This window comes from Bradyrhizobium sp. 142, assembly GCF_023074015.1.
Lineage (GTDB): Bacteria > Pseudomonadota > Alphaproteobacteria > Rhizobiales > Xanthobacteraceae > Bradyrhizobium.
This window is the reverse complement of sequence record NZ_JADPKQ010000524.1, coordinates 1-42,997: the sequence shown is the minus strand read 5'-3', so window position 1 is coordinate 42,997 and position 42,997 is coordinate 1. Positions and strand designations below refer to the sequence as shown.

General features: G+C 63.6%; 40 protein-coding genes, 1 tRNA gene and 3 pseudogenes. 23 read left to right on the top strand and 21 right to left on the bottom strand.

The window, feature by feature from the left end; translation table 11 throughout:
* Positions 1-180: 180 nt before the first annotated feature.
* The gene (locus tag IVA82_RS47050; RefSeq protein WP_247383223.1) at positions 181-579 is read right to left on the bottom strand and encodes a hypothetical protein; all 399 of its coding nucleotides are present in this window, start codon (positions 577-579) and stop codon (positions 181-183) included.
* Positions 580-874: 295 nt separating this feature from the next.
* Positions 875-1,222, bottom strand: coding sequence for a DUF3307 domain-containing protein (locus tag IVA82_RS47045; protein ID WP_247383226.1), 348 nt, complete (start codon positions 1,220-1,222; stop codon positions 875-877).
* Positions 1,223-1,621: 399 nt separating this feature from the next.
* Between IVA82_RS47045 and IVA82_RS47040 the strand changes: the two genes are divergently transcribed.
* Complete coding sequence (locus IVA82_RS47040) at positions 1,622-3,052, top strand: TAXI family TRAP transporter solute-binding subunit (protein ID WP_247383222.1); 1,431 nt, start codon at positions 1,622-1,624, stop codon at positions 3,050-3,052.
* A gap of 122 nt (positions 3,053-3,174) precedes the next feature.
* Positions 3,175-3,394, top strand: a pseudogene (locus IVA82_RS47035) (hypothetical protein).
* 4 nt (positions 3,395-3,398) lie between these two features.
* On the opposite strand, the gene IVA82_RS47030 reads toward IVA82_RS47035, so the two are convergent.
* Both IVA82_RS47030 and IVA82_RS47025 read right to left on the bottom strand, forming a co-directional pair.
* Entirely contained in the window at positions 3,399-4,274 is an 876-nt protein-coding gene (locus IVA82_RS47030) for a DUF6537 domain-containing protein (protein ID WP_247383220.1), read from the bottom strand.
* 30 nt (positions 4,275-4,304) lie between these two features.
* Positions 4,305-4,976 carry a cyclic nucleotide-binding domain-containing protein gene (locus IVA82_RS47025; RefSeq protein WP_247383219.1) on the bottom strand — a complete coding sequence of 224 codons (672 nt, stop codon included), beginning with the start codon at positions 4,974-4,976 and terminating at the stop codon, positions 4,305-4,307.
* A 260-nt stretch (positions 4,977-5,236) separates the two neighbouring features.
* Between IVA82_RS47025 and IVA82_RS47020 the strand changes: the two genes are divergently transcribed.
* Together IVA82_RS47020 and IVA82_RS47015 are read left to right on the top strand one after the other, a co-directional pair.
* Positions 5,237-6,346 carry a cyclic nucleotide-gated ion channel gene (locus IVA82_RS47020; protein ID WP_247383218.1) on the top strand — a complete coding sequence of 370 codons (1,110 nt, stop codon included), beginning with the start codon at positions 5,237-5,239 and terminating at the stop codon, positions 6,344-6,346.
* A 12-nt stretch (positions 6,347-6,358) separates the two neighbouring features.
* A complete protein-coding gene (locus tag IVA82_RS47015) occupies positions 6,359-7,144 on the top strand; it encodes an enoyl-CoA hydratase/isomerase family protein (RefSeq protein ID WP_247383216.1) in 786 nt (261 codons plus the stop codon).
* Here IVA82_RS47015 and IVA82_RS47010 read toward each other — a convergent pair whose 3' ends face one another.
* A complete protein-coding gene (locus tag IVA82_RS47010; protein ID WP_247383214.1) occupies positions 7,145-7,579 on the bottom strand; it encodes a DUF6157 family protein in 435 nt (144 codons plus the stop codon).
* A gap of 17 nt (positions 7,580-7,596) precedes the next feature.
* Positions 7,597-8,241, bottom strand: a complete 645-nt coding sequence (locus IVA82_RS47005) for a glutathione S-transferase family protein (protein WP_247383212.1) — start codon at positions 8,239-8,241, stop codon at positions 7,597-7,599.
* Between the two features lie 87 nt (positions 8,242-8,328).
* Between IVA82_RS47005 and IVA82_RS47000 the strand changes: the two genes are divergently transcribed.
* Positions 8,329-9,372, top strand: a complete 1,044-nt coding sequence (locus IVA82_RS47000) for a YafY family protein (RefSeq protein ID WP_247383210.1) — start codon at positions 8,329-8,331, stop codon at positions 9,370-9,372.
* A gap of 98 nt (positions 9,373-9,470) precedes the next feature.
* On the top strand, positions 9,471-9,701 hold the full coding sequence (locus tag IVA82_RS46995; RefSeq protein ID WP_247383208.1) for a hypothetical protein: 231 nt from the start codon (positions 9,471-9,473) through the stop codon (positions 9,699-9,701).
* 68 nt (positions 9,702-9,769) lie between these two features.
* Here the strand turns inward: IVA82_RS46995 and IVA82_RS46990 are convergent, their stop codons facing one another.
* From IVA82_RS46990 to IVA82_RS46980, 3 genes are all read right to left on the bottom strand, one after another.
* Positions 9,770-10,717, bottom strand: coding sequence for a fatty acid desaturase (locus tag IVA82_RS46990; RefSeq protein ID WP_247383207.1), 948 nt, complete (start codon positions 10,715-10,717; stop codon positions 9,770-9,772).
* Positions 10,710-11,747 (bottom strand): alpha/beta fold hydrolase, encoded by a 1,038-nt coding sequence (locus IVA82_RS46985; RefSeq protein ID WP_247383206.1) that lies wholly within the window; start codon positions 11,745-11,747, stop codon positions 10,710-10,712. The genes IVA82_RS46990 and IVA82_RS46985 overlap by 8 nt, the downstream gene beginning before the upstream one ends.
* A gap of 152 nt (positions 11,748-11,899) precedes the next feature.
* The gene (locus IVA82_RS46980; protein WP_247383205.1) at positions 11,900-12,703 is read right to left on the bottom strand and encodes an MBL fold metallo-hydrolase; all 804 of its coding nucleotides are present in this window, start codon (positions 12,701-12,703) and stop codon (positions 11,900-11,902) included.
* A 192-nt stretch (positions 12,704-12,895) separates the two neighbouring features.
* On the opposite strand from IVA82_RS46980, the gene IVA82_RS46975 reads away from it, so the two are divergent.
* Complete coding sequence (locus IVA82_RS46975; protein WP_247383204.1) at positions 12,896-14,098, top strand: MFS transporter; 1,203 nt, start codon at positions 12,896-12,898, stop codon at positions 14,096-14,098.
* 52 nt (positions 14,099-14,150) lie between these two features.
* Here IVA82_RS46975 and IVA82_RS46970 read toward each other — a convergent pair whose 3' ends face one another.
* The 4 genes from IVA82_RS46970 to IVA82_RS46955 form a co-directional block, all read right to left on the bottom strand.
* Positions 14,151-15,764: an acyl-CoA synthetase gene (locus IVA82_RS46970; RefSeq protein ID WP_247383203.1), complete on the bottom strand. Its 1,614-nt coding sequence runs from the start codon at positions 15,762-15,764 to the stop codon at positions 14,151-14,153.
* Positions 15,765-15,910: 146 nt separating this feature from the next.
* Positions 15,911-16,399, bottom strand: coding sequence for a DUF2059 domain-containing protein (locus IVA82_RS46965; protein WP_247383202.1), 489 nt, complete (start codon positions 16,397-16,399; stop codon positions 15,911-15,913).
* Between the two features lie 36 nt (positions 16,400-16,435).
* Positions 16,436-17,653, bottom strand: coding sequence for an OpgC domain-containing protein (locus tag IVA82_RS46960; RefSeq protein ID WP_247383201.1), 1,218 nt, complete (start codon positions 17,651-17,653; stop codon positions 16,436-16,438).
* A 315-nt stretch (positions 17,654-17,968) separates the two neighbouring features.
* On the bottom strand, positions 17,969-19,708 hold the full coding sequence (locus tag IVA82_RS46955) for a hypothetical protein (protein WP_247383224.1): 1,740 nt from the start codon (positions 19,706-19,708) through the stop codon (positions 17,969-17,971).
* Positions 19,709-19,887: 179 nt separating this feature from the next.
* Between IVA82_RS46955 and IVA82_RS46950 the strand changes: the two are divergent.
* Positions 19,888-20,382, top strand: a pseudogene (locus IVA82_RS46950) (hypothetical protein).
* Positions 20,383-20,567: 185 nt separating this feature from the next.
* Complete coding sequence (locus IVA82_RS46945) at positions 20,568-21,722, top strand: thermonuclease family protein (RefSeq protein WP_247383200.1); 1,155 nt, start codon at positions 20,568-20,570, stop codon at positions 21,720-21,722.
* A gap of 164 nt (positions 21,723-21,886) precedes the next feature.
* Here the strand turns inward: IVA82_RS46945 and IVA82_RS46940 are convergent, their stop codons facing one another.
* The 3 genes and pseudogenes from IVA82_RS46940 to IVA82_RS46930 form a co-directional block, all read right to left on the bottom strand.
* Positions 21,887-22,081: an XRE family transcriptional regulator gene (locus tag IVA82_RS46940; RefSeq protein ID WP_247383199.1), complete on the bottom strand. Its 195-nt coding sequence runs from the start codon at positions 22,079-22,081 to the stop codon at positions 21,887-21,889.
* A pseudogene (locus IVA82_RS46935) lies at positions 22,078-22,245 on the bottom strand (type II toxin-antitoxin system RelE/ParE family toxin); the annotation flags it as partial. The pseudogene IVA82_RS46935 and the gene IVA82_RS46940, both read right to left, overlap by 4 nt.
* A gap of 311 nt (positions 22,246-22,556) precedes the next feature.
* Positions 22,557-22,633: transfer RNA gene (locus tag IVA82_RS46930), tRNA-Met, on the bottom strand.
* A 312-nt stretch (positions 22,634-22,945) separates the two neighbouring features.
* Here IVA82_RS46930 and IVA82_RS46925 point away from each other — a divergent pair.
* On the top strand, positions 22,946-24,403 hold the full coding sequence (locus IVA82_RS46925) for a coniferyl aldehyde dehydrogenase (protein WP_247384566.1): 1,458 nt from the start codon (positions 22,946-22,948) through the stop codon (positions 24,401-24,403).
* 166 nt (positions 24,404-24,569) lie between these two features.
* On the opposite strand, the gene IVA82_RS46920 is transcribed toward IVA82_RS46925, so the two are convergent.
* On the bottom strand, positions 24,570-25,331 hold the full coding sequence (locus IVA82_RS46920; RefSeq protein WP_247384567.1) for an SDR family oxidoreductase: 762 nt from the start codon (positions 25,329-25,331) through the stop codon (positions 24,570-24,572).
* Positions 25,332-25,437: 106 nt separating this feature from the next.
* Here IVA82_RS46920 and IVA82_RS46915 point away from each other — a divergent pair, with 106 nt between their 5' ends.
* Together IVA82_RS46915 and IVA82_RS46910 are read left to right on the top strand one after the other, a co-directional pair.
* On the top strand, positions 25,438-25,950 hold the full coding sequence (locus IVA82_RS46915; RefSeq protein ID WP_247384568.1) for a CvpA family protein: 513 nt from the start codon (positions 25,438-25,440) through the stop codon (positions 25,948-25,950).
* A 127-nt stretch (positions 25,951-26,077) separates the two neighbouring features.
* Complete coding sequence (locus IVA82_RS46910) at positions 26,078-26,860, top strand: SDR family oxidoreductase (protein ID WP_247384569.1); 783 nt, start codon at positions 26,078-26,080, stop codon at positions 26,858-26,860.
* Between the two features lie 178 nt (positions 26,861-27,038).
* Here IVA82_RS46910 and IVA82_RS46905 read toward each other — a convergent pair whose 3' ends face one another.
* Entirely contained in the window at positions 27,039-27,515 is a 477-nt protein-coding gene (locus IVA82_RS46905) for a DUF3775 domain-containing protein (RefSeq protein WP_247384570.1), read from the bottom strand.
* Between the two features lie 126 nt (positions 27,516-27,641).
* On the opposite strand from IVA82_RS46905, the gene IVA82_RS46900 reads away from it, so the two are divergent.
* From IVA82_RS46900 to IVA82_RS46860, 9 genes are all read left to right on the top strand, one after another.
* Positions 27,642-28,493, top strand: coding sequence for an MBL fold metallo-hydrolase (locus tag IVA82_RS46900; protein WP_247384571.1), 852 nt, complete (start codon positions 27,642-27,644; stop codon positions 28,491-28,493).
* Between the two features lie 186 nt (positions 28,494-28,679).
* Complete coding sequence (locus IVA82_RS46895; RefSeq protein WP_247384572.1) at positions 28,680-29,522, top strand: fumarylacetoacetate hydrolase family protein; 843 nt, start codon at positions 28,680-28,682, stop codon at positions 29,520-29,522.
* 174 nt (positions 29,523-29,696) lie between these two features.
* The gene (locus IVA82_RS46890; protein WP_247384574.1) at positions 29,697-30,308 is read left to right on the top strand and encodes a glutathione S-transferase family protein; all 612 of its coding nucleotides are present in this window, start codon (positions 29,697-29,699) and stop codon (positions 30,306-30,308) included.
* Between the two features lie 15 nt (positions 30,309-30,323).
* Positions 30,324-31,193, top strand: coding sequence for an MBL fold metallo-hydrolase (locus IVA82_RS46885; RefSeq protein WP_247384575.1), 870 nt, complete (start codon positions 30,324-30,326; stop codon positions 31,191-31,193).
* Positions 31,194-31,399: 206 nt separating this feature from the next.
* Entirely contained in the window at positions 31,400-32,548 is a 1,149-nt protein-coding gene (locus tag IVA82_RS46880) for an alpha/beta hydrolase (RefSeq protein WP_276578025.1), read from the top strand.
* 68 nt (positions 32,549-32,616) lie between these two features.
* Positions 32,617-33,588 (top strand): iron exporter MbfA, encoded by a 972-nt coding sequence (mbfA, locus tag IVA82_RS46875; protein ID WP_247384576.1) that lies wholly within the window; start codon positions 32,617-32,619, stop codon positions 33,586-33,588.
* A 221-nt stretch (positions 33,589-33,809) separates the two neighbouring features.
* Positions 33,810-35,282 carry an amidase gene (locus IVA82_RS46870; protein WP_247384577.1) on the top strand — a complete coding sequence of 491 codons (1,473 nt, stop codon included), beginning with the start codon at positions 33,810-33,812 and terminating at the stop codon, positions 35,280-35,282.
* Between the two features lie 618 nt (positions 35,283-35,900).
* The gene (locus IVA82_RS46865; RefSeq protein ID WP_247384579.1) at positions 35,901-36,830 is read left to right on the top strand and encodes a hypothetical protein; all 930 of its coding nucleotides are present in this window, start codon (positions 35,901-35,903) and stop codon (positions 36,828-36,830) included.
* Complete coding sequence (locus tag IVA82_RS46860; protein ID WP_247384581.1) at positions 36,830-37,267, top strand: hypothetical protein; 438 nt, start codon at positions 36,830-36,832, stop codon at positions 37,265-37,267. The genes IVA82_RS46865 and IVA82_RS46860 overlap by 1 nt, the downstream gene beginning before the upstream one ends.
* Before the next feature lie 48 nt (positions 37,268-37,315).
* On the opposite strand, the gene IVA82_RS46855 is transcribed toward IVA82_RS46860, so the two are convergent.
* Together IVA82_RS46855 and IVA82_RS46850 are read right to left on the bottom strand one after the other, a co-directional pair.
* The gene (locus tag IVA82_RS46855; RefSeq protein WP_247384582.1) at positions 37,316-38,404 is read right to left on the bottom strand and encodes a Zn-dependent alcohol dehydrogenase; all 1,089 of its coding nucleotides are present in this window, start codon (positions 38,402-38,404) and stop codon (positions 37,316-37,318) included.
* Positions 38,405-38,590: 186 nt separating this feature from the next.
* On the bottom strand, positions 38,591-40,375 hold the full coding sequence (locus IVA82_RS46850; RefSeq protein ID WP_247493976.1) for an acyl-CoA dehydrogenase family protein: 1,785 nt from the start codon (positions 40,373-40,375) through the stop codon (positions 38,591-38,593).
* A gap of 245 nt (positions 40,376-40,620) precedes the next feature.
* Here IVA82_RS46850 and IVA82_RS46845 point away from each other — a divergent pair, with 245 nt between their 5' ends.
* Positions 40,621-41,322: an SDR family NAD(P)-dependent oxidoreductase gene (locus IVA82_RS46845; protein ID WP_247388787.1), complete on the top strand. Its 702-nt coding sequence runs from the start codon at positions 40,621-40,623 to the stop codon at positions 41,320-41,322.
* A 236-nt stretch (positions 41,323-41,558) separates the two neighbouring features.
* Complete coding sequence (locus IVA82_RS46840; RefSeq protein WP_247388786.1) at positions 41,559-42,389, top strand: enoyl-CoA hydratase; 831 nt, start codon at positions 41,559-41,561, stop codon at positions 42,387-42,389.
* 292 nt (positions 42,390-42,681) lie between these two features.
* Here IVA82_RS46840 and IVA82_RS46835 read toward each other — a convergent pair whose 3' ends face one another.
* Positions 42,682-42,903 carry a hypothetical protein gene (locus tag IVA82_RS46835; protein ID WP_247493975.1) on the bottom strand — a complete coding sequence of 74 codons (222 nt, stop codon included), beginning with the start codon at positions 42,901-42,903 and terminating at the stop codon, positions 42,682-42,684.
* Positions 42,904-42,997: the final 94 nt, after the last annotated feature.

Sequence of the window (42,997 nt, the reverse complement as noted above, 5' to 3'; positions counted from 1 at the left end):
CCGTTTGGCCAACGCGATCGCCAGAACCCTGCCGCGATGCCCGTGTTGCGGCCAAAGCAAAATGCGACCGCGCCGAAATTTGTGACGCAGTAGAACTAGTGCATGATCCGGAAAAGTGTGCAGCGGTTTTCCGGCAAGACGATGCGCCAACAAATATCTTAAGTCGTGACCGATCGCGCTTTAGGCCGGAACGGCTTCCGCGATCTCATCGTCGAACTCGTCCTCGAGCGGTGCAAGCACCGAGAGCGGCTTGGTCGACAGCGTGATCGGCTTGCGGCCCCCCGACAGCGATGGCGTCGATTTCGCCGCGGCCCCGCGCGACAGCGCGTAGAGCGTCGAGCCGACGCGGCCGCCGCTGTCGATCAGATCGCGCTCGGTGCAGCTTGCTGCGATCGCGACGGCCAGCGAGTGCAGATGGCTGCGGCGATAGCAAAACAGCGCCAGCATGGCGCGGACGTCGGGGGCAACTGTCTCAACCAGCCTCGGCAGGCCGCCTTCATTGGCGCGATACATCTCGCCAAGGAGTTCGTCGCGGACCGGGCAGAAATCGCTTTCATAGGCGTCGCGGCTTGAAAACATTGCATTCTCCTCGATGCCGAAGATGCCGCGCAATTCTCTAATGAAAGGTTAACCACGCCGCCCGGTAGTCACCCGGGGCCCTTGCGCCCTGGCCGCGAATCAGCCGGCTCGGGGCGCCTTCTCTGGCAGCCATCCTTCTAGACGCCCGGCCTTGGCGGGCCGTCAGGATGAGGTCTTGACCCGCGGCGAGATCTTCGACCCTCATGGTGAGGAGCGCCGCCTCCGGCGCGTCTAGCGGACGATGCTTCGCATCGCCGCGAGAACCACGAGGCGAGCGCGCAGCCAAGCGCGGCGGTCAGTTCGCAGCCATGAAAATGGAGAGGCCGAACCCGGTGAGATGGTGCAGCGCCTGGTCAACGCCGATCAGGGTCCAGAACCAGGGATGCTCCTGGTTGACGCCGAAATTGGCCGAGACCAGACCTTTGGCCCGGTCGATCGTGATGTGAATCACGAAATCGATCACCGCCACGAACCAGAATCTCGGCGCGACGATCAGGATCAGCGGCAGCGCAACTGCAAAGTGAATCAGGCAGTGCACAAGCAGCGGCAGGGCCCAGCCGTGCTTCTGGTCCTTGCCGTGCGCCATCCAGGCAGTTTGCAGCACGAAATCGGCGATGATGTGCTTGAAGCTGAGCAGCAACATCCAGCCAATGAGCGCTTCAACGGGAATCGCCGATGACAGGGGTGGAAACGACAAGCTGACGCCCTCATTGACGTGACAAGAAAAATTGGAGCGTTCAGCGCAACTTCTTCTTGGACCGGTCAAATCGCCGGGACCTGTGATTTATGACATCTCCCGCGGCGGAATGCAGCCGGGGGAACCGGAAAATCGCCAACTGTGGCTAAACGGCGATAGGACGACCAATCGCCACGGTGCGTCAAGTAAGGTTACCCTCGGCTCGAAATTTGCATTCCCTCCCAGGCGCGCTATCATCTCCAGGTAGAGGATTATCGTCCTTTTTTCAGACGCTTACGAATATTTGAGCGCATGGATCGGCAAACCGGCGGCGCTCGCTCATCAGGATTAGGCCAGAGTGCTGCCATGAGTACTGAAGGCCCGACATTATCGACCGAGCAGCCGACGCGGCGCCCCAAGGTCATCAAGACCAATCAGCAACAAGTCTTGCTATACGTCGTGCTGACCCTGCTGCTGTCGCTTGCCACCGTCTGGGCCGGCCGCACGCTGGTGCATAGTTCAGAGACGCTGACCTTTGCCGTCGGCGCCCCCAACAGCGACGAAGCGCTGTTCGCGGCCAAGCTCGCCACCGTCTTGAAGAACAACGCCTCGCGATTCCGGATCAAGCTCGTCAACAACCCTGACAATGCCAAGGCGGTCGCCCAGTTCGACCGCAAGCAGGCCGACCTCGCCATCCTGCGCACGGATGCCAAGGTGCCGCCGCGGGCGCGCACGCTGGCGATCCTGGAGCACGACCTCGTGCTCCTGCTCGGTCCCGGCAACAAGAAGATCAAATCGCTTGCCGAACTGAAGAAGAAGAAAGTCGCGGTCCTCGCCGAGAACGAATCCTCGCTCGCCTTCGTGCGCAGCATTCTCGACAATCCTGACGGGCCCGATGCCGCAAAGATCCAGATGGCGCCGCAGGGCGCAACGCTCGATAAGCTGTTTGCGCCGTCGAGCGGCTTTGGCGCGGTGGTCGGCATCGTCCACGCCTCCAGAGCGGTGCGGGACAAGGCTTATCAACAGGCCGCCAGGCGCGGCGGCTTCACGCTGAATGCCATCGACGAAGCCAAGGCGCTGGCACGCAAATTCCCCGGCATTTCCGCCGAGACACTGACTGCGGGCACGCTGTCTGCATCACCTGAGATCCCCGACGACGATCTCGACACGATCGGGCTCGAATGGCTCCTGGTCGCGCAATCCAAGATGTCCCTGACAACAGCCGGAGAACTCGCGCGCATCGTCTACGAGAACAAGTCCGAGCTCGGGCTCGACAGCGGCTTTGCCACTAGGATCGAGCCGGCCTCGGTCGAGAAGGACGCCTATGTAATGGCGCATCAGGGGGCCGCCGACTACATCAACGACGACACCAAGTCGTTCATGGATAAATATAGCGACCTGATGTATCTCAGCGCCGCAGCGCTCAGCGTCATCGGCTCGATCTTCGCCGCGATCTACGCCAAGATCACCAGGATCGCGCCGGAGAAGGCCAGCGAGCTCTCCACCGCCATCCTCGACATCGGCGAACGCATCGAGCACGCCCACTCGCTGGATCAGCTCGAACGTCTCCAGGACGAGCTCGAAGGCATCTTGCGCGGCGCCGTCATCGGCTTGCGCGACGGCACGATCAGTACCGACGGGCTCGACACCTTCAAGCTCGGCTACGAGTTCGTCCGCGATGAGATCGGGATGCGCCGCGACTACCTCAAACGCCATGCCAGCGAGGCCGAAAAGGCCGCCTCTCCCTCGCACGACGACACCAACGTCGTGGTGGTGAAGACCGCTCAGAGTGCCTGACCTATCGTCTGCAGAGCTTGGGCCTGGGCCAGCGGCCTTTCTGGTGGGATCGCCGCCCGGAACTCAGGAACCGTGCCGACGACTTGCAACCGTTGGCTCACGGCACAACCGGAGAACGCACCATGCGTATGCTCCTTCTTATCCTCCTCACGGGAATGCTGGTTGCGGTCGGTTACTTCGCCTATTCCGCCATGACAGTCGAGGGCGAGCCGATTCCGACGCAAGGGTATGTGGCTCTGGCCCTCGGCGCAGGGCTTCTCCGTGATCGTCGGCGTCGGGCTCATGGTGCTGCTGTTCTTCAGCAGCCGCCGCGGCTACGACGAGCCGCCACATTTCAAGTGACGGTTCAGCCCAGCGCCGCCACAGCCGCCTCACCAAGCGTCCGTGCCCTGATCCTGGCAATGGCACGCTTCAGCGCCACCTGCTGGCGGTCCGGCTCGGCTGCGGCGCGCGCCTCAGTCATCGCGCCGGCGAGGTCGGCTAGCGGCAGCGCACCATCGAAGGTCGGCTTCGCCAGACCGTCGATGATGGCGTGCCAGTCGGCGAGTCCGTGGCGGTAGGGATCGCCATGGCCGGTGATCATGTTGGCGCTGTCGATGATCGCCGGCACTGCCTGCGGCTGCTTGACCAGCGCGCGCGAAATCATGTGCAGCCAGCGTTCGACCCAGGCCCGCTCCTCGGCATAGCGAATCGAGAACAACCGCCAGCGTTTGAGGGCGGCCTCCAGCTTCAGACGCCGGATTCCGATCCAGCTCGCGTTCGAAAAACGGATCGAGATCCGCCGGTGGCGCCATCCGATCATGTCGAGCGCGTCGAGCATCGGCTCGCCGGCAATCGCCGGCAGCGCGCCGATCAGCTCGTCAATGCGGAACTTCCTGACCTCGACCGATGGCGGCCGGCCATTGGCAAGCTCCATCAACTTAAACTGCGCGATCCGGATCGGATCCTCATAGGCCATCCGCATCGCCATCAGGCGTGCGATGTCGCACAGCGTGCGACCGTCGTTACCGAGGCGGCCGACGAAACGGCAGACCCGGTCGACATAGAGCTGGGCATAGCTCGTGCCCTGATATTCGGTGAGCAGATGAATGCCGTCGCTGACGGCGAGCGCCGCGGCTTCGGGCAGCCCCTCGGGCAGGAATGGCGGCGTGTCGTGCTCTTCTCCGATGATGTCCTCGAAGAGGTAACGGAGCGAAGCCAGGATGCCGTCGTCGTTGGACACGCGATCAATTCCCTCAAGCAACGCGAGGCCTCAAACCGGCTTCGGTCCTGTCGTCGCCATCGCCGCGCTCTGCTGCGCCAGCCGCTGCTCCAGCGTGTTGAGGTTCTGGAACAGGCGCGCGCTTGCAAGCCGCAGGAAGTAGAAGCCGAAGGCCGGGTTCTGCACGTAGAGTTCCTCGACCTTGTTATAGCCGACGCTGAGGACGATTCCGGGCTCGACGCATTCGAGCGTCTGGGTCCGGGTGTTCGACGGCGAAAGCATGCCGAGCTCGCCGACGATGGCGCCGACCGGCAGCTCGATTCCGGATTCGACCAGGCGGAAGCGGCCGCTGACGATATAGGCCATGTCCTCGGCCTTCTCGTCTTTGTAGAACAGCACCTCGCCGGCCTTGCATTTGCGCTCGATCATGAATGGCTTCAGCCAGTCCATCGAGAGGTCGGAATTGACCGACTTGCGGACGTCGCGCACGAGTTGGAGCATCTGATGCAGGCGATAGCCGTTGAGCGCGAGCACCACGGTCTGCACGCCAATCACCAGATAATTATGCGCGGGGATGGCGGTCGCGATCAGGACGAGATTGGTGAGAATGCCGAACACGCGCAGCGGGATCATCGTCCGCATGGTCGTGGTGGCCACCACGAATACCGAGGCGAACAGGGCGCCGGCGGTTCCTGCGTGCTCTGCGATATGTGACGTATCCATCGGGCCAACAACCTTGAATGAACAGAGCGGGCTCGCCGGGGCGAGAAGGCCCGACATCGCGGCCGCGCATCCCATATATGGGAAAACCGCGCGGCTTGTCTGTGATTTGGCTCATTGGATGCGCGGATTCCGCCCCTCATGGCGGTCCGGCACGGCAGCCCACCGCGCGTCGTTGACGGCCTCGGCCCGGGCAGGCACTTTGGCATCGACATCCCAGCCGGGACCTCAAACGCCACCCAAAGACCGGGCCGCCTTCGCGCATGTCCAAGCCTCTGATCTCCGCTCTGGCCCAGTTCGTGGCCGCCACGGCCGGCCGCAACATGACCAAGGCGGCCTATCTGGCCGTGACCGTCGGCGTCGCGACCATGGTCCTGTTGACGGTCAACCCGGCCTATGAGGTAGCGCACCGCTGGGTCGATGCCGTGCTCTGGGCCTGCCTGGCCTATTTCGTGTTCGAATGGCTGGTCCGGCTACGCCACATGGCGCGCCACCGACGGCTTTCGCTCTACCTGTCTTCATCCGCAGGCCTGATCGATGCGGTCGGGGCGCTCGCCGTGCCGGTGGCGCTGACCGTCGGCATCGAGCCGAGGACGGCCTGGCTGCTCAGCGTGCTCTGGGTCTTGAAAGTGGTGCCCGGCATTCCCGGCTTGCGGCAGCTTCGCCGGGTCCTCGTGCTGGAATCGGGCCCGCTGCTCAGCGTGCTCGTGATCTTCCTGATGGTGGTCTTCCTCGCCTCCGTCGCCGAATATTTTCTGGAGCGGGACGTGCAGCCGCAGACCTTCGGCAGCGTACCGGCCGCGCTGTGGTGGGCGGTGGTAACCTTGACCACGACCGGCTATGGCGACGCGGTGCCGGTGACCCCGCTCGGACGCATGGTGGCGGCGCTGGTGATGATCTCCGGCCTCGGCGTGTTCGGACTGTGGACCGGCATTCTGGCGACCGGTTTTGCCGCAGAGACCCGGCGCGACAATTTCCTGAAGACGTGGGAATCCGTCAGCAAGGTGCCGTTCTTCGCCGCGCTCGGCCCGGCTGCGATCGCTGACGTCACGCACATGCTGCGGACCATGGAGCTACCCGCCCGCACCATGATCATCCGCAAGGGCACGCAGGGCGACTGCATGTATTTCATCGCTGCCGGCGAGGTCGAGGTCGACCTGCCCGGCAAAAAGGTGCAGCTCGGCGAAGGCGCGTTCTTCGGCGAGATGGCGCTGCTCGGCAACAACATGCGCGGTGCCAACGTCTCGACCACGAAGGTGTCGCGGCTGCTGGTGCTCGACCTCGTCGACTTTCGCGTGCTGATGGCGCGGCACCCCGATCTTGCCAACACCATCGACGCGGAAGCCAGGCGCCGCACGCTCGAAAACAGCTAAATGGAGACAAGAATGTCGGATACAGCCGACGCGGCCTCTGGTCCCGTGCTCGAAATTGGCGGCGCCTGCGCCACCATCCGCCTCAACCGTCCCAAGCATCTCAACCGGCTGCAGGCGGAGGACCTCGGGGAGCTGACGAAACTGTTCGACCGGGTCGAGGCGGATCCGGCGATCCGCGTGCTGGTGCTGACCGGAACGGGACGCGCCTTCTCCGCTGGCTATGACCTCAACTCGGTGGCCGAGCGCGCGGTGAGCGCCAGCGAGCAGCAGAGCGCAGGCTCGGCGTTCGAGGTGGTCGCCAACCGGCTCGAGGATCTCGGCGTGCCGACGATCTGCCGGCTCAATGGCGGCGTCTATGGCGGTTCGACCGACTTGGCTCTCGCCTGCGATTTCCGCATCGGCGTCGACAGCGCTGAGATGTTCATGCCGGCGGCGCGGCTCGGACTGCACTATTACAGCAGCGGCATCAAACGCTACGTGACGCGGCTCGGCGTCGACAACGCGAAAAAATTGTTCCTGACGGCGCAAAAGATCAGCGCGCCAGAGATGCTGCGGATCGGCTATCTCACCGCCATGGTGCCGGAGGCAGCTCTCGACGAGGAAGTCGACAAGCTCGCGACGATCCTGGCCGGCAATGCCCCTGCCGCGATGCGTGGCATGAAGCGCGCGATCAACGAATTCGCCCGCGGCGAGCTCGACGAGCAAGCTGCCGACCAGCGCCACCGCGACAGCATGCGTGGCGACGAGATCAAGGAAGGCATCAAGGCGTTCGCGGAGAAGCGGCCGCCAAAATTCTGATCACGCCCGCTTCGACCGCATCGCGCGCACCTGCGTGAGCTTCGGATCGCGGACGAGCGCCTGGTAGCGTTTGCTGTCGATGGCGTAGATCGCGACCCGGCCCTCGCTGTCGGCATGAACGCCCCAGCCAAAGCGCTTGCCCAGGCTCGACGCCCTCATGCACGCCTGCCCCCGCGAAAAAAACGTTTCACGGGCCGCACGCTCCTCCGCTTTCGTCGTCTTCACGTCGAGCTCGCGTCCGGGTGCAGACGTCGCGAAGATCACGTCGTCGGACGTATATTTGTAGGGTGCCTTGGCGATCATGCCGTATTGCAGGCAGGCCACCGTCGGCTTACCCGCGCGCAGCGGCGGCTCCTCGCCAGTACGCGCCGGACAATCTTCGGCAACCTGGATGAAGGTGTTGAAGCAGTTAGTCGTGTGCATCGGTTTCGTCATCTGCGACCTCGATCGGCTCATCCTCCAACAGCCGCGGCATGCTGCGCCGCCATCTCGTCATCCGCTGCATTGATGCGCTGGAATGCAGGCCGCGATGTCATGCGCTCGGCATAGCTTACGAAGACGTCTTTCTTCGGTACGATGCCGAACATCATGGTCCAGCTGAACGCGACGCCCCACAGAACATCCGCGGCCGTCATGCGTTCGCCGAGCAGGTACGGCCCCTTCGACAGTTGCGCCTCGAGCGCGCCAAGCATGGTGTCGTAATCGGCATAGGGCGATTGTGTGATCGGTGACGGCTCCCGCTGCATGAATTTGTCGATCAGCGCCGGTTCGAACGAGGCGCCGTAGTAGGCGATCCACCGCAGGTAGGGACCGCGCAGCGGATCGTTGAGTCCAGGCGTCAGGCCGGCCTGCGGAAACAGATCGGCAAGATAGATGGTGATCGCGACCTGCTCGGTCACGAGCTCCCCGCCGCGGCGGATCGCCGGCACCTTGCCGAGCGGATTGATGGCGAGATAAGCGGGCTGGCGCTGCTCGCCCGCCTTCATGTTGAGGACATGGAGATCGTAGGGCGCGCCCAACTCCTCCAGCAGCACCCGCGTGCCGGTGGCGCGGCTTTGCGGCGAGTAATACAGCGTGATGCGGTTTGGATCGGTCATGGCAGGTCTCCCATCTGGCGGGCTGGCGGTGGCGCATCTCTAGCGGACCATACCTGACATCCCCTGTCAGGTATGGTTTAAAGAACCATGCGTGCGAGCCGGATGCTGTCGATCCTTACCACCCTCCAGGCGCGGGGGCAGGTCACCGCGCCTGAACTCGCGGAGGCCTGCGACGTGTCGGTGCGCACGATCTATCGCGACATCGACGCACTCGCGGCGTCCGGCGTACCCGTCTACGCCGACCGCGGCGCGGAGGGCGGCTATCGGCTGCTCGACGGCTACCGGGTGCGGCTGAACGGGCTGTCGCAGAGTGAGGCGGAAGCGCTGTTCCTCGCGGCATTGCCAGGCCCGGCCGCGGCGCTCGGACTGGATGCGGCGATGCTCGCCGCGCAGAACAAGATGATGGCTGCGCTGCCCGCCCATTTGCGCCAGGATGCCGGCCGGATGCAGGAGCGTTTTCATCTGGATGCGCCGGGCTGGTTCGGCGAGACGGAAGAACCAAAGCATTTGCGCGCGATCGCCGGCGCGGCTTTACGCGGGACGCTGATCAAGATCCGCTACCAGAGCTGGCGATCGGAGAAGCAGCGCCAGGTCGCGCCGCTCGGGCTCGTGCTCAAGGGCGGCAGCTGGTATCTCGCAGGCGAGGTCGATGGCAGCGTGCGGACCTATCGCGTCGCGCGCGTGCTCGACTGCACGGTGTTGGACGATCGGTTCGATCGTCCAGTCGATTTCGATCTTGCCGCCTATTGGCAGGCAGCAACGCTCCGTCTCGAGGCCGAGATGCATCCCAATGTCGCAATCGTCCGGCTGTCACCGTTCGGCGTCAAGCTGCTCGATGCGCTGAGCCAGCCTTATGTCAAGGCGCGCATGCAGCTTGAAAAGACCGCCGACGCGGATGGCTGGCGCATTGCCAGAGTGCCGACTGGCAAGACGTCGTGGCACGCCGCAGCCGAATTGCTGCGGCTCGGCCCCGAGGCCGAAGTGCTGGAGCCTGCAGATCTCCGCGAGAAGATCGCGGAGCTGACGCAGGCGATGGCCGCGCGCTATCGCGCATGGTCGCAGACCGCGGATCCGGCGGCGCGGAAAGCCTCGCGGCGGCGCATTCTGCCGCAGCCCACGAAACAATCCTGAAACACGATTCTCCCCGGGCGGCTTGAACGCGTCTGCGCTCCGGCTCGACCGAGATGCAGGGACACAACAACGGCTCTGTGCCACACTGGAGAATGAAGATGTTTCGCAAGCTTGCACTTGGTCTGATCGCCGGCTCGCTCGGCGTTGCCGCTCTCGCCCCCACCGCCGCGTCGGCCCACGGTTTCCACCATCACTGGGGTCCAGGCTGGGGCTTTGGCGGCATCTACGTCAACACCGGCGTCAACAACTGCTACCAGGAGCGCGTCGTCCAGACCCGCCACGGCCTGCGCGTGCGCGTGGTGAACGTCTGCGCGTACGGGATCTACTGATATCAGGCGTCCACGACAAAGCCCCGATCGCTCCACGATCGGGGCTTTGCGCGCTGAACTCGCATTGACTAGCCGGGCTGTCGCTGCCGGCGAAACCAGGCCCAGATCTCGCGTGTGGTCGCGATGTAGCCACGGCCGCGATAGACGATCTCGCCGTCGACGATCTCGTTCAGCTTCGGCAGCGCGTGAAAAGGGATCGAGGGATAGGCGTGGTGCTCGACGTGATAGGGCATGTTCCACGCGAACCATTTGACGATCGCGCCGGTATAGGTGGTGCGGGTGTTCTGGAAGGCGCTGTGGGTGCGCTCGCAGCCGGTATGCTCGGCATAGAGATAGGGCCGCAGGAAGGATTGCCCGATGACCAGCGGGATGATCCAGACCCAGAGCAGCAGCGCTGACGAGAACCACAGCGAGAGCGCAAAGAGCGCAACATAGAATCCGGCATAGACGCGTGCCTCAGTCAGGATGACCGCACGCTTGTTCTCGGGAATCCAGGGCACGGTGACCTTGCCGCTGATGGCGTGGCCGAGCATCAGCCAGAGACGACCGGCAACTTGAAGCACACCGCTATAGGCGATCGCGAGCTGCGTGTCGGATGCCGGCTTGACGCCGACGATGAGCTCCGGGTCCTTGTCCGGATCCTGGGTGTAGCGGTGATGGTCCCAGTGGAACAGGCAATAATATTCGTAAGGCAACCCGATGATGAAGCCCGAGAGATAGCCGACGGCGAGATTGAGGCTACGGCTCTTGAACGCCGTCTTGTGCGCGGTCTCGTGCACCGCCATGAACAGGAAGGCGACGAAATAGCCCTGTACCGCCATCAGCGGCAGCGCCCAGAGCACGCCATAGCTCGAGGTAACCTTCCAGATCAGCGTCCCGATCAGCACGACCACGCCGTAATGGCACACGCTGCGGGCGGTGCCTTTGAGGTTTGAGCGAACCGATAATTCGCGCAGCATTGCCGGCGCCAGTGGCTTCAGGCGATGGCCGGTCTCCGAAACGGTCGCGTCACTCATGATGGGCCCTGCATGACTTGCCAAGGAGTTCTGCGATCTCGGCCTTGATGAAGGCGTGATCGCGCGGATTGTTGACGGGATTTCCGGCACGATGGCCATGCATGGACGGGATCGGGCGCAGCGCGGCGGATCTTGCATTGACGAGCCGGCCGAGCTCGTCCTCGTTGTCGCGCACGTCGAAATAGCGATCGGTCGCGCCCGGCATCAGCAGTATGTGCGCCTTGATCGCGCCGAGCGCTCGGTCGAAATCGCCGCCGAAAGCGGCGCAGCGGCTGATGTCTGCATTCTGCCAAATGTCGATCTGCGCCAGCAGATCGTTTGCATCGCGCCGCGCGAAGGTCGCGTCCCAGGAGCGGACGAGATAATCCTCGAGCGAGGTGAAGCCTGCTTCCCGCCAGACCTCGTCGCGATAAAAACCGTGCGACATCGCCCAGCCGGCATAGACACGCCCCATCGCGCGGAAGCCCGCGACTGGCTGTTCGATGAAACGGCCATCGCGGAAGGCGGGATCGGCTGTCAGTGCGGATTTGACGCCTTCGAGGAAGACGTGGTTGTAGGGCGCGCAGCGTGCGCTGCCGCAGACCACCGCCGCGCGCTCGACCATATCCGGATAGCAGGCCGCCCAGTGATAGGCCTGCATGCCGCCCATCGACCAGCCATAGACCAGCGCGAGCTTCGAGATACCGAGACGTTCGATGAGCAGACGGTGCTGGACGGCGACGGCATCATGGTAGGTCACTTTCGGAAACGCCGCGTTCGAATTAGACGGCGAGGAAGACAGGCCGTTGCCGAGCAGGTTCGGGATGACGATGAAGTAGCGCGTGGGATCGAGCACGCCGCCGGGCTGGATCAGCCACTCGGTGTCGGTGTGCTGCGCACTGAACGAAGTCGGATAGAGGATGACATTGTCCTTGGCCGGGCTCAGCGTGCCGTAGGTCTTGTAGGCGAGCTTCAGCGAAGGGAAGACGGTGCCGGACTGGAGCGCGACGTCGCCTGCCTCGAATATCTCGTCATCGCGCTGCGCCGTCATCTCCAACTCCCGCTCACGCGGCCGCAGATCGCGCCGCTGGTTTGACGATGCATCGATCGTGCCGAGCCCAGCAAACGTACCGGCGCGCTTAATAACTGTACCAATAGTACAGTTATTAGATGAAGGCAAGGCGGATCTGAACCAGCCGTGGCTCAGGCGATGGCTGCGATATATCGCTCGACGGACGCCGCGAACGCGGCCTTGGCGCTGGCGTCGATGTTGCGGCCCCACCACGCGCCGTAGATGCGGTCGAAGCCGAGCGGCGCGACAGCGTCGGCAATCCGTCGCACCGCGCGGGCATTGAGCGGCATGTAGTTCGGATAGGAATACATGAAGCTGACGAAACGGCGGTCCATTGTCACCTGCGCGATGTCGCCGGTGAGCAGTGCGCCCTTGCCGTCGGCACCGCGCGACCAATGCAGCATGGTGGCGCCAGCGAAGTGACCGCCGGTGCGCAGAAGCAGCAAATCGTCGGAGATACGAAGGCTGTCACCGGTCCAGTGCTCGATCGCGGCGTGCGGCCGCGTCACCCACCGGCGGTCGTCCGCATGGAGATACACCGGAATGCCGCCGAAGGCATCGCTCCAGTCGGCGAGCGCGCCATAGTAGTGTGGGTGCGAGATCGCGATCGCCTTCAAGCCGCCGAGCGAACGGATATGCGCAACCGCCTCGGGCGTCGCCAGCGGCACGCAGTCCCACATCACGCAGCCATCTGCCTGCGGCACCAGCAACGCGCGCTGGCCGATGGCAAAGCTTGGCTCGAGCGCAAGGCCGGCGAGGCCGAGTTCGTCGCGCCACACCAGGCGATGGCTTTCCGTCAGCGCTTCGCGTGTAAGGAAGGTCTGCCCCTTCCAGTTCACGAACTGCCGTTCATCCTCGCAAATCGGACAGGACGCCGGCGGCGCCCCGCTTGCCGGAAATTGCGCGCCGCAGGTTTCGCAGGTCCAGAGGGGCATGCCGTGCTCCCAAGAGAGACGATCCAGCTTCAATAAAGACTTGCTCGCCATAACCGCAAGGGCCAACCACCCGTGCGAGAACCGGAACTAACCCGATCAGCGCCCGTTACACTCTTATCCACGCCAGAACGATTGGCTAAAAGGAACACGTTCCACCTGCCGAATCCCGGCTGAGACCACGTTTTGGTATAGATGACATCGCGGTTCCCCTCCTCGTCCCGTATCTGGCCCCTGTTCGCTCTCAACTTCTTCATGGCCGACATGCAGTCGGGCATCGGACCGTTCGTCGGCGTCTTTCTCCAGGAGCGCGGCTGGGCGAGTGGGCTGATCGGCACCGCGATGACGGTGGGCAATGTTGCGGGCATGCTGATCACGACGCCGATCGGCGGTTTCATCGATGCCAGCCGCAACAAGCGGCTGTGGGTCGTCATTCCCGGCATCTGTGTGGTCGCGGCATCCGCGATCATCCTGATCTCGCAGAATTTCTGGGCCGTCACCTTTTCCCAGGTTGCGCAATCGCTGGCGAGCGCCGCGATCGTGCCGGCGGTGACCGGCATCACGCTCGGTATCGCGAAGCAGAAAGGATTCAACGCGCTGAACGGCCGCAACCAGGCGTTCAACCACGCCGGCAACATGGTCGGCGCAGCGGTGTCGGGCTATCTGGGCTATAAATTCGGTTACGTCGCCGTGTTCGTGCTGGCGGCGCTGTTCGGTGCCATCGCGATCGGCTGCGTGCTCATGATCCCTGCGAAGGCGATCGACGACCGCGCCGCGCGCGGCAGCAAGGGGGATGATCCCGACAGCCAGCCGGATGCGCTCACGATGCTGCTCAAGCACAAGCCGCTGCTCGTCCTGGCGCTGGCACTCGCCCTGTTCCATCTCGGCAACGCAGCGATCGTGCCGCTCTACGGGCTTGCGGCGGTGGCCGAAGCCCAGGCCGATGGGCCGAGCTTCGTTGCGACCACCATAGTGATCGCCCAGGGCGTGATGATCGTGACCTCGCTGATCGCGATGCAAGTCGCGAGCAAGCGCAATTACTGGCCGGTGATCCTGGTCTCTTTCATGTTCCTGCCCATTCGCGGCGTGCTCGCATTCTTCCTCACGGGATGGTGGGGCGTCGTGCCGATGCAGGTGCTCGACGGCATCGGCACGGGACTTCAGACCGTCGCCGTCCCCGGCATGGTCGCCCGCTCGCTCAACGGCACCGGCCGCATCAATCTCGGCCAGGGCGCCGTGATCACCGTGCAGGGCGTCGGCGCAAGCCTCAGTGCCGCGCTCGGCGGCTGGATTGCCCAGTGGATCGGCTACGGCCCGACCTTCCTGCTGCTCGGCAGCTTCGGGCTGGCGTCGATGGCGCTATGGCTCGCGTTCGGGGCTGCGGTGAAGAAGTATTGAGGGGCTTTTCTCCCTCTCCCCATTCTTGCGGGGCAAGGCGAAGAACAGCGCCTCACGTGCCAAAACTCTTCTGGATCGCCTTGTCGAGCGTCTCGCCGCCGACGAAGCGCTGGCGCAGCTCGCGCTTGAGCAGCTTGCCGCTCGGGTTCTTCGGCAGGCTGTCGACGAAAATCACGCGCTTCGGCACCTTGAAATGCGCCATCTGGCCGGCGCAGTGCTTGATGACGGAGTCTTCGTCCAGCTTCTCGCCGCTCTTGACCACGACGATGGCGGTGACCGCCTCGATCCAGCGCGGATCGGGCAGGCCGACCACGGCAACCTCCGAGACCGCGGGGATGCGATAGACCATCTCCTCGACCTCACGGCTCGCAACGTTCTCGCCGCCGGTCTTGATCATGTCCTTGACGCGGTCGACCACGGTGATGTGGCCTTCGGCATCGACGGTGGCAAGATCGCCGGAGTGAAACCAGCCGCCGGAGAACGCCGCCGCGGTCTTCACGGGATCGTTGTAATAGCCTGACAACAGATGCGGCGAGCGGTGCACGATCTCGCCGACTTCTCCGACCTTGACGTCCTCCATCGAGGTATTGACCACTCGTGTCTCGACATTGAGCACCGGCTTGCCGGCCGAGCCGGCCTTGCGCAGCTGGTCCTCGGGCCGCAGCACGGTGGCGAGCGGGGCGATCTCGGTCTGGCCGTAGAAATTCCAGAACTTGACATTAGGCAGGCGGCGCTGGAGCTCCAGCAGCACCTCCACCGGCATGATCGAGGCGCCGTAATAGCCCTTCTGCAATGTCGACAAATCGCTCTGGTCGAAATTCGGCGAGCGCAGCATCGCGATCCAGATCGTCGGCGGCGCGAAGAACGAGGTGATCTTGTGCGCCTGGATCAGCGCCAGGATGTTGTCGGCGGTCGGCTTGCCCGTGATCACGCCGGAGGCGCCGAGATAAACTTGCGGACCCAGGAAGACGTCGAGCTGCGCGCAGTGATAGAGCGGCAGCGCGTGCAGGAACTTATCGTCCACGCTCATGCCGCCGTCGATGATGCAGCTGACATACTGCCACATCACGGCTTCATGGGTCAGCATCGCGCCCTTGGGGAGGGACTCCGTGCCACTGGTATAGACGATCTGCGCGAGATCGCGGCTGTCAACGGAGGCGTCCAGGAACGAGCTGCCGGGATGCAGGAGGTCGTCGAAGGTGGTGAGGTCCGCTGGTGCCGTCGCAGGATCCTCGCCCGGCAACCAGATCAGCTTCTCGACCGCGCAGTCCCTGGCGCTTGCCGCACGCGCCGCCTCGACGAAATCTGGACCAGCCGCGAGCAGCTTTGCGCCCGAGCTCTTCAGGATGAAATTGACCTCATCCGGATTGAGCATGAAGTTGATCGGCACCAGCACCGCGCCGATCCGCGCCACCGCAAAGCGAAGCGCCGCGAAGGCATGCGAATTGCGCGAGAGCACCGCGAGGCGGTCGCCCTTCTTCACGCCGAGGCTGAGCAGGCCACGGCCAAGCCGGTTGCAGATCGCGTCGAGCTCGGCAAAGCTCCAGCTCGCGCTGCCGCAGCTCACCGCGAGCTTGTCCGGCTCGCGGCCTGCCGAGCGGCGCAGGAGATCGCCGATGGAATGCTCGCGGGCTTTCGCGATGGTGTGAGTAAGGTCCTCGGCCATATTTCTCCCCATGAAATTCTTGCTTCCGGTGATGATGCACGACCGGAACGTAGGGCTCAAGCCAATGATGGCCCGCAGGTCGGGCGAGGAAGCGCCGGCGTATCACCGGACGCTTCGAGTTCGTGGCGCATTGAGCGCCGAAACGCTCAGAGCTTGTGTCCCTTCTGGCGCAGGGCCTCGATCAGGCGCTGCTTCAGCTCGTCGGCAGCCTTCTGGCTGACGTCCTGACTGATCTGCGCGCTGGCTTGCGCCAGCGCGTCCGACTTCTCCAAAAACTTCCGTCCCACAGGCCCGGCGTAGAACGCCTCCATCTGGCGCAGCTCGTCGAGGGTGAAGTTCGCGGCGTAGAGGGCCGCGATCTGATCGATCATCGAGGCGACGTACGGTGCATAGATCTCGGACCCGGGCGCCGTCACTACATCGTAGTCCCGCTCGATCTCCGGCCTGTCCTGGGCGACCACGGGCCGGAGCTTGAGCAGCAGTTGTGGCAACAGGGCACGATACTGGTCCGCAATCTTCAGCGTGACGACGAGCTTGCGCGCCGCATTGATCGCCTCGGGCGACGCCGTTTGCGCCGATGCACCGCAGACGAGGAACAGGAGCGTGCCGGCGATCGTCAACAAGCGTCTGGACATGGACCTCTCCGTGAGAACGCGCGCGGCGCGGTGATTTCAACGGATCGCAGGCACCGCCGCGGCGGTCGCGGCCGGGAGTCTTTCTGATGCGGTCTCGGACTCCTCGACCTCCGTCACCTTGACGAACAGGTTCGGCACCCGCTTGGCGCGATCGAGCAGCCACGCGGCTCCGATCATGATGACGATGCCGGCGATGGAGACGGCGAGCTGCTCCCACACGCCCTTGGTGTACTGGGTCAGGATCCAGTGCGCCGAGAACGACAGGAAGACGCCGAGGCAGAAGATCGGCAGCGAATGCTGGCCGCAGAGGATCACAGGGCGCAGCCAGGGCCCGTGCAGCGCCCGCCATTTGCGCGAGATGAAATGGGTGATCCAGATCGCCAGTGCCAGGAAGTGGGTGAAGCGCAGCATATCGAGATCGGTCTTGTCGATCGGGTAGATCGCCTTGATCATCCATTTCGGGATCAGCGCCTCGAGGGCGGGGACGTGCCAGGTCATCACGATCAGAAGCGCGAAGGCGAGCCAGGCGGCGGCCAGCGCCATCGTCGCCTTCGACCAGACCCATCTTGCCACCTTGTCGATCTGGCCGATACCGCACCAGGCCGCGAACACGAACATCAGCTGCCAGCAGTACGGGTTGAAGTACCAGGTCGTGCCGGGCGGATAGGAGGCGATATTCCAGTTGAACCAGCGCGCCAGCACATAGAGCACAGCGGAGGCCGCAAGGGTCAGGTTCGGCCGGCGCACCAGGCACCAGACGATGAAGGGCGCGGCGAACACCAGCGTGATGTAGAGCGGCAGCACGTCGAGATTGACCGGCTTGTATTTCAAAACGATCGCCTGCCCGATCAGCTCGTCCGGATGCGACAGGAAATTGAACACGTTGAATTCGTGCTCGTACATCGGATTGTCGAAACGGCGCGCGGTGCGCGCGATCTGCGCCGTGAACAGAAGGAACAGCATGATGTGGGCGACATACATCTCGGCGGCGCGCCGCCACAGCCGCTTGAGCGCCGCGAGAAACCAGCCGCCCGCCACGATCGGCCCGTAGATCCAGCCGACGAGATAGCCTGATATGAAGACGAAGAACTCGGCGGCATCGCTGAAGCCGTAATTGCGTAGCGTCAGCCAGGCGACGACGTCGTGCGGGATGTGGTCGAGGAAGATCATCCACAGCCCGATGCCGCGGAACAGATCGAGCCGCAGATCGCGCTCGATTGGCGCCAACAGAGCTTGCTCGTCCCGTGCAATCATGGCCCCGCCTCTTCCGGTGGGCGTCGCGGCGTCGCGGCGCCGATAAAATCGGATGCTAAAAAATGTGAATCAAAAGTCACCTGGCCCTGCGGCTAGGCCAACGGTAGCCGACCTCTGTCCGCGTGCAAGAGGCTTTGTCACGGAGCGGACGGCAAGAGCGGGCGGCATCAGCGTGGCGTTCTCTACGCTGCACAACGGGCGTGGCCTTTAAGAAGGGCGAACAACCCCATGCATAGTAGCTAAGCCATTGTGCTGCCTGCAAGATTTATCTGACATATCGACCGCGCCGGCACAATGGTGGACCCGAGGGAAGGATCAGGTCAGCTCATCGCCCCGGGCGAGCATCTCGCTCAACATCGCCTCGGCCTTCTGCCTGAGCGGCAGCGCACCACTCTCGGATGCGATCGCGATGGTGCCGCGCAGGGCAGCGAGAATAGCCGCCTTGTTCTCGTCGCTTGACGGCGGCGTCGCCACGGCCTCGCCGGCCTCGAGGCCAGCAAACCCCTGCTGTCGGGCGGTGTTGCGCGCCTCGCGCAGCATGTTCTGCGCGGCCTGGACGTCGCCGAGCCGGTTGGTGGCAAGCGCCAGGTAGATCGAGCTGCGCAGCACTGCCGAGGTATAGCCGACCGCCTTGGCCTCCTCGCGCGCTTCGCCAAGCATGCCGCGCGCCCGGTCGAACAGCCTCTGCTCCAGATAGGCGATGCCGAGATGGCAGGCGAGCACGGGGACGAACAGCCGGATGCCATGCTTCTGCGCGAGGACAAAACCTTCCTCGAGAATCGCCGCGGCCGCCGCCGGATCGTTGCGGCCAAGCATCAGCCAGCCGCCGCTATAGGCGGCCGCGACGCGGTCATAGGGACGGCCCGTCTCCTCCGCAATCGCGGCGGCCTGCTGCCGAAGCTGCTCGGCGACATCGAGCCCGCCCATAACGGTGTGGGTGAAGCTCTTCATCATGCAGCAGAGCAGGAGCAGGGATCGGGGGGTCGTGCCAATCGGGGCGCCGGCCTCCGCACCCGTCAAATGGGCATGGGCAACAGCCAATGTCTTCTCAGATTCATGATAGCGGCCCGCAAGGAAATAGGCCTGTCCCAGACTGTATTGTGCGAGATTGCGCCAGCCGGGATCACCCCACTCTCCCGCGAGACGAACGACTTCCTCGCCGATCGCGACAGCTTCAACGGGCGTACCATAGAAATTCTGTGCACCCGCTCTGACGGTCATCGCCGCTACCTTGCGTCCGATGTCGCCGATGGCATGAGCGCGCCGTTCGGCATCCTTTCCCAGCTCAAGGGCCTCGGCAACGCGGCCAGACCCCGCAAACGCCAGGCGCGCCTCCATCCGCAGGTCAATGGCATCCGTTTCCCGCGAATGGGACACCGGCAACTTGTCGAGCGAGCCCATCGCGATCTCGAAGTAATCGACCGCATCGGCATATGCCGAGCGGGCCAGACATTTTCGAGCGGCGCTCCTGCCGTGGTGAAACGCCTTCTGCCACTCCTTCGCACGCGTCGCATGATAGCAGAGTGTATCCGGGCCATCGGACCACATCTCTTCGCTCTCGAAGGCCGCTAGAATTGCGGCATGAATGCCCTCGCGCACCTTTTCGACCATCGAGTCGTAGGTCACCTGTCGAACCATTTCGTGTCGAAATTCGAGGGAGTCCTCCAATTCACTGTCGATCCTGACGAGTAACTCGGCCCGATCGAGTGCAGCGAGACAATTCTGTAGGACATCCTCCGGCAGCGCCGCCACTTTGCGCAGCATGGCCTGGTTCGCGCGAGGGCCAAGCGAGGCGGCGATCTGGAGAAGCGAGCGTTCCTGCCGCGAGATCCGGTCCAGCCGGGCTGCGATCACGCCCTGGATGCTGCTCGGGATACCGAGCTCGTCAACAGGCCGCACAAGGGACAGGTCACCCCATTGGCCCAGAAGCGTGCCGCTGTCCTTCAGACTGCGGCAGACTTCCTCGATGAAGAGCGGGACATTGGCCGTGTGAGAAATGATCCGGTTCTTCAAGTCCACATTTGCCGTCGAAGGGCCAAGCATCTCTGCGAGCATGGCCAACCCTGAATCGTTATCGAGCGACCGCATCGCCACGATTTCTGCGTGACAGCGCGCGATCCAGACCGGCATTCCGTCAGGCCACACCAAATCGGGTGATCGGCCGCAGCGTGACGCGTATTTTCGGCCAACGCGGCTACAGGTTTTGACAAACAGAGATATTGAGGAAAGAGACGATGGCCGGACTGACATATAGCGGCAAGGCATTTCGAGATTTGATGAACAGCAATTACTATCCTCTGGCGAATATGAAAAAGAGCGTCGCGAAGCTCAAGGCATCAGACGACATCGATCTGCCGACGTTGGAATACGGCCAGTACCACCTGATTTTGACCCCGGCATCGCAGTGGCCGCAGGGAAGCGCCAAGTACTGGCACAAGGAGAAGGGCCGGGCGCGCGTCGACCTCAGCACCCAGCCGAACACGATCCCATTGTCCAAGGATGAGCCCGGCGTCATCCCCCTGACGCGATGCGATCTGCTCGATGCCTGCGTCCGGAAATGCTTCAACTCCGAGCCGCCGATCCCGATGAAGACCAACATCATCACCCACTAGGCAAGCGATGCCTATGCCCACCGGCACGAGATCCGGCTGGAGTGGGAATACAAGAAGGGCGACGACAAGGCGCCGACGCTGCTCTATCTGACGATGGTCTGCCCGCACAGATCCTGATTCAGCCGAATCCGGAGCCGGTCCGTCGCTCCTCGCTCTGCGCGACGGATTGATCCTGCCCTGTCGCGTGCGACCGGCACCTCCACGTCATGGGCCTGTCGCACGAAGATGATCCGCTGTCCGCAACTGCGCGCGTAAGTCGCTCCCCGGAAGCGACCGCCGCGCCCGTTTGACAGGAGCGGCCGATGCCCGTGGCACTGCTGGAGGTCGAAGGCACGATCGATGTCGGCCAGTTCTCGCCGGAGGGGCGATCGGACGCCGACACCACCAAGGTCGTGGTGAACGTCGCGCCCAGCGCGATCCGCTTCCGCAAGAGTGACGCCTCGCCGTCCCAGCCGACCCGTGTCTTCAACGATGCCAAGGTCAAAGGGCGAACCAACACGGCGCCGATCAAGAACGGCAAGCTCACCGTTCGCCTCCAGGGCATCGACGCGCCGGAGTTGCACTATCAGCCGTCGCCGCTGTCGGGCGCCGAGAAGAAGGGGCTGACGGACGCCAAGCGCGCGGCCTATCACGAGGTCACGCATCCTTATCGGCAATTCCTCGGCGCGACCTCGAGCAAGGCGCTGCATGACTTCCTCGCCAGCAGCGGCGAGGCGACGCTGGCCTGTCGGGTGTTCACCCATGTCGATGCGCCGAACGAGGTGTTCGACACCTATGGCCGGCTGGTCGGCGACATCGAGGTGACGGTCGGCGGCAGGACTGTCGACTTGAACCGCTGGCTGGTCGAGCAGGGCCTTGCCTATCCGACCTTCTACTCCTCGATGAACGACGACGAGATCAAGGCCTTCCTCGCGCTTGCCAAGACCGCGCGATCGAACAAGCTGCCGGTCTGGAAGCATCTCGCCAAGACCGTTCCGGCCTTCGACTTCGACCTGCGCGAACCCAAAAAGAACGAGACCGACGTGCTCGCCTCCGACAAGGGCCCGGTGATCATGCCAAAGCTCTACCGCCGCCAGACCAACTGGTCGGCGCGCAAGAAGGCGAAGGTGACGAGCCAGAACTTCCAGAAGTTTTTGGCGGAAGGATCAGGCGGCAAGCCCGACACCTGCTACGCGATCGACGATTTCCTGACCAACGGCGTGCATTCGGCGACGCCGCGGAATTTTGCGGAGTTCGTCGAGGGCGGGGACAACGATCAAGTTTCAGCCGGATGGGCTGGTGTTCGGGGAAGCGCCGTCGAGTTTGGTCGGGGCGGACGGGAAGGCGATTACGAAATTCTGACGGCTCCCGGTCCCAAACAAAATGGCCCGCTGCACCCTCCCAGTCGGCCATCGCTGCTCCCCTTCCCTCCTTTAACAATCCTCGATTTTGGAGCGCATTGTCCGTACGCTCAATGAGCATACGAAAGGCCGTTGTCTCATCCATCGGATGTCTTCTTAGGCCGCGACACGCGAACTGGGTCTACGTGCGGGCTTGTGCCGGATAACCACGTCTACGCGATAGTTGAGTCGATCCAGGCAGCGAACCAGTCGATCAATCGAGAACTTCCCAACCCGGCCAGTCACAGCGCAGACACATCGGGCTGCTTAAGACCAAGCAGCTCCGCGGCCTTCACTTGAGTAAGCCTACGGCGTTTGATGATCGCGCGAAGCTCACGGACAAGCTTGGCTTTGAGAAGCTCTTCTTCAGGGTTGGCAAAGCCAAGGTCAGCGAAGATGTTATCGCTGCCGGCGGTTGCCTTGATAGCCTTGCTCATTTTTTGCCTCCTTTTCCGCGGTTCTCCTGGTAATGGGCCTCGGCTGCCTTTAGCCGAGTCCTGATTACCTCGATGTCGTGCTTGGGTGTCTCAATCCCCTTCTTCGACTTCTTTTGGAAGGCATGAAGGACATAGATCACTCCAGCAAAGCGAACTGTGTAGACGGTCTCAGAGGTGAACGCGTGTCGCAATTGCTGCGTCACGGGTCGTAACTCGCTGGAATTTATGCGCGGCTGGCTATTTAGTAATCGGCACGCTCCCATGACTAAGGCCAAGCGTTCCTCGGAACGCTCCTCCCCATCGACGTAGGAGTACGCAACGGCCGCCGTTCGCTCACCGTGGCCATCCCGAGCGCAAATCGGTTGCGGGTGAGTTGAACCTACTGAACTAGTCCATTGATCTTGTTGGTGCGAGAGTTCGACCTCAAAAAACAAAACCCAGCAATCCATTGATTGCTGGGTTTTAGTATCGAATTTGGTTGCGGGGATAGGATTTGAACCTATGACCTTCAGGTTATGAGCCTGACGAGCTACCGGGCTGCTCCACCCCGCGTTAAACCGTTGCTTTGCCTTCGCGAAAAATGCCGGGGACGGTGGATAGAGGGCCGACGCTGCTCGCGTGGCTTGCTTCTTCCGTCCCAAAGGCTTCCTTGGAAGGCAACCCCGGGCAAAGCCCGTCGGGTGCAGGGCGTATCTATCAACACGGGCTGCCTTTGGAAAGGGCTGCGGGAACGTTTTTTTCGACTTTATGACAGACGCATGGACCGAATTCGGGTCCATTTGGCGCGCCCTTGCCAGAAGTTCCGCAAAGCGCCAGCTTGCGGCAACAAAACAGCGGCGAAACGCCATTTTAGGGAGGAACGGCTTGGACCCATCCCTGGAGCCATCCTCGGACCGATCCCCGACGAGCGCTCCGCTGAGGGCACTCGAGGACGCCTTCCATGCCATGCTCGCGCGGTCGCGGGCCGAACCGGCGCCTGATTTAGCCGAGCGGCTCGACCGGCTGGCGCGGCTGCGGGCCGTGGTCGCGGACAACGAGGAGCGCTTCCGGCAGGCGATCTCGGCAGATTTCGGCCATCGCTCGGCGGTCGAGACTACCATCGCCGAGACGATGCTGCTGTTCTCTGAGATCCGACATGCCACCAAGCACCTGAAGACCTGGATGGCGCCGCAGCGCGTGGCGACCGCGCTGCAGTTCCTGCCCGCGCGCAACCGGCTGATGCCGCAGCCGCTCGGCGTGGTCGGCATCATCGCGCCCTGGAATTATCCGCTCCAGCTCACGCTCGCGCCTGCGATCGGCGCCATCGCCGCCGGCAACCGCATTGTCATCAAACCGAGCGAACTGGTGCCGCACTTCTCGGCACTGCTGAAGCAAACGGTCGCGCAAAAGTTCGATGCAACCGAGGTGCTCGTCACCGGCATCGAGGACGAGGTCGCGAAAGCCTTCGCACACCTGCCGTTCGATCATTTGGTGTTCACCGGCTCGACCCGGGCCGGGCGGCTGATCGCGGAGGCCGCGGGGCGCAATCTGACGCCGGTGACGCTCGAGCTCGGCGGCAAGTCGCCGGCGATCGTCGACGCCTCCGCCGATCTCGAGGAGGCGGCCGAGCGCATAGCTTACGGCAAGCTGCTCAATGCCGGGCAGACCTGCATCGCGCCGGATTATGTGCTGGTGTCGGAGCGCTCGCTGCAGGCCTTCGCCGAGAAGGTGCGCGCGCAGATGCGGCGCATGTTCGGCACCGATCCTGCCAACAAGGATTACACTTCGATCATTTCCGACCGTCATTATGCGCGGCTCGAAGGCCTCGTGGCGGATGCGGCGCAGCGCGGCGCAAGGATCCTGCAACCGGCAAGGCCGGACGATCCCAACTGGAAGGCGCACCGCAAATTCCCGCCGACGCTGATCGTTGGCGCGACCGAAGCGATGGCGATCATGCAGGAGGAGATCTTTGGCCCGGCGCTGCCACTGCTCGGATATCGGGAGCCAGCTGAGGCCATCGCCTTCGTCAACGCCCGCGACCGGCCGCTGGCGCTGTACTGGTTCGGCAAGGATCGCGACGCGCGCGACGAGGTGCTGTCACGCACCGTCTCCGGCGGCGTCACCGTCAATGATTGCCTGTTTCACTTCACGCAAATCAATCAGCCGATGGGCGGCGTCGGCGCATCCGGCACCGGCGCCTATCACGGCGAATGGGGTTTTCGCACGTTCAGCAAGCTGAAGCCGGTGTTCTACCGCTCCAAATTCAACCGCCTCGCCGACCTCTATCCGCCCTATGGCGGCAAGATCGCACGGCTGGAGAAGCTGATGCGGTTCATGTCGTAATCGTCTCAACACCCGTCATTGCGAGCGAAGCGAAGCAATCCAGACTGTCGCCGCGGAGGGATTCTGGATTGCTTCGCTTCGCTCGCAATGACGACAACAACAAAAAATATTCGCAGGAACGACAACTGGCGACCGACGCCGCACGAGGGGGAGAGGCGAAGAAAAATCAATTCAACAAGAACCCGCCATCCACCGTCACCACGCTGCCCGTCATGTAGCGCGAGGCCTGCGAGGCCAGCAGCAGGATGGCGCCGTCGAGATCGGATTCGGCGCCGACGCGGCGCTGGGGGATGCGTTTGGTCAGGCGCTCGCCTGATGGCGTCGACCAGAACGCGTGGTTCATCTCGGTGTCGATATAGCCGGGCGCCAGCGCGTTGATGCGGATGTTTTGCCCGGCCAGCTCCAGCGCCATCGCTTTCGTCGCCTGGATGATGCCGGCCTTGGAGATCGCGTAAGGAGAGACCGCCTTCAAGACACCGGTGCCGAGCACCGAGGCGATGTTGACGATGTTGCCTGACTGCTTGCGCGCGATCATGCGCCGCGCGACTTCGGTCGCGAGGAAATACGCACCCTTGAGATTGGCGCCGATCACAGCATCCCAATCGGCCTCGGTCTGCTCGGTCGCAAGCTTTTCGATTGCGATGCCGGCATTGTTGATCAGCACCGTGACCTGGCCGAGCGCGGCTTCCGCGGCATCCACAGCCCTGGCGATCGAGCCGGTGTCGGTGACGTCGAGGGCGACGGCGGCGGCGCGGCCGCCCTTGCCGCGGATCTCATCTTCAAGGCTCTTCAGCTTGTCAACTTGCCGCGCCGCGAGCGCAACCGCTGCGCCATGCGACGCCAGGACCCGGGCAAATTGCCGCCCTAGCCCCTGGCTTGCCCCGGTCACGAGGATGGTCTCTTTACTGACATCGAACAGGTCTGACATGAGCGAGTTTCCGGAAGATTTGGAGCCCATCAATACAGACGATTTTAACGATCTGAAACCGGAATGATCGGTTCGGCGTTCATTCGTTCCATGGCAGGTCTGGTGCATGAACAGTTTCGATCTTGCGGTCTATGCGGCGCTCGCGCTCGCGATCGGCTTCGGTTTCAGGACCGGCCTGCTCCGCAGCGCCATGACCATCCTCGCTTATCTCCTCGCCGCGCCCATCGCGGTCGCATTGATGCCGCTGATTGCGCCGCAGATCACAGGTAATCCGAATTCGCCGCTGCTGCAAAACTGGATATGGTTCTTCGGCATCTTCGTGGTCGTCGGCATGCTGTTCGGGCACATCGGCCGCGTGGCGCTGAACGACACCATCGGCGAGGCCGGCATCGGCGATCGCCTCGGCGGCGCCGCGCTCGGCGCCATCAGGGTCGGTCTTGTCGCCACCACGCTGGTCCTGGTGTTCGATCAGATCGTGCCGGTCAATCGCCAGCCCCCCTTCCTCGCCGGCTCGCAGCTGCGACCACTGTTCTCGGCGGCCGGCCAGATGGGCTTCAAGTCGCTGCCGCCGGAGGCCGCGGCCGCGATCGACCGCCTCAAGCAGGAGCGGCGGATCTGATCAGGCGCATTTGCATCGCCGCGCGGACGCGCATGCATTTTGATGCGAGCCCGTGGCTTATCAGCGGCGCCGAGGTTGGCTAGAGTGCCGCCCTCTAAAACCTGCCTGATATTACGGGAGTGAAACAGTGGATCTTGGGATCAAGGGTCGCCGCGCCATCGTCTGCGCATCAAGCAAGGGCCTCGGCCGTGCCTGCGCCATCTCGCTTGCCGACGCAGGCGTTCATGTCACGCTGACCGCGCGCGGCGCTGAGGCCCTGAAGAAGACCGCCGACGACATCCGCAAAGCCTATCCGAACGTGACCGTCACCGAGATCGTCGGCGACATCACGACGCCGGCGGGGCGCGAGGCCGTGCTGAAGGCCTGCCCCGAGCCGGACATCCTGATCAACAATGCCGGCGGGCCGCCGCCCGGCGATTTCCGCAACTGGACCCGCGACGACTGGATCAAGGCGATCGACGCCAACATGCTCACGCCGATCGAACTGATCAAGGCAACCGTGGACGGCATGATGGCGCGCAAGTTCGGCCGCATCGTCAACATCACCTCGGCCGCGGTGAAGGCGCCGATCGACATTCTCGGCCTCTCCAACGGCGCGCGCGCCGGCCTCACCGGCTTCATCGCCGGCCTTTCGCGCAAGACCGTGATCAACAACGTCACCATCAACGGCCTGTTGCCCGGCCCGTTCGAGACCGACCGCCTGACCGGAACCGCGAAGGCCGAAGCCGACAAGCGCGGTGTCACGCCGGAGCAGATCCTGACTGAGCGCGCCAAGCTCAACCCCGCCGGCCGCTTCGGCCAGCCCGACGAGTTCGGCTATGCCTGCGCCTTCCTGTGCGGCGCCAAGGCCGGCTTCATCACCGGGCAGAACCTTTTGCTCGACGGTGGCGCCTTCCCCGGGACGCTGTAAATTCATCACGACGCAAAAAATCTTCGAGACTTCGTCATGCCCGGGCTTGTCCCGCCTGCGCGGCCGAAGCCGCTTCGGCGAGGCGAAGGCCCGGGCATCGACGTTCTTTGGACGACGAGGCACGACGTGGATGGCCGGGACAAGCCCGGCCATGACGACGTGGGACGAGCGAGAATGATCACCGCTGCTTGGTGATCTCGTTCTCGTCCCGCTCGCTGGGATCAGAGGAATCGGCGGTGAGCTGCTCGTCGGTCCAGTCGATGCCGAATGCGTCGAGCCCGTCGGCGAGCAGATCGCCCAGCATCGGCTCGCCGAGCAGGTATTGCACCGTTTCACGGCGCGGGCTGCGATACTCGGACCGTGCCTCCACGGCACGGGCGCGCAAATCGTCCCAATCATCGATCGTGCCATCACCACGACCGAGCCAGGTCAGCGCGACGAGATCGAGCTGCTCGTCCTCGTTCAAGGCGATCATGAAGCCGCCGAGCTCGTTGCGGACCGGATCGGAGCCGTTGTCCTCCAGGACGTCGACCGCATCGTCATCGGTCGGGTTCGAGCCCGAATCCGGATCGGTATCCGTCTCCTTGACGTCGAATTCGCGCGCCTTTTCGATGATGAAGGCGACCTTCTCGGCGGAAATTGCAAGCTCTGGCATGACTGCGCCTTTTGGCTGTCGCTGGGTTCCCGCGATAACGCCGCATCGCGTCAGATGATCCATTGCGCTTGCTGGCGGAAACCCGCATCTTTCGCCGCCAAAGCGAGAACAAGGAGGGCACGCCGTATGCAATGGACGGTCGGCAGGGTCAAAATCACCAAGGTGGTGGAATTGGAGACGGTCGGCTCGACCCGCTTCATCCTGCCCCTGGCGAGCAACGACGAGATCCGGAAGCTGCCCTGGCTGATACCGCATTTTGCGACCGAGGAAGGCCGGCTGAAAATGTCGATCCACTCGCTGGTGGTTGAAACCCCGACCCGGCGCATCGTGGTCGATACGGGCCTCGGCAACGACAAGCAGGGCCGCAGCGTCCCAACCTGGAATAGTCGCACCACGCCATTTTTGGAGATGATGATTGCGGCGGGCTTTGCTCCCGGCAGCATCGACACCGTGCTGTGCACGCATCTTCACGTCGATCATGTCGGCTGGAACACCAAGCTGGTCGACGGCAAATGGGTGCCGACCTTTCCCAAGGCGCGCTATGTGTTCGGCAAGACCGAATACGAGCACTGGCGCGACCATTCGACCGAGCCGGACAAGCAGGCTGTGTTCAACGATTCGGTAAAGCCGATCATGGACGCCGACCGCGCCGACCTGATCCCGAACGACCATCGGCTCTGCGAAGAGGTCAGTATGATCCCGACCCCGGGCCACAGCCCCGGGCACGTGAGCGTGTTGATTCAGTCGGACGGCGAGCAGGGGCTTCTGACCGGCGACGTCGCCCATCATCCCTGCCAGATGGCGCATCTGGCCTGGTCCTCGACGGCGGATTCCGACCAGAGACGATCGGCCGCGACGCGGCGCGAATTGTTCGGTCGCTTTGCCGATACGCCGACGCTGGTGATCGGTGGCCATTTTTCGGCCGGGCACATCAAGCGGGACCGCGACGCGTTCAGGTTTGTGGCGCTGCAATCATAGGGGGCAAAGCGAAGCGTGCCCACCATGCCGCGTTAGCCACAACGTTGGTGGGCACGGCGCTTCGCGCCTTTACCCACCCCACATAGGAAGGGCTGCAATGCGCCCCGCTTTGACCGGTTGAATTTCCCGCCGCGCTGTTCCATGAAGCTGGTCAACCGATCAGTCCATCTTGAGGGAGAAACGAGAATGAAGCTTGTTCGTTACGGCGAAAAGGGTGCGGAAAAGCCCGGCCTGATCGACAAATCCGGCCAGCTGCGCGACCTGTCGGCGCATGTGAAGGACCTGACCGGCGAGGCCTATTCGCCTGAGTCCCTGACGAAGCTGGCGGCGCTCGATCCCGCCTCGCTGCCTGCCGTCTCCGGCAAGCCGCGGTTCGGCGCCCCCGTTACCGGCATCTCGAAATTCGTGGCGATCGGCCTCAACTACAGCGACCACGCCAAGGAAACCGGCGCTGCGATCCCGACCGAGCCGATCATCTTCATGAAGGCCAACACCTCGCTGTCCGGCCCTAATGACGCGGTCGAGAAGCCGCGCGGCTCGACCAAGCTCGACTGGGAGGTCGAGATCGCCGCGATCATCGGCACCCGCGCCAAATACGTCTCGGAAGCCGACGCGCTGAACTACGTTGCCGGCTACTGCGTCTGCAACGACGTCTCCGAGCGCAATTTCCAGACCGAGCGCCTGGGCCAGTGGACCAAGGGCAAGTCGCACGACACCTTCGGCCCGCTCGGCCCGTGGCTCGCCACCAAGGACGAAATCAAGGACGTGCAGAACCTGTCGATGTGGCTCGATGTCAACGGCCAGCGCCGCCAGACCGGCTCGACCACGACCATGATCTTTTCGATGGCGAAGTGCATCTCCTATGTCTCGCAGTTCATGACGCTGCTGCCCGGCGACATCATCACCACGGGCACCCCGCCCGGCGTCGGTCTCGGCATGAAGCCGCCGATCTTCCTCAATGTCGGCGACGTCATCACGCTCGGCATCGAAGGTCTCGGCGAGCAGCGCCAGGAAGTCGTTGCGGCGTAGACGGCGATCACCACCGCCACCATACCGTCATTGCGAGCGAAGCGAAGCAATCCAGAATCCCTCCGCGGAGACACTCTGGATTGCTTCGTCGCACCAGCACAAAATTTGCTTTGCAATTTTGTCGCGGGCTCCTCGCAATGACGAACCAACCGGTTCATTCGACGGGTACTCAAGATGAAACTCACCTTCTCCCCCGCCTCGCCCTTCGCCCGCAAGGTGCGCATCGCTGCGATCGAGCTCGGGCTGATCGACAAGATCGAGTTCACGCCCGCGACCGTGGCGCCCGGGCAGGCCAACGAGGATTATTCGCGCATCACGCCGCTGAAGAAGCTGCCGGTGCTGATCACCAATGACGGCGACGTGATCTTGGATTCTTACGTCATCGTCGAATATCTCAACGAGATGGCCGGCGGCGGCCTGATCCCCGATTACGGCCCGCGGCGCTGGAAGGCCAAGACCAACCATTCGCTGATCAACGGCATGCTCGATTCCATGCTGCTATGCCGCTACGAGAAGATGGTGCGGCCGCAGGGCCTGCAATGGCAGGCGTGGTCGGACGACCACTGGAACCGGGCCTGGACCGGCATGGCGCGGTTCGAGAACATGCCGGATGTCCTGGACGGCCCGTTCGACATTTCGCAGATCGGCCTCGTTTGCGTGCTCGGCTATGCCGATTTTCGCTTCGCCGATTGCGGCTGGCGCAAGGCCTATCCCAAGCTCGACGCCTTCCATCAGAAGATGCTGGAGCGGCCCTCGGTCAAGATCTCGATGCCGCCGGCAGCGTAAATCGCGGGAGTCCTCATGAGCCTCAAATTCACCGTCGGCGATCTCACAATCCATCGCGTCATCGAGCAAAAGACAACGTTCCTGCCCGCGCTGGAGATGTTGCCGGGGCTAGCACCGGAGGTGCTGACCGAGAACCGCGCCTGGATGCGACAGGCGAAAGCGCTGGATGAGCAGGATACGCTGATCCTCTGTTTCCAGTCCTACGTGATCAGGACGCCGCATCACACCATCCTGGTCGACAGCTGCATCGGCAACGACAAGCCGCGGCCGCAGCGGCCGAAATGGAACATGAAGACCGATGACGCCTACATGCGCGGCCTTGCCGCCGCCGGCATCTCGGTCGACGACATCGACTTCGTGATGTGCACGCATCTGCATGTCGATCATGTCGGCTGGAATACGCGGCTTCAGAACGATCGCTGGGTGCCGACATTCCCCAACGCGCGTTACGTGTTCGCGAAGAGCGAATTCGACTACTGGACCGAGCAGAATGCAAAGGCGCAGGTCGCGCCGTTCGTTGACAGCGTGCTGCCGGTCGTCGAGGCCAAACGCCACGAGCTCGTCGGCAACGATCATCAGATTGGCGATCACGTCCGCATCCTGCCGACACCAGGCCACACGCCCGGCCACGTCGCCTTCACCTTCGGCCGCGGCAAGGACGACGCGGTCTTCAGCGGCGATCTCATGCACTCGCCGATCCAGACGCTATATCCCGAGATGTCGGTGAAGTTCGACGTCGACCAGGCGCAGGCGGCGACCACGCGCCGCAGCTTCCTGGAGCGCTATTGCGACACCGACACGCTGTGCTGCACCGCGCATTTCCCCTCACCGTCGGTGGGAAAGATCAGGCGCAAGGGCAGCGGCTTCGTTTGCGCGGCGGTGTAGCGCGTCGCGCGGACAATCACCCTCCCCTGGAGGGGGAGGGTCGGCTCGCATTGAGCGCAGCGAAATGTGAGCCGGGGTGGGGTGACGGTCTTTCCGCACGGAACACCGCCCGTTTGGAGAGATCACCCCACCCCGCTCGCGCTGCGCGCGATCGACCCTCCCCCTCCAGGGGAGGGTAAGAGCTCCCGGCACTCACGGAGGACACGATGACAACGCTCCCTGACATCCCCCTGCCCGCCGGTATCCGCTCGCGTTACGTCGACGGCATCAATGGCCTGCGCATGCACGTACTCGAAGCCGGCTTCGAAACCAAAGGCAGGCCCTGCATCTTGCTACTGCATGGTTTTCCGGAGCTCGCCTTTTCCTGGCGCAAGGTGATGCCGGCACTTAGCCAGGCGGGCTATCACGTGATCGCGCCGGACCAGCGGGGCTATGGCCGCACCACGGGATGCAATGCCGATTATGACGGCGATCTCGCGCCGTTCCGCCTCTTCAACCTGGTCCGCGATGCGCTCGGATTGGTGTCGGCGTTCGGCTACAGGCAGGTCGAATTGGTCGGGCATGATTTCGGCAGCCCGGTCGCGGCCTGGTGCGCGCTGATGCGTCCCGACGTGTTCCGTTCGGTGGTGATGATGAGCGCGCCGTTCGGCGGGCCGCCGTCGCTGCCGTTTGGCACGGCCGACGCGCCGGTCCCGCCGCCGGCCGAGGATCCCGTGCATCGCGAACTCGCCGCGCTGCCGCGCCCACGCAAGCACTATCAATGGTACTACTCGACGCGCCCGGCCAATGCCGACATGCAGCACGCGCCGCAAGGACTGCACGCCTTCCTGCGTGCCTATTATCATCACAAGAGCGCGGACTGGACCGCTAACAAGCCCTATCCGCTGAAGTCGTGGTCCGCAAATGAGCTTGCAAAGCTGCCGACCTATTATGTCATGGATGCTGGCGAGACCATGGCGGAGACGGTGGCAAAGGAGATGCCGTCGCCGGCCGATATCGCCGCCAATCGCTGGCTGCCGGACAACGAGCTTGCTTACTACAGCGCCGAATATGGCCGGACCGGATTCCAGGGCGGGCTGCAATGGTACCGCTGCGGCACCACGGGCGATTTCAACAACGAGCTTCAGCTGTTCAGCGGCCGGACCATCGACGTGCCCTCCTGCTTCATCGCAGGCAGGCAGGATTGGGGCATCTATCAGCGTCCCGGCGCGATCGAGGCGATGCAGGCCGGTGCCTGCACGAACATGCTCGGCTGCCATCTCGTCGACGGCGCCGGCCATTGGGTGCAGCAGGAGCAGCCGGCCGAGGTGAGCTGGCTGCTGCTCGACTTCTTGGCAAAGGTCCGGGCCGCCTGATTTGACCGGGGAACTACGACAGCCTATATAGTTTAGAACTATTCTAAACTGATGAGACAGGGCGCGTCGTGAAGAACTTTGCCGATCTGACCGAGCGAGAGGTGCTTGCGGTCGCGATTTCCTCCGAGGAGGAGGACAGCCGCATCTACATGTCCTTCGCCGAGGACCTCAAGGAGCGGTATCCGGACTCGGCCAAGCTGTTCGAGCAAATGGCCGAGGAAGAGCGCGGACATCGCCACATGCTGCTTGAAATATACGAGCAACGCTTCGGTCCGCACCTGCCCCCGATCCGCCGCGAGGACGTCAAGGGATTCCTGCGCCGGCGCCCGGTCTGGCTCACCAAGAACTTGTCGCTCGACACCATCCGCAGGGAAGTCGAGACCATGGAAATGCAGGCCGAGCGCTTTTACGTGAAGGCGGCCGAACAGGCGGAGGATGTTGGCGTACGACGGCTGCTGGGCGACCTCGCCGAAGCCGAGAAAGGTCATGAAGAGACCGCAGCGAAGCTGACGGGTCTGATCCTGAATTCCGACGTGCGCGCGGAGGAAGACCGCACCAGCCGCCGCATGTTCGTGCTGCAATATGTGCAGCCGGGCCTCGCCGGCCTGATGGACGGTTCGGTCTCGACCCTGGCGCCGCTGTTCGCCGCGGCCTTTGCCACGCATCAGAACTGGCAGACCTTTCTGGTCGGCCTTGCTGCCTCGATCGGTGCGGGCATCAGCATGGGCTTTGCGGAGGCGCTGTCAGACGACGGTTCGCTCACCGGCCGCGGCTCGCCCTGGCTGCGCGGCCTCACCTGCGGCTTGATGACGACGCTCGGCGGGCTCGGCCACACCATGCCTTATCTCGTGCCGGACTCCTGGCCCAACGCATTCTGGATCGCGACCGCAATCGCAGGCGTGGTCGTGTTCTTCGAACTATGGGCGATTGCCTTCATCCGCGCGCGCTACATGGACACGCCGTTCCTTCAGGCCGTGTTCCAGATCGTGCTCGGCGGCGGCATCGTGCTGGCGGTTGGGATCTTGATCGGGGCGGCGTAGCCCCACTGGTCGTCATCGCCCGCCTTGTCCGCAATTGCGCACTGGGGCGGGCAATCCAGTATTCCAGAGACGGAGCGAGGATACGGAAAAGCCGCGGCGCACTGGATCGCGCGGTCAAGCCGGGCGATGACAGCTAGCGACATGTCAATCGCTATCAAACGGCGGTTGCGACATTCCGGCAAACTACGCATGATCCCGCCAAGGAAACGCAGGAGCATGTCGTGGCCAAGTCGGAATGGAGCTACAAGAGCGCGGCCGAGCTGTCGGCTGCATTGACCGCGAAGAAGGTCTCGGCGGTCGAGCTCACGCAGGATACGATCGCCCGCATCGAGCGTCACGACGGCAAGGTCAACGCGATCTGCGTCCGGGATTTCGACCGGGCCCTCGGTGCCGCGCGCGAGGCGGACGCGGCGCTGGCGCGCGGCGAGCGCAAGCCGCTGCTCGGCCTGCCCATAACGGTGAAGGAATCCTTCAACGTCGCCGGCCTGCCGACGACCTGGGGCTGGACGCCGCAGAAGGATTTCAAACCGGCGGAGGACGCGCTGTCGATCGCACGGGTCAAGAACGCCGGCGGCGTTATCCTCGGCAAGACCAACGTTCCCGTCGGCCTAGGGGACTGGCAGAGCTACAACGACATCTACGGCACGACCAACAACCCGTTCGATCTCGGCCGCACGCCCGGCGGCTCATCGGGTGGCTCGTCCGCGGCGCTCGCGGCAGGCTACGGACCACTCTCGCTCGGCTCCGACATCGGCGGCTCGCTGCGCGTGCCTGCCTTCCATTGCGGGGTCTACGCGCACAAGCCGACCTACAATCTCTGTCCAACGCGTGGCCATACGCCGCCGCCATTTCCCGCGGTCCCGATGGAGCGCGATATGGCGGTGATCGGTCCGATGGCGCGGAGTGCGGCCGATCTGACGCTGCTGCTGGACGTGATGGCAGGCCCCGATCCGTTGGACCTGGGCATCGGATACAAGCTCGCGCTGCCGGATGCGCGACACCACACGCTAAAGGATTTCCGCCTGCTGGTGATCGACAGCCACCCGCTGCTGCCTGCGAATGCCGATATTCGGGGCGCGATCGAGCAGCTCGCAGGACAATTGTCGGGCGCAGGCGCGAGCGTCGCGCGCGAAAGCCCGCTGTTTCCCGACTTCACGGAAGCCTCCCGCCTCTACATGCGCATGCTGATGAGCTTTCTCGGCGCCTTTCTTCCGCCGGACATTCTCGCCGGCGCGCGTGCCGGCGCGGCGCAGCTCTCCCCCGACGACAAAAGCCTTGCTGCCGAGCGGCTGCGCGGCATCACCAGCACCCATCAGGCCTGGGTGTTCGACGAGGGCGCCCGCGCCGGCCTGCGCGCGCAATGGCGCCAATTGTTCAGGACATTCGATGCGGTGATCTGCCCGATCATGCCGACCCCCGCCTATCCGCATAATCATTCACCGGAGCAGGAGAAGCGCCGGATCAACATCGACGGCAAGGAGCATGTCTATCCGGACCAGTTGGCCTGGCCCGGCATCGCCACGCTGACGGGCCTGCCGGCAACGGCTGTTCCGCTCGGCCTGTCGAAGGACGGCCTGCCGGTCGGCGTGCAGATCATCGGCCCCTTCCTCGAGGACCGCACGCCGCTCAAGCTCGCCGAGTTGATCGAGCGCGAGTTCGGCGGGTTCGTGCCGCCGAAGGCGTTCGATGATTAGTGCCTCTCGTCATTGCGAGCGAAGCGAAGCAATCCAGACTACCGCCGCGGAACGATTCTGGATTTCTTCGTCGCAAGGGCTCCTCGCAATGACGGAGCAAAATGACTGGAGCAGCGCATAGGATGCACCGCCACCGTCATGCCCCGCGCAGGCGGGGCATCCGGTACGCCGCGGCGGTAGTTGGTACACACAGCTCGCGCTGCAGGGTACTGGATCGCCCGGTCAAGCCGGACGATGACACCGTGGTTGGCGCTCGCCATCAAACATGATCACGCTGCGCAGCTTCTTGCCGCTTTCTTACGGAACTCGACAGAGTGGATGACATTCGCCAGAAGTCAGGGCCCCCAATTACGCGGCTCACGCTCTCGCTGCCAGTCATTTCGATGACCGCGTTCCTGTAAAGCAATCGCTAACCAAACAATATTTTCCCGACCAATTCGCGAACTTACGTCCGACCTTTATACAACTCGCAATTGTTCGTCCGTAGAGATTGCAAGCCACAACATGGTGCTCGAAGGCTTGCTTGGATCCCGACGAAGTCACCATGGAGGCGTTGCCAAGCTTGGAGTGCCTCTGTGTTGGTCGATGGTCAGGCTCAAATCCAGCAAGAGTGATGGCGTGACAAAGGACGCTATTGGGATAAGCGCGCTCGGTGGGCCCGGTGATCGCGTCACTCCGGACGAGACGCCGGCCAAGAGCTGGCGCGTTGCGTTCGCGGTAGCGATCGCGTGCGGGTTGGCGGGCCTTGTGCTCCGTTACCTTGCGCGGGAGCACGCGACCGCCGTCGCCATTGAGTACCGGGCCTGGCATGCCTTCGCCCGGGATCACGGCATTGGCGGACTGGGCGAAGCTTTCACCAACTACACCCCGTTTTTCAGCTACCTCCTGCTGATTGCCGCCCGAATTGATGGGCTCGGCCAGCCACTTTCGCTCGTGAAGATGATCTCGGCACTATTCGAGTTCGGTTGCGCGATCGTCGTGGCCCAGATGGTCTGGCGAGCGACAAAGCTGCCGTTGCGGGCGTCCCTCGCCTTCTGCGCGATTTGGCTTGCGCCGACGGTGCTCTTCAACGGCGCAATGTGGGCACAGGCTGATTCAATCTGGACCTTCTTCACGCTGTTGTCCGTGGCGCTGTTCATGCGGGACCGGAATGGTGTCCTGCCATTCGCGGTGGCTGTTTCGGTGAAGGCCCAGGGCGTATTTCTGGGACCCTTCGTCTTGGGCATGATCTTGCGCCGCAGGATCCATCTGGCATGGCTCGCCGCTGTTCCCGCGGTCTATGTGATCCTCGCCATTCCGGTTCTCGTCGCCGGCAGATCCCTGGTCTCGGTGCTCGATGTCTATCTCGCCCAAGCTCACACCTATCATCGCCTCACGATGAATGCAGCGAATCTGTGGGTGTTCGCCGGTGGCACACCTTACGAGATCGGTGTCGCCGCCGGCCTGGTGCTCGCGGCGGCAAGCGGCCTTGCCTTGTCAATCTTCCCCACTCCAGGCGGGAGGGGCCGGAGTTCGTTCTGCTCGCCGCCTGTGTCTCGCTCATGCTGATGCCCTACCTGCTTCCGAAGATGCACGAGCGCTATTTCTACGCGTTCGAACTTGCGTCCATCGCGCTGGCCTTCCTCAATCCGCGCTATCTGCCGTTCGCGGTGATTGCCCAGATCGACGGCGTGTTATCCTATCTCGGATTCGAGAGCGGGATCGTCATGGGTCTGCTGCCGGCGGCATTCGGCAACACCTTTCTCGTGTTCTACCTCGTGCTTGATCTTTGGCGCGGCGAGCGCGGATTTCGCGTTCCGAGATTCGCCTGGCTCGGCTTCACCGTGTCGACTGCGGGATTGTTCTCCTATCTCATGATCGCCGGCGCCGGTTGGGACATGTCTCCCGCGTACCTGCTGGCCGCGGGTCTTGCCACGGCTATGACGCTGCTGCTGGTAAAGGAGTCGCGTTGCGCTTCGGCCGACGGTCTGGACCGGTCGCCTTGACCTTGACTCCTAGACATGTGTTGCCAGCCGATGACGGCACCACGCGCGCTAGCTATCAAACATGATCACGCTGCGCAGCGTCTTGCCGGCCTTCATGTTGGCAAAACCTTCGTTGATCTCGCTCAGCTTCAGCTTGGCCGAGATCCAGTCCTCCAGGTGCAGCCGGCCGCGCAGGTAGAAATCGACCAGGCGCGGCATGTCGACGCGAAAATGGTTCGAGCCCATCGAGGAGCCCTGGATCCTGCGCTCGCGCAGGAAGTCGAAGCCGTGCAGTTCGATCTTCTGGCCGAACGGGATCATGCCGACGATGGTGGCGGTGCCGCCCGCGGCCAGCATGGCGAAGGCCTGCTCGGCGGTTTCCTTGCGGCCGAGCACCTCGAAGGAATGATGCACGCCGCCATTGGTGAGATCGCGCACCTGCTTCACGACGTCGCCGTCCGCGGGATTGATGATGTCGGTGGCGCCGAGCTTGGTCGCGAGTTGGAGCTTTGCGGGATTGGTGTCGATGGCGATGATGCGGCCTGCACCTGCTATCTGCGCGCCGTTGACCGCGGCCATGCCGACACCGCCGCAGCCGATCACCGCGACGGTCTCGCCAGCCGTCACCTTCGCGGTGTTCACCACCGCGCCATAGCCGGTGATGACACCGCAGCCGATCAGCGCGGCAAGATCGAGCGGCATCTCCTTCCGGATTTTGACGATCGCATTCTCGTGCACCAGCATCTGCTCGGCGAAGGACGAGAGATTGAGGAACTGGTGCAGCTTCTCAGGTTTCGACCACTGCATCCGGTTCGACGCGCCCGGCAGCAATTTCACCGTGGTGTCGGTGCATAGCACGGTGCGGCCCGTGGTGCAGTTGTCGCAGGTGCCGCAGAACACCGACAGGCAGGTGACGACATGATCGCCCGGCTTCACGTAGGTGACGTCCGAGCCGACCTGCTCGACGACACCGGCGGACTCATGCCCGAGCACCGCCGGCAGCGGGTGCGGATAAAGCCCTTCCATGAAATGAAGATCGGAGTGGCAGAGGCCGGCGACCGACGTGCGGATCAAAACCTCGCGCGGGCCGGGCTTCGGCAGGCTGACATCCTCGATGACCAGCGGCTGGTTGACTTCGTAGAGCACGGCGGCCTTCATCGGCGTTTCCTCGCTTTATGATTTTCGTTGCGTGCGGGTATTCACCTCTCCCATCGGGAGAGATCGTCGCGTAGCGCCGGGTGAGGGTTACGGTCTCACGTTGGAGCAAGACCCCTCACCCGATTTGCTGCGCAAATCGACCTCTCCCTGTGGGAGAGGTGGACCGCGCTCGCGGCCGTAGCGAGCCTACGCCGCCAGAACCAGTTCGCCAACCTCGCTCATGCCGGCCGCACGCTCGCCGAGCAGCAGCGCGGCGATCTTCTGCTGCGGGGCATTTTCCGTGAGCCGGAACGGATCACTCGGCAGCACGCGATGATCGATGACGAGACGCGAGAGCAGCAGCCGGCGCGCATCGCCGCGCATGTCGTGGATGCGGTGCGCCTCCCACGCCAGCGCGACGGCGCTCACGACATGATAGAGCAGACTGGTCGCACGCCGTGCATCGGCCTCGTTGTCGGCCTTGCCCGCGACCTCGCGCGCAAAACCGACGGCGCGGTCAGTCAGGCCGCGAAGGCGGTCGCGCCAGGCCTGCGGCACCGACGCACTGTCATCGAGGCGGGCATGCAGATCGGCGGCGAGCGCGGCTTCGGCGCCGTGACGGCCAATGGCGCGCCGCAGCGCATCGATGGCGACGATGTTGCCGGTGCCTTCCCAGACAGAGCCGAGATGCGCATCGCGCAGCAGCCGCGCAGTGGCGAACTCCTCGATATAGCCGATGCCGCCACGCATCTCGAGCGCGTCGCCGCAGACCTTTCGCGCATCGCGCGTGGCGCGGAATTTCAGCGTCGGTGTCAGGATGCGAAGCAGCGCCGCGGCATCCTGGCTGCCCGCCTCGGCGCGGTCGAGCGCATCGGCCGTGAGGAAGCTCATCGACAGCGCCTGCTCAACCGGCAGCATGATCTTGAGCATCTGACGCCGCCCGAGCGGCAGGTCGATGATGCGATTGCCGAACACCACGCGGTTCCTCGCCACCGTCATCGCGTCGTAATAGGCGCGCCGCATCAACGCTGCGGATTTCACGCCGTTGGACAGCCGCGACGAGTTGACCATCTCGGCCATCTGCACGAAGCCGCGATCGAGCTTGCCGACCGCATAGGCGATCGCGCCCTCCAGCTTGATCTCGCCCGAGGCCATTGAGCGGGTACCGAGCTTGTCCTTCAGCCGCACGATCCGGTAGTGGTTCTGCGAGCCGTCGTCGAGGAAGCGCGGCATCAGGAACAGGCCGACGCCGCGCGTGCCGGGACCGGCGCCTTCCGGCCGCGCCAGCAGCATGACAACCTTGGCGTCCGCGTTCGAGCAGAACCATTTCTCGCCATAGAGGCGCCAGTGCCCATCCTCCTGCGCTGCGCGCGTCGTCAGCGTGCCGACGTCGGAGCCGCCTTCCTTTTCCGTCATGAACTGGCCGCCCTGGGTCAGCTTGCTCATGTCGGTCTGGGTCAGGCCGTCGAGATATTTTGCCTTCAGCGCCTCGCTGCCGAAATTCGCCAGCAGTTTTGCGCAGCCGTCGGTGACGTTGATCGGACAACCCATGCCGAATTCGGTCTGGTTGAACAGAAAAGTGAAGGCGTGTTTGGCCACGACGGGATATTTGTCCGGCCAGCCCATGATGCCCTTGCGGATCGAGAGCGCGTGGATGCCGAACTCGCCAAACGCTGCCTTCTCCAGCTCGCGATAGGCCGGGTGGTATTCGATCCACTGCACGTCGCGGCCGAACTTGTCGCGCTGGTGCAGCACCGGCGGGTGCCGGTCGGCGAGGCGCGCGCACTCGTCCAGAGTGCCGCCGGCAAGCTCACCGAGACGATCGAGATGCGGCTCGATATGGCGGAACAGCGCGTCCGGCAGATGGATGCGCAGCAGATCCGTCAACGCCGGATCGGCACGATAGAAGTTCATGCCCGACGTATCGGGGGCCAGCAGGCCGGCCTGCCCGGCTGTGTCATTTTTCCGCTGCGGTGTTGCCGGCTTTTGCATGATCTTCCTCGTCGTTTCCGCGCCCTGCGGTCGTGCTGCGCCGCTTTAGCGCTTGCCGCTTGGGATGATGTCGATCATGCTCCAGCCGAGAGACTGGATAAAGCCGCAAATTGTCAGGGCGGTACGATCGCCGTGAAGGAGCAATTCGCTCTGCGGAATTGTGATCAAGCCAACCGGCGCCCCGGCTGGTCGTCTGCGCGCCCCGTGCATAAATCAGCGGCTCCCTGTTTCCGAGAGATCACGCCATGGAACACCCGACATACAAGATCGCGCTCATCGTCGGCGCCGGCGAAGGCTTGAGCGCCTCGCTAGCCCGGCTGCTGTCCGCGCAAGGCATTCGCGTCGCGCTCGCCGCGCGAAAAATCGAAAAGCTCGGCGCGCTTTGCAGTGAGACGGGCGCAAAGGCCTATGCCTGCAACGCCACCGAGCCTGAGGAGGTCGAACGGCTGTTCGGCCTGGTCGAGCGCGAGATCGGCACGCCCGACCTCGTCGTCTACAACGCCAGCGGCCGCGCGCGCGGGCCGCTCGTCGATCTGGTCCCGGCCGAGGTGGCGCAGGCGATCGCGGTCAGCGCCTATGGCGGCTTCCTGGTGGGCCAGCAGGCAGCCAGGCGCATGCTGCCGAACAAGCACGGCGCGATCCTGTTCACCGGCGCCTCCGCCAGCGTCAAAGGCTACGCGCAGTCCGCGTCGTTCGCGATGGGCAAGTTCGCGCTGCGCGGGCTCGCACAGAGCATGGCGCGCGAACTCTCGCCGCAAGGCATCCACGTAGCGCATTTCGTCATCGATGGCGGCATCCGCAGCGCGGCGCGGACCGAACCTGCCGACAAGCCTGACTCGATGCTCGATCCCGACGCGATCGCCGCGAGCTACTGGAACGTGCTGCAGCAGCCGCGCAGCGCCTGGAGCTGGGAGCTGGAGCTGCGGCCCTGGGTGGAGAAATTTTGAGGCGATATCTTTGAAGCGATAACGTCACAACAACCGTCATTGCGAGCGAAGCGAAGCAATCCAGAAGCTAGACCCTCACCCTGAGTAGCAGCACTCTTCGCGCGGCGTCTCGAAGGGGCGAGGCCACCGGCCGGGCCTTCATCCTTCGAGACGCGCGTTCCGCGCTCCTCAGGATGAGGAATAGAAAGCCTGGATTTCTTCGCTTCGCTCGCAATGACGGAAAAGAGGGAGGAACAATGACCACCGAAACCACCATCGACACCGGTACCAACGAACTGCTCTGCGTCATCCGCGACCGCGTCGCGGTGATCACGCTGAACCGGCCGGAGGCGCGCAACTCGTTGTCCGACAGGCTGACGCCGGCGCTGCGTACGATGATTCGAACCTGCGGCGAAGATCCAGGCGTCGGCGCGCTGCTGATCACCGGCGCGGGCCCAGCATTCTGCGCTGGCGGCGACGTCAAGGGCATGGGCGCACATCGCGATCCGAAGAAGCTGGAGATGTCGCTTGAAGAGCGCGTCGCCGATCTGCAGGAGCGGCAGCGGCTGCTCACGGGCGCGCTGATCTCGGTCCGCAAGCCGACGATCGCCGCACTGCCGGGGCCCGCGGCGGGCGCCGGGCTTGCCATCGCCATGGCCTGCGACATACGCATCGCCGCGCAATCGGCCTTCGTCGCCACCGGCTACGCCCGCATCGGGCTGAGCGGCGACTATGGCACCGCCTGGCTGTTGACGCGGCTGGTCGGCACGGCGCGGGCGCGCGAATTGATGTTCACCGGCGACAAGGTCGACGCGGCGCGCTGCGAGGCGATCGGCCTCGTCAACCGCGTCGTGCCCGATGACAAATTGCAAGCCGAGGCCTTCGCGCTGGCGAAGTCGCTCGCCGAAGGCCCGCGCCTCGCGCTGCGCTACATGAAGGACAATCTCGACGAGGCCCTGCAATTCGATTTCGAGACCGCCCGCGACCACGAAGCCGAGCGGCTGATCCGCCTGACCAATACGGCCGATCACAAGGAGGCCGTGCAGGCCTTCATCGAGAAGCGCAAGGCGGTGTTCACGGGGAAGTAGGGCGCCGCCTTCCAATCGTAGCCCGGATGGAGCGAGTAGAGTCGAGGAGAGGCGCGGTGACTTGGGCCGTGCGGCAACGTCCCGTTTCCTCTCCCCGCTCATCAAACCGGACGTGCCGATTTCCGGCATCCGGCTTTCCGACTGGTTTCATCACATGGCACGCGGCAGCGGCCCCAGATGCACGCGGCGGAGCCGCAGCACGCCGGCGGGCCCGAAGACATGGTCAGCGGGGAACCTTCGTGTGCCGCGTCCTTGCACCTTGCACCGTCTTCGCAGGAAGTGTCGCACGCGATCATAGACGTGATTGTCGACCGCCCGCAATCGCCGCGAAGCTCTCTCCGTCCACTCCCGGCGCTCCCGCATTGGCGCGGGCCAGTGCATAGGCGTGGCGCAGAATGTCTTCTCGACAGATCTTGTCGTAGAGCAGGTAGAAACGAAAGGCGGGCTCTGCCTTCGCCTTGCAATACAGCCTCCTCTGAAGGCTCCTGATCTTTACCGGTGTTTCAAGGCTCATCGCCAATCACCTGATCCTCACCCTCTTCGTCAGCGCTCCAGAAGTCAGGGTCCTTCCCTCCACCAGAGTTACCCGGCTTCATCGGTACTACGTC

Coding starts and splice junctions, on each gene's coding strand:
- IVA82_RS47040 (WP_247383222.1), top strand. CDS start 1,622: ATGAGTACTGAAGGCCCGACATTATCGACCGAGCAGCCGACGCGGCGC.
- IVA82_RS46905 (WP_247384570.1), bottom strand. CDS start 27,515: ATGCCAGAGCTTGCAATTTCCGCCGAGAAGGTCGCCTTCATCATCGAA.
- IVA82_RS46850 (WP_247493976.1), bottom strand. CDS start 40,375: ATGCAAAAGCCGGCAACACCGCAGCGGAAAAATGACACAGCCGGGCAG.
- IVA82_RS47025 (WP_247383219.1), bottom strand. CDS start 4,976: ATGGATACGTCACATATCGCAGAGCACGCAGGAACCGCCGGCGCCCTG.
- IVA82_RS46880 (WP_276578025.1), top strand. CDS start 31,400: ATGACAACGCTCCCTGACATCCCCCTGCCCGCCGGTATCCGCTCGCGT.
- IVA82_RS47020 (WP_247383218.1), top strand. CDS start 5,237: ATGTCCAAGCCTCTGATCTCCGCTCTGGCCCAGTTCGTGGCCGCCACG.
- IVA82_RS46940 (WP_247383199.1), bottom strand. CDS start 22,081: ATGAGCAAGGCTATCAAGGCAACCGCCGGCAGCGATAACATCTTCGCT.
- IVA82_RS46915 (WP_247384568.1), top strand. CDS start 25,438: ATGAACAGTTTCGATCTTGCGGTCTATGCGGCGCTCGCGCTCGCGATC.
- IVA82_RS46890 (WP_247384574.1), top strand. CDS start 29,697: ATGAAACTCACCTTCTCCCCCGCCTCGCCCTTCGCCCGCAAGGTGCGC.
- IVA82_RS46855 (WP_247384582.1), bottom strand. CDS start 38,404: ATGAAGGCCGCCGTGCTCTACGAAGTCAACCAGCCGCTGGTCATCGAG.
- IVA82_RS46970 (WP_247383203.1), bottom strand. CDS start 15,764: ATGGCCGAGGACCTTACTCACACCATCGCGAAAGCCCGCGAGCATTCC.
- IVA82_RS47015 (WP_247383216.1), top strand. CDS start 6,359: ATGTCGGATACAGCCGACGCGGCCTCTGGTCCCGTGCTCGAAATTGGC.
- IVA82_RS47010 (WP_247383214.1), bottom strand. CDS start 7,579: ATGACGAAACCGATGCACACGACTAACTGCTTCAACACCTTCATCCAG.
- IVA82_RS46895 (WP_247384572.1), top strand. CDS start 28,680: ATGAAGCTTGTTCGTTACGGCGAAAAGGGTGCGGAAAAGCCCGGCCTG.
- IVA82_RS46885 (WP_247384575.1), top strand. CDS start 30,324: ATGAGCCTCAAATTCACCGTCGGCGATCTCACAATCCATCGCGTCATC.
- IVA82_RS46845 (WP_247388787.1), top strand. CDS start 40,621: ATGGAACACCCGACATACAAGATCGCGCTCATCGTCGGCGCCGGCGAA.
- IVA82_RS47050 (WP_247383223.1), bottom strand. CDS start 579: ATGTTTTCAAGCCGCGACGCCTATGAAAGCGATTTCTGCCCGGTCCGC.
- IVA82_RS46980 (WP_247383205.1), bottom strand. CDS start 12,703: ATGCCCCTCTGGACCTGCGAAACCTGCGGCGCGCAATTTCCGGCAAGC.
- IVA82_RS46985 (WP_247383206.1), bottom strand. CDS start 11,747: ATGACGGCGCAGCGCGATGACGAGATATTCGAGGCAGGCGACGTCGCG.
- IVA82_RS46920 (WP_247384567.1), bottom strand. CDS start 25,331: ATGTCAGACCTGTTCGATGTCAGTAAAGAGACCATCCTCGTGACCGGG.
- IVA82_RS46975 (WP_247383204.1), top strand. CDS start 12,896: ATGACATCGCGGTTCCCCTCCTCGTCCCGTATCTGGCCCCTGTTCGCT.
- IVA82_RS47045 (WP_247383226.1), bottom strand. CDS start 1,222: ATGTTGCTGCTCAGCTTCAAGCACATCATCGCCGATTTCGTGCTGCAA.
- IVA82_RS46965 (WP_247383202.1), bottom strand. CDS start 16,399: ATGTCCAGACGCTTGTTGACGATCGCCGGCACGCTCCTGTTCCTCGTC.
- IVA82_RS46945 (WP_247383200.1), top strand. CDS start 20,568: ATGCCCGTGGCACTGCTGGAGGTCGAAGGCACGATCGATGTCGGCCAG.
- IVA82_RS46840 (WP_247388786.1), top strand. CDS start 41,559: ATGACCACCGAAACCACCATCGACACCGGTACCAACGAACTGCTCTGC.
- IVA82_RS46955 (WP_247383224.1), bottom strand. CDS start 19,708: ATGCTCGCAGAGATGCTTGGCCCTTCGACGGCAAATGTGGACTTGAAG.
- IVA82_RS47005 (WP_247383212.1), bottom strand. CDS start 8,241: ATGACCGATCCAAACCGCATCACGCTGTATTACTCGCCGCAAAGCCGC.
- IVA82_RS46960 (WP_247383201.1), bottom strand. CDS start 17,653: ATGATTGCACGGGACGAGCAAGCTCTGTTGGCGCCAATCGAGCGCGAT.
- IVA82_RS46995 (WP_247383208.1), top strand. CDS start 9,471: ATGTTTCGCAAGCTTGCACTTGGTCTGATCGCCGGCTCGCTCGGCGTT.
- IVA82_RS46860 (WP_247384581.1), top strand. CDS start 36,830: ATGCCCTACCTGCTTCCGAAGATGCACGAGCGCTATTTCTACGCGTTC.
- IVA82_RS46835 (WP_247493975.1), bottom strand. CDS start 42,903: ATGAGCCTTGAAACACCGGTAAAGATCAGGAGCCTTCAGAGGAGGCTG.
- IVA82_RS46900 (WP_247384571.1), top strand. CDS start 27,642: ATGCAATGGACGGTCGGCAGGGTCAAAATCACCAAGGTGGTGGAATTG.
- IVA82_RS46990 (WP_247383207.1), bottom strand. CDS start 10,717: ATGAGTGACGCGACCGTTTCGGAGACCGGCCATCGCCTGAAGCCACTG.
- IVA82_RS47000 (WP_247383210.1), top strand. CDS start 8,329: ATGCGTGCGAGCCGGATGCTGTCGATCCTTACCACCCTCCAGGCGCGG.